Origin of the sequence: Bradyrhizobium sp. Ghvi (genome assembly GCF_900115265.1) — a bacterium.
Taxonomy (GTDB): domain Bacteria; phylum Pseudomonadota; class Alphaproteobacteria; order Rhizobiales; family Xanthobacteraceae; genus Bradyrhizobium.
In genome coordinates this window covers 685577-742469 of the sequence record NZ_FOVU01000001.1, presented here as the reverse complement: position 1 = coordinate 742469, position 56893 = coordinate 685577, and the positions used below count along the sequence as shown (strand labels likewise).

Annotated in this window: 52 protein-coding genes and 1 pseudogene (1 of these 53 only partly in view); 38 read left to right on the top strand and 15 right to left on the bottom strand. The window is 64.1% G+C overall.

Annotated features, from left to right (window positions below):
* Window positions 1–121: 121 nt before the first annotated feature.
* The 10 genes from ugpB (at window position 122) to BM374_RS03480 (ending at window position 11222) form a co-directional block, all read left to right on the top strand.
* Entirely contained in the window at window positions 122–1447 is a 1326-nt protein-coding gene (ugpB, locus tag BM374_RS03525; RefSeq protein ID WP_177248069.1) for a sn-glycerol-3-phosphate ABC transporter substrate-binding protein UgpB, read from the top strand.
* Window positions 1448–1655: 208 nt separating this feature from the next.
* Window positions 1656–2609, top strand: a complete 954-nt coding sequence (locus BM374_RS03520) for an aminoglycoside phosphotransferase family protein (protein WP_092289157.1) — start codon at window positions 1656–1658, stop codon at window positions 2607–2609.
* Between the two features lie 353 nt (window positions 2610–2962).
* Window positions 2963–4585 carry an ABC transporter substrate-binding protein gene (locus BM374_RS03515; RefSeq protein WP_092289156.1) on the top strand — a complete coding sequence of 541 codons (1623 nt, stop codon included), beginning with the start codon at window positions 2963–2965 and terminating at the stop codon, window positions 4583–4585.
* Between the two features lie 115 nt (window positions 4586–4700).
* Window positions 4701–5714, top strand: a complete 1014-nt coding sequence (locus tag BM374_RS03510) for an ABC transporter permease (RefSeq protein ID WP_092289155.1) — start codon at window positions 4701–4703, stop codon at window positions 5712–5714.
* Between the two features lie 9 nt (window positions 5715–5723).
* Window positions 5724–6623 carry an ABC transporter permease gene (locus tag BM374_RS03505; RefSeq protein WP_092289154.1) on the top strand — a complete coding sequence of 300 codons (900 nt, stop codon included), beginning with the start codon at window positions 5724–5726 and terminating at the stop codon, window positions 6621–6623.
* Between the two features lie 97 nt (window positions 6624–6720).
* Complete coding sequence (locus tag BM374_RS03500) at window positions 6721–8490, top strand: dipeptide ABC transporter ATP-binding protein (protein ID WP_092289153.1); 1770 nt, start codon at window positions 6721–6723, stop codon at window positions 8488–8490.
* A gap of 18 nt (window positions 8491–8508) precedes the next feature.
* Window positions 8509–8688, top strand: a complete 180-nt coding sequence (locus BM374_RS03495) for a DUF4089 domain-containing protein (RefSeq protein ID WP_177248068.1) — start codon at window positions 8509–8511, stop codon at window positions 8686–8688.
* 7 nt (window positions 8689–8695) lie between these two features.
* On the top strand, window positions 8696–10090 hold the full coding sequence (locus tag BM374_RS03490) for an AtzE family amidohydrolase (RefSeq protein WP_177248067.1): 1395 nt from the start codon (window positions 8696–8698) through the stop codon (window positions 10088–10090).
* A gap of 12 nt (window positions 10091–10102) precedes the next feature.
* Window positions 10103–10495 carry an oxalurate catabolism protein HpxZ gene (gene hpxZ / locus BM374_RS03485; protein WP_092289151.1) on the top strand — a complete coding sequence of 131 codons (393 nt, stop codon included), beginning with the start codon at window positions 10103–10105 and terminating at the stop codon, window positions 10493–10495.
* A gap of 4 nt (window positions 10496–10499) precedes the next feature.
* Window positions 10500–11222: a GntR family transcriptional regulator gene (locus BM374_RS03480; protein ID WP_177248066.1), complete on the top strand. Its 723-nt coding sequence runs from the start codon at window positions 10500–10502 to the stop codon at window positions 11220–11222.
* 148 nt (window positions 11223–11370) lie between these two features.
* Here the strand turns inward: BM374_RS03480 and atzF are convergent, their stop codons facing one another.
* Window positions 11371–13176: an allophanate hydrolase gene (atzF, locus tag BM374_RS03475; protein WP_092289149.1), complete on the bottom strand. Its 1806-nt coding sequence runs from the start codon at window positions 13174–13176 to the stop codon at window positions 11371–11373.
* A 193-nt stretch (window positions 13177–13369) separates the two neighbouring features.
* Window positions 13370–13864, bottom strand: a complete 495-nt coding sequence (locus BM374_RS03470; protein WP_092289148.1) for a MarR family winged helix-turn-helix transcriptional regulator — start codon at window positions 13862–13864, stop codon at window positions 13370–13372.
* A 153-nt stretch (window positions 13865–14017) separates the two neighbouring features.
* Here BM374_RS03470 and BM374_RS03465 point away from each other — a divergent pair, with 153 nt between their 5' ends.
* A complete protein-coding gene (locus BM374_RS03465; RefSeq protein WP_092289147.1) occupies window positions 14018–15862 on the top strand; it encodes a feruloyl-CoA synthase in 1845 nt (614 codons plus the stop codon).
* 372 nt (window positions 15863–16234) lie between these two features.
* On the opposite strand, the gene BM374_RS03460 is transcribed toward BM374_RS03465, so the two are convergent.
* Window positions 16235–16741, bottom strand: a complete 507-nt coding sequence (locus BM374_RS03460) for a MarR family winged helix-turn-helix transcriptional regulator (RefSeq protein ID WP_092289146.1) — start codon at window positions 16739–16741, stop codon at window positions 16235–16237.
* An 83-nt stretch (window positions 16742–16824) separates the two neighbouring features.
* Between BM374_RS03460 and BM374_RS03455 the strand changes: the two genes are divergently transcribed.
* The 4 genes from BM374_RS03455 (at window position 16825) to BM374_RS03440 (ending at window position 21453) form a co-directional block, all read left to right on the top strand.
* Complete coding sequence (locus tag BM374_RS03455) at window positions 16825–18033, top strand: cytochrome P450 (RefSeq protein WP_092289145.1); 1209 nt, start codon at window positions 16825–16827, stop codon at window positions 18031–18033.
* Window positions 18034–18045: 12 nt separating this feature from the next.
* Window positions 18046–18369, top strand: coding sequence for a 2Fe-2S iron-sulfur cluster-binding protein (locus BM374_RS03450; RefSeq protein ID WP_092289144.1), 324 nt, complete (start codon window positions 18046–18048; stop codon window positions 18367–18369).
* 54 nt (window positions 18370–18423) lie between these two features.
* Entirely contained in the window at window positions 18424–19635 is a 1212-nt protein-coding gene (locus BM374_RS03445; RefSeq protein ID WP_092290190.1) for an ABC transporter substrate-binding protein, read from the top strand.
* A 135-nt stretch (window positions 19636–19770) separates the two neighbouring features.
* On the top strand, window positions 19771–21453 hold the full coding sequence (locus BM374_RS03440; protein WP_092289143.1) for a tannase/feruloyl esterase family alpha/beta hydrolase: 1683 nt from the start codon (window positions 19771–19773) through the stop codon (window positions 21451–21453).
* 85 nt (window positions 21454–21538) lie between these two features.
* Here BM374_RS03440 and BM374_RS03435 read toward each other — a convergent pair whose 3' ends face one another.
* Window positions 21539–22804 (bottom strand): NAD(P)/FAD-dependent oxidoreductase, encoded by a 1266-nt coding sequence (locus BM374_RS03435; protein WP_092289142.1) that lies wholly within the window; start codon window positions 22802–22804, stop codon window positions 21539–21541.
* A 300-nt stretch (window positions 22805–23104) separates the two neighbouring features.
* On the opposite strand from BM374_RS03435, the gene BM374_RS03430 reads away from it, so the two are divergent.
* Window positions 23105–24277, top strand: coding sequence for an ABC transporter substrate-binding protein (locus BM374_RS03430; protein ID WP_092289141.1), 1173 nt, complete (start codon window positions 23105–23107; stop codon window positions 24275–24277).
* Window positions 24278–24465: 188 nt separating this feature from the next.
* Here the strand turns inward: BM374_RS03430 and BM374_RS03425 are convergent, their stop codons facing one another.
* From BM374_RS03425 to BM374_RS03405, 5 genes and pseudogenes are all read right to left on the bottom strand, one after another.
* Complete coding sequence (locus BM374_RS03425; RefSeq protein ID WP_092289140.1) at window positions 24466–26337, bottom strand: bifunctional sugar phosphate isomerase/epimerase/4-hydroxyphenylpyruvate dioxygenase family protein; 1872 nt, start codon at window positions 26335–26337, stop codon at window positions 24466–24468.
* Window positions 26334–26666, bottom strand: a pseudogene (locus BM374_RS03420) (ATP-binding cassette domain-containing protein); the annotation flags it as partial. The pseudogene BM374_RS03420 and the gene BM374_RS03425, both read right to left, overlap by 4 nt.
* An 87-nt stretch (window positions 26667–26753) precedes the next feature.
* Window positions 26754–27632, bottom strand: a complete 879-nt coding sequence (locus BM374_RS03415) for a shikimate dehydrogenase (protein WP_092289139.1) — start codon at window positions 27630–27632, stop codon at window positions 26754–26756.
* A 131-nt stretch (window positions 27633–27763) separates the two neighbouring features.
* Window positions 27764–28702, bottom strand: a complete 939-nt coding sequence (locus BM374_RS03410) for a LysR family transcriptional regulator (RefSeq protein ID WP_092289138.1) — start codon at window positions 28700–28702, stop codon at window positions 27764–27766.
* A gap of 201 nt (window positions 28703–28903) precedes the next feature.
* The gene (locus BM374_RS03405) at window positions 28904–29080 is read right to left on the bottom strand and encodes a hypothetical protein (RefSeq protein WP_092289137.1); all 177 of its coding nucleotides are present in this window, start codon (window positions 29078–29080) and stop codon (window positions 28904–28906) included.
* A 166-nt stretch (window positions 29081–29246) separates the two neighbouring features.
* On the opposite strand from BM374_RS03405, the gene BM374_RS03400 reads away from it, so the two are divergent.
* The 7 genes from BM374_RS03400 (at window position 29247) to BM374_RS03370 (ending at window position 34584) form a co-directional block, all read left to right on the top strand.
* Window positions 29247–29975: a helix-turn-helix transcriptional regulator gene (locus BM374_RS03400; RefSeq protein ID WP_092289136.1), complete on the top strand. Its 729-nt coding sequence runs from the start codon at window positions 29247–29249 to the stop codon at window positions 29973–29975.
* Between the two features lie 82 nt (window positions 29976–30057).
* Window positions 30058–30717: an acyl-homoserine-lactone synthase gene (locus BM374_RS03395; RefSeq protein ID WP_177248065.1), complete on the top strand. Its 660-nt coding sequence runs from the start codon at window positions 30058–30060 to the stop codon at window positions 30715–30717.
* 1 nt (window position 30718) lies between these two features.
* A complete protein-coding gene (locus BM374_RS03390; RefSeq protein WP_092289134.1) occupies window positions 30719–30937 on the top strand; it encodes a hypothetical protein in 219 nt (72 codons plus the stop codon).
* Window positions 30938–31242: 305 nt separating this feature from the next.
* Window positions 31243–32160 carry a branched-chain amino acid ABC transporter permease gene (locus BM374_RS03385; protein ID WP_092289133.1) on the top strand — a complete coding sequence of 306 codons (918 nt, stop codon included), beginning with the start codon at window positions 31243–31245 and terminating at the stop codon, window positions 32158–32160.
* A 13-nt stretch (window positions 32161–32173) separates the two neighbouring features.
* Window positions 32174–33118 (top strand): branched-chain amino acid ABC transporter permease, encoded by a 945-nt coding sequence (locus BM374_RS03380; protein WP_092289132.1) that lies wholly within the window; start codon window positions 32174–32176, stop codon window positions 33116–33118.
* Window positions 33111–33878: an ABC transporter ATP-binding protein gene (locus tag BM374_RS03375; protein ID WP_092289131.1), complete on the top strand. Its 768-nt coding sequence runs from the start codon at window positions 33111–33113 to the stop codon at window positions 33876–33878. Before BM374_RS03380 ends, BM374_RS03375 begins: the two co-directional genes overlap by 8 nt.
* Window positions 33871–34584, top strand: a complete 714-nt coding sequence (locus BM374_RS03370) for an ABC transporter ATP-binding protein (RefSeq protein WP_092289130.1) — start codon at window positions 33871–33873, stop codon at window positions 34582–34584. The genes BM374_RS03375 and BM374_RS03370 overlap by 8 nt, the downstream gene beginning before the upstream one ends.
* A 117-nt stretch (window positions 34585–34701) precedes the next feature.
* Here BM374_RS03370 and BM374_RS03365 read toward each other — a convergent pair whose 3' ends face one another.
* Complete coding sequence (locus tag BM374_RS03365; RefSeq protein WP_092289129.1) at window positions 34702–36138, bottom strand: glutamine synthetase family protein; 1437 nt, start codon at window positions 36136–36138, stop codon at window positions 34702–34704.
* Between the two features lie 112 nt (window positions 36139–36250).
* Entirely contained in the window at window positions 36251–37609 is a 1359-nt protein-coding gene (locus BM374_RS03360; protein ID WP_092289128.1) for an aromatic ring-hydroxylating dioxygenase subunit alpha, read from the bottom strand.
* A gap of 114 nt (window positions 37610–37723) precedes the next feature.
* Here BM374_RS03360 and BM374_RS03355 point away from each other — a divergent pair, with 114 nt between their 5' ends.
* Window positions 37724–38509, top strand: coding sequence for an IclR family transcriptional regulator domain-containing protein (locus BM374_RS03355; protein ID WP_092289127.1), 786 nt, complete (start codon window positions 37724–37726; stop codon window positions 38507–38509).
* 67 nt (window positions 38510–38576) lie between these two features.
* Window positions 38577–38909 (top strand): PRC-barrel domain-containing protein, encoded by a 333-nt coding sequence (locus BM374_RS03350; protein WP_092289126.1) that lies wholly within the window; start codon window positions 38577–38579, stop codon window positions 38907–38909.
* A 31-nt stretch (window positions 38910–38940) separates the two neighbouring features.
* Here the strand turns inward: BM374_RS03350 and BM374_RS03345 are convergent, their stop codons facing one another.
* Window positions 38941–39333 carry a group II truncated hemoglobin gene (locus BM374_RS03345; RefSeq protein WP_092289125.1) on the bottom strand — a complete coding sequence of 131 codons (393 nt, stop codon included), beginning with the start codon at window positions 39331–39333 and terminating at the stop codon, window positions 38941–38943.
* Window positions 39334–39335: 2 nt separating this feature from the next.
* Window positions 39336–40244 (bottom strand): helix-turn-helix transcriptional regulator, encoded by a 909-nt coding sequence (locus tag BM374_RS03340; protein ID WP_092289124.1) that lies wholly within the window; start codon window positions 40242–40244, stop codon window positions 39336–39338.
* Between the two features lie 121 nt (window positions 40245–40365).
* On the opposite strand from BM374_RS03340, the gene BM374_RS03335 reads away from it, so the two are divergent.
* From BM374_RS03335 to boxB, 4 genes are all read left to right on the top strand, one after another.
* Window positions 40366–41907, top strand: a complete 1542-nt coding sequence (locus tag BM374_RS03335) for a benzoate-CoA ligase family protein (RefSeq protein ID WP_092289123.1) — start codon at window positions 40366–40368, stop codon at window positions 41905–41907.
* A 128-nt stretch (window positions 41908–42035) separates the two neighbouring features.
* Window positions 42036–42848 carry an alpha/beta fold hydrolase gene (locus BM374_RS03330; RefSeq protein ID WP_092289122.1) on the top strand — a complete coding sequence of 271 codons (813 nt, stop codon included), beginning with the start codon at window positions 42036–42038 and terminating at the stop codon, window positions 42846–42848.
* Between the two features lie 123 nt (window positions 42849–42971).
* On the top strand, window positions 42972–44660 hold the full coding sequence (boxC, locus tag BM374_RS03325; protein WP_092289121.1) for a 2,3-epoxybenzoyl-CoA dihydrolase: 1689 nt from the start codon (window positions 42972–42974) through the stop codon (window positions 44658–44660).
* Window positions 44661–44809: 149 nt separating this feature from the next.
* Complete coding sequence (gene boxB, locus BM374_RS03320; RefSeq protein WP_092289120.1) at window positions 44810–46261, top strand: benzoyl-CoA 2,3-epoxidase subunit BoxB; 1452 nt, start codon at window positions 44810–44812, stop codon at window positions 46259–46261.
* A gap of 176 nt (window positions 46262–46437) precedes the next feature.
* On the opposite strand, the gene BM374_RS03315 is transcribed toward boxB, so the two are convergent.
* Both BM374_RS03315 and BM374_RS03310 read right to left on the bottom strand, forming a co-directional pair.
* Window positions 46438–47238, bottom strand: a complete 801-nt coding sequence (locus BM374_RS03315; RefSeq protein ID WP_092289119.1) for an SDR family oxidoreductase — start codon at window positions 47236–47238, stop codon at window positions 46438–46440.
* Window positions 47239–47323: 85 nt separating this feature from the next.
* On the bottom strand, window positions 47324–48382 hold the full coding sequence (locus BM374_RS03310; RefSeq protein ID WP_092289118.1) for a polysaccharide deacetylase family protein: 1059 nt from the start codon (window positions 48380–48382) through the stop codon (window positions 47324–47326).
* 166 nt (window positions 48383–48548) lie between these two features.
* Between BM374_RS03310 and BM374_RS03305 the strand changes: the two genes are divergently transcribed.
* The 9 genes from BM374_RS03305 to pstC all read left to right on the top strand — a co-directional run.
* Entirely contained in the window at window positions 48549–49943 is a 1395-nt protein-coding gene (locus BM374_RS03305; RefSeq protein WP_092289117.1) for an OmpA family protein, read from the top strand.
* Between the two features lie 2 nt (window positions 49944–49945).
* Entirely contained in the window at window positions 49946–50242 is a 297-nt protein-coding gene (locus BM374_RS03300) for a hypothetical protein (protein WP_177248064.1), read from the top strand.
* A 122-nt stretch (window positions 50243–50364) separates the two neighbouring features.
* Window positions 50365–50955, top strand: a complete 591-nt coding sequence (locus BM374_RS03295) for a TetR/AcrR family transcriptional regulator (protein WP_177248063.1) — start codon at window positions 50365–50367, stop codon at window positions 50953–50955.
* Window positions 50952–51857, top strand: coding sequence for a haloalkane dehalogenase (locus BM374_RS03290; RefSeq protein ID WP_092289115.1), 906 nt, complete (start codon window positions 50952–50954; stop codon window positions 51855–51857). Before BM374_RS03295 ends, BM374_RS03290 begins: the two co-directional genes overlap by 4 nt.
* 516 nt (window positions 51858–52373) lie before the next feature.
* Window positions 52374–53429, top strand: a complete 1056-nt coding sequence (locus BM374_RS03285) for a putative bifunctional lysylphosphatidylglycerol flippase/synthetase (RefSeq protein ID WP_092289114.1) — start codon at window positions 52374–52376, stop codon at window positions 53427–53429.
* Window positions 53430–53476: 47 nt separating this feature from the next.
* The gene (locus BM374_RS03280; RefSeq protein WP_092289113.1) at window positions 53477–54769 is read left to right on the top strand and encodes an ATP-binding protein; all 1293 of its coding nucleotides are present in this window, start codon (window positions 53477–53479) and stop codon (window positions 54767–54769) included.
* 148 nt (window positions 54770–54917) lie between these two features.
* A complete protein-coding gene (pstS, locus tag BM374_RS03275) occupies window positions 54918–55928 on the top strand; it encodes a phosphate ABC transporter substrate-binding protein PstS (RefSeq protein ID WP_092290186.1) in 1011 nt (336 codons plus the stop codon).
* Between the two features lie 17 nt (window positions 55929–55945).
* Window positions 55946–56092, top strand: coding sequence for a hypothetical protein (locus BM374_RS38410; protein WP_177248062.1), 147 nt, complete (start codon window positions 55946–55948; stop codon window positions 56090–56092).
* Between the two features lie 27 nt (window positions 56093–56119).
* Window positions 56120–56893, top strand: the 5' portion of a protein-coding gene (pstC, locus tag BM374_RS03270) for a phosphate ABC transporter permease subunit PstC (RefSeq protein ID WP_177248144.1). It continues 222 nt past the right edge of the window; the window shows 774 of its 996 coding nt (coding positions 1–774); the start codon lies at window positions 56120–56122; the stop codon falls past the right edge of the window.

Here is a 56893-nt window from a genome sequence, read left to right as displayed (position 1 = left end):
CGGCCGGGTCCGCCGGATGATTGTGCAGCGCCGTGCGCCTTCATTCCCGGTTGAAACCGACTATGCCGCGTCTTAAGCAAGGGGACGTCGCCTCTTGCCGCTTGACCTTGGAAGGGCCATCGTGACTTCAGCATTCCGCCTCTTGCAGGTCGCCGTCGCCACTTTGGTCCTCGCCTTGAGCTGTGAAGCGCGCGCAACGACCGACATCGCATGGTGGCACGCCATGTCGGGCGAGCTCGGCAAGCAGCTCGAAAAGCTTGCCGCCGACTTCAACGCCTCGCAGTCCGACTACCGCATCGTGCCGACTTACAAAGGCAACTACACCGAGACGGTGACGGCCGCGATTTTCGCCTTCCGCTCGCGCAGCCAGCCCGCGATCGTCCAGGTCAACGAGGTCGCCACCGCCACCATGACCGCGGCCAAGGGTGCGATCTATCCGGTGTACAGCATGATGCGCGACATGGGCGAGCCGTTCTCGCTCAATGATTATCTTCCGGCGGTCTCCGGCTATTACAGCGATGCGTCAGGCAATCTGCTGTCCTTCCCGTTCAACTCCTCGACGCCGATCCTCTATTACAACAAGACAATGTTCCGCGACGCCGGCCTCGATCCCGAGACGCCGCCGAAGACCTGGCCCGAGCTTGGGCAAGCGGCAAGGCGTCTGCGCGAACACGGCGCGGCCTGCGGCTTCACGACCTCCTGGCCGTCCTGGATCCATGTGGAGAATTTTTCGGCGTTTCACAATCTGTCGCTGGCGACGCGGGCCAACGGCTTTGCCGGCCTCGATGCCGAGCTGACCATCAACAACCCAGAAGTGGTCAAGCACGTCGCCCAGCTCGCCGAATGGCAAGAGACGAAACTGTTCGATTACAGCGGACGCGGGCAGGCGGCCGAGCCGCGCTTCCAGAACGGTGAATGCGGCATCTTCATCGGCTCCTCGGCGACGCGGGCCGACATCAAGGCGGTCTCGAAGTTCGAGGTCGGCTACGGCATGATGCCGTACTGGCCCGACGTTGCAGGCGCGCCGCAGAATTCCATCATCGGCGGCGCCACGCTGTGGGTGCTGCGCGACCGGCCGCGCGAGGAATACAAGGGCGTGGCGCGGTTCTTCGCGTACCTCTCGCAGCCCGGCGTGCAGGCCGCCTGGCACCAGAACACCGGCTATCTGCCTGTAACCCGCGCCGCTTTCGAGCTGACGCGCGCGCAAGGGTTTTACGAACGCAATCCGGGCTTTTCGATCTCGTTCGAAGAGATCACGCTGCATCCGCCGACCGAGAATTCCAAAGGCATCCGGCTCGGCTCCTTCGTGCTGATCCGCGGCGCGATCGAGGACGAGCTCGAGGAGGCCTTTGCCGGCCACAAGAGCGCGCAGGCCGCACTCGATTCCGCCGTCGAGCGCGGCAACAAGCTGCTGCGCCAGTTCGAGCGCGCGAGCCCGGAGCGATAGAGGCCGTGAGATTGAGACACGCTGCAGCCACAGGGGCGGTGCACTCCCTCCCCCGCTTGCGGGGGAAGGGTGGGGAGAGGGTGTCTCCACTCGCGAGAGCCCCCCAGAGGAAACCCTCACCCGGCGCGGGACGATGCTGCGCATCGCCCGGGATGCGCCGACCTCTCCCGCAAGCGGGAGAGATGCTCCGTTCGCTGGGTTTGCGCTGATGGTCTCATCGCAAACGCTGCCTCAATTCACCAGCCCGCACTCCTTTCGCGCCTTTCGCTCCGATCCGCCGCAATGGCTCCCAATCGCGCTCGACATCGCGCGCAGCCGCGGCATCGACGTCGCCTCACCGCACGTCTTCTCGACCGGCACCAATCTCGTGGTCGGCTTCAGTGACAAGCTGATCCTGAAAATCTTCCCGCCGCTGCTGCGCGCGCAATTCGTCTCCGAGCGCGGCTCGCTAACGCAGCTGAAAGGCCGGCTGCCTCTGCCGATTCCGGAGATCGTCGCAGAGGGGGAGCGCGACGGCTGGCCTTATCTCGTCATCACGCGCCTCACAGGCACGCTCGGTTCGGAGGTCTGGCCCCAGCTCCCCGAAGCGCAGAAGGAGCGTGTGCTGCGCCAGATCGGAGAGACCATCGCCGCCGTACAGCGCGCGCCGCTCGGCCCGCTCGCACGGATCGAGCCGCGCTGGAGCGAGTTCATGCGCGCGCAGATGCAGGGCTGCAAGGCGCGGCACACCCGTCTCGGCCTCGCGCCGAAATTCCTCGCCGGCCTCGACGATCTCCTGCGCGACGCGGCGATGCTGATCCCGATGGATGCGCCGCCGGTGATCCTGATCGGCGAATACATTCCGGAAAATTTCCTGCTCGCCTGCAGCGACGATCAATGCTCGCTCGCCGGCCTGTTCGACTTCGGCGATGTCCGCGCGGGCTGGCGCGATTACGACCTGCTCGGCCCGAGCGCCTTCATGGCGGCGGGCCGGCCGGGGAGGGTGCGTAGCCTGCTCGAAGGCTTCGGCTATGCAAAGCTCGAATTCGCGCTGAAGCGACGCCTGATGGCCCTCATGCTGTTGCACCAGGCCAGCGACCTCAACAGCCACATCTGCATCGAGGGCTGGCAGGACCAGGCGAACGATCTGCTCGAATTGCAGGAGCTGATCTGGGCGGAGTGATTTTTCCGCTCCGCGCCTCGCCCGTCATTCCGGGGCGCCGCGAAGCGGCGAGCCCGGAATCCATTGTCCTGCGAGTGCCATGGCTCGATGGATTCCGGGCTCGATGCTACGCATCGCCCCGGAATGATAGTCTTTGCCTATTAGGTGCGCCGGCCTCAATTTTGGCCTATTAAATGAGCAAATATCTCTCTTTGCATGCAATTGTCGAACCCTGAGCTTCGAGATCGCGTCCGCCCTATTCGACATACATAAGCAGTATCAATTATTTATTGCGGATCTAAGCTCCTGCTACCCCCTGGCACGAACCTTGCGAATCCGGTTCCAACCAGAACTTCTGAGTTGGAGCACCCGTCATGAAGCGCCGCGATTTTCTCAAGTCCGTGTCCGGATTGGCCGCCGGCGCGGCGCTTCCGGCGGTGCCGCAGGTCGTGTCGTCGGCCTATGCCGATGCGCGTTCGGAGACGCTGCTGATCGTTTCGGAAGGCGGTCCCAACAATCTCGACATCCACGGCGTCGGCACCAACGTCCCCGGCTATGAGGTGTCCTGGAATTGCTACGATCGCCTCATCAGCCACGAGATGAAGACCGGCCCCGGCGGCGTGCCCTATTACGACCGCGACAAATTCAAGGGCGAGCTCGCCGAGGATTTCAGGATCGACGACAAGTCGGTCACCTTCAAGCTGCGCAAGAACGCCAAATTCCACGACGGCACGCCTGTTACCGCCAAGGACGTGAAGTGGTCGCTCGACCGCGCCGTCAGCGTCGGCGGCTTTCCGACTTTCCAGATGAGCGCGGGCTCGCTCACCAAGCCGGAGCAGTTCGTCGTGATCGACGACTACACCGTGCGTGTCGACTTCCTGAAGAAGGACCGGCTGACGATTCCCGATCTCGCCGTCATCGTGCCCTGCATCGTCAACTCGGAGCTGGTGAAGAAGAACTCCAGCGAGAAGGATCCCTGGGGCCTCGAGTTCACCAAGCAGCAGACGGCAGGCTCCGGCGCCTACAAGGTGACGAAGTGGACCGCCGGCACCGAAGTGATCATGGAGCGCAATGACGACTGGGTCTGCGGTCCGCTGCCGAAGATCAAGCGCGTGATCTGGCGCATGGTGCCGCAGGCCGGCAATCGCCGCGCGCTCTTGGAGCGTGGCGACGCCGACATCTCCTACGAACTTCCGAACAAGGATTTCCAGGAGATGAAGGCCAACGGCAAGCTCAACGTGGTGTCGCTGCCGTTCTCGAACGGCATCCAGTATATCGGCATGAACGTCACCAAGCCGCCCTTCGACAACCCGAAGGTCCGCCAAGCGGTCGCCTATGCGCTGCCCTATCAGAAGATCATGGACGCGGTGATGTTCGGGCTAGCGAACCCGATGTTCGGGGCGCCCCGGGACAAGCCGACCGAAGTCGCCTGGCCGCAGCCGCACAAATACAACACCGACATGGACAAGGCGAAGGCGCTGATGGCGGAGGCTGGCTATGCAGGCGGGTTCGAGACCACGATTTCGTTCGACCTGAATTTCGCCGGCGTCAATGAACCGCTCTGCGTGCTGGTGCAGGAGTCTCTCGCCCAGATCGGCATCAAGGCCACCATCAACAAGGTGCCCGGCGCCAACTGGCGCACCGAATTGAACAAGAAGGAAATGCCGCTCTTCACCAACGTGTTCTCGGGCTGGCTCGATTATCCCGAATACTTCTTCTACTGGTGCTATCACGGCAACAATTCCGTCTTCAACACCATGAGCTACAAGTCGGCGGAGATGGACAAATTCATCGACGGCGCGCGCACGGCCGCCGCGGCCGGCGACACTGCGGCTTACGATGCTGACGTGAAAGGCTTTGTCGATCTCGCGTATACCGACATCCCGCGCATCCCGCTGTACCAGCCCTTCGTCAACGTCGCGATGCAGAAGAACATCAGCGGCTATCAATACTGGTTCCACCGCAGGCTCGACTATCGCGCGATGGCGAAGGGGTGAGTGGGGCGAATGGTGATTGGCGAATAGCGAATAGGTGTTGGCGAATGCAGTTGATTGGCTGTGAGGACACATTCGCCACTCGCTATTCGCCATTCGCGCGAGCGGAACGAGTCCCATGCTCTCCATGATCGGCAAGCGCCTGATGTTCGCGATTCCCTCGCTGATCGGGGTCGTCATCGTCACCTTCCTGCTGACGCGCGCGCTGCCGGGCGATCCCGCCGCCTATTTCGCAGGGCCCGCCGCGACGAAAGAAGCTGTCGAGCAGATCCGGAAAAAGCTCGGCCTCGACAAACCGCTGATCGAGCAGTTCTACCGCTACACCAACGATCTCGCCCATGGCGATTTCGGCAACTCCCTGACGACAGGCCAGCCGGTCGCGACCGAAATCCGCAACCGCCTGCCGGCTTCGGCAGAGCTGACCCTGCTCGGCCTCATCGTCTCCATCGTTATCGCCATTCCGCTCGGCGTGCTCGCGGCCACGCGGCCAGGGTCATGGATCGATCACTTATGTCGGGTCACGACAACGGCGGGCGTGTCGTTGCCGGTGTTCTTCACTGGCCTGGTGCTGGTCTACGTCTTCTATTTCCGGCTCGGCTGGTCGCCGGCGCCGCTCGGCCGATTGGACGTGTTCTACAGCGCGCCGCCGACGGTCACCGGCTTCTATCTCATCGACACGCTGCTCGCGCGCGATGTCGAGGCCTTTCGCTCGGCACTGAGCCAGCTCATTCTGCCCGCAACGACGCTTGCGATCTTCTCGCTGGCGCCGATCGCCCGCATGACGCGCGCTTCCATGCTGGCGGTGCTCGCATCCGACTTCGTCCGCACCGCGCGCGCCAGCGGGCTGTCGCCGACCACCGTGATCGTCACCTACGCCTTCCGCAACGCGATGCTGCCAGTCGTCACGACGCTGAGCATGGTGTTCTCGTTCCTGTTAGGGGCCAACGTGCTGGTGGAAAAAGTATTCGCCTGGCCCGGCATCGGCTCCTACGCGGTGGAAGCGCTGATCTCGTCGGACTTCGCTCCGGTGCAGGGCTTCGTGCTGACCATGGCGGTGATGTACGTGCTGCTCAATCTCGTGATCGACATCTTGTACGGCGTGATCGATCCGCGCGTGCGGCTGGAAGGGTAGGAGGTCTCAATGAGTACCGTTGCGCCTGCCGTTGAACCCGCCGGTCCTGCCCGTACCTCCGGGTTCACTGCGATTCTCGAACAGACCCGCTACGTGCTGGGCGAGAACAAGGTCACAGGCTTTGCCTTCGCACTCTTGATCCTGATTTTGACCGCCGCGATCTTCGGCCCCTATGTGGTGCCGTATGATCCGCTCGCCTCGGATACCGCGGCGGCCTTGAAGCCGCCGTCGGCCGCGCACTGGTTCGGTACCGATCAATTGGGGCGCGACATCTTCAGCCGCGTCGTGGTGGCGACGCGGCTCGACACGTTCATTGCGGTCGCCTCCGTCGTGCTGGTGTTCCTGATGGGCGGCCTTGCCGGCATCGCGGCGGGCTATTTCGGCGGCTGGACCGACCGCATCGTCGGCCGCATCGCCGACACCATCATGGCCTTTCCGCTGTTCGTGCTCGCCATGGGCATCGTCGCTGCGCTCGGCAACACCGTGCAGAACATCATCCTGGCGACCGCGATCGTGAACTTCCCGCTCTATGCCCGCGTCGCGCGCGCCGAAGCCAATGTCCGCCGCAATGCCGGTTTCGTGCAGGCCGCGCGGCTATCAGGCAATGGCGAATTCCGCATCCTCCTGGTGCACATCCTCCCGAACATCATGCCCATCATGATCGTGCAGATGTCGCTGACCATGGGCTACGCCATTTTGAATGCCGCAGGTCTGTCCTTCATCGGCCTCGGCGTTCGCCCGCCGACCGCCGAGTGGGGCATCATGGTCGCCGAGGGCGCGGGCTTCATGGTCTCAGGGGAATGGTGGATCGCGCTGTTTCCCGGCCTCGCGCTGATGATCGCCGTGTTCTGCTTCAACCTCCTCGGCGACGGCCTGCGCGACATCGTCGATCCCCAGCGGAGGACGTGATGGTCGCTGGCTTCCGTCAAAAATTCTCCAATGAATCCAATGCCGCCTCTACTGTGCATGGGGTTGTTTTCGAGTTTGTGAGCGACGGGAGGCCCGTATGACCGCTCAGCCGCTGCTCGATGTGCAAGATCTGACCGTCGAATTCACCACCCGGCGCGGCATCGTCAAAGCCGTGCAGCACGTCAACATCTCCGTCGCCAGGGGCGAGACGCTCGCCATCGTCGGCGAGTCAGGTTCCGGCAAGTCGGTGACGTCCTATGCGGTGATGCGCATCCTCGACCGCGCCGGCAAGATCGCCGAGGGCTCGGTGATGTTCTCCGGCATCGACGTCAAGGCTGCGAGCGAAGACCAGATGCGCGATCTGCGCGGCCGCGAAGTCTCGATGATCTTCCAGAACCCGCGCGCGGCGCTGAACCCGATCCGCAAGGTCGGCGATCAGATCGAGGACGTCCTGCGCACCCATGTCCAGCAGGCCCAGGTCACAGATCGCGGCGAGAAGGCGATCGAGGCGTTGGAGCAGGTCAAGATCGCCCGCCCGCGCGAGCGCTACCACGCCTATCCGTTCGAGCTCTCAGGCGGCATGTGCCAGCGCGTCGTCATCGCGCTCGCGCTCGCCTGCAATCCGCAGCTCTTGATCGCGGACGAGCCGACCACCGGCCTCGACGTCACCACCCAGAAAGCGGTGATGGATCTGATCGTCGAGCTGACCAGGCGGCGCGCGATGTCGACCATCCTGATCACCCACGACCTCGGCTTGGCCGCCGCCTATTGCGACCGCGTCGTGGTGATGGAAAAGGGTCGCGTCGTCGAGACCGCCAAGGCCGCCGACATCTTCGCCAATCCACAGCACCCCTACACCAAGAAGCTGATGCGCGCGACGCCGCGGCTGGGTGTGAGCTTGCGGGATCTGTTGCCGGAGGAGGAGGCCGCGGCTGTCATGGCCGGGCTCGACCCGGCCGTCCATCACGTTTCGCGAGACTCATCTCAATCGATGGACTCCCGGGTCAAGCCCGGGAGCGACGAGACTCCCAAGCCCCTCCTGCTCATCGAAAAGCTGGTCAAGGAATATCCCCGCCAGGGCGCCACGGCCACGCTCGGCAAACTGTTCGGCCGCAAGCCGCCCGTCGAGCCGGACGTGTTCCGCGCCGTGGACGGCATCAGCTTCTCGATCGCCCACGGCGAGAGCGTCGGCCTCGTCGGCGAATCCGGCTGCGGCAAATCGACCACGTCGATGATGGTGATGCGGCTCCTGGATCAGACCTCCGGCCTGATCCAGTTCGAAGGCGAAGATATCGGCGGCATCGCGCCATCAGCCTTCGCCCGGCTGCCGCAGCGCAGTCGGATCCAGATGGTGTTCCAGGATCCGACCGACAGCCTCAACCCGCGCTTCACCGCCGCGCGCGCCATCGCCGATCCGCTTCTGCAATTGGGCGGCATCAAGGGCGGCGAAGCGCTCCGCGCCCGCTGCGAAGAGCTCGCCACCATGGTCGGCCTGCCGCACAATCTGCTCGATCGTTTCCCGCATCAGCTCTCCGGTGGCCAGAAGGCCCGCGTCGGCATCGCCCGGGCGATCGCGCTGCACCCCAAGCTGGTCATCCTGGACGAACCGACCGCGGCGCTCGACGTCTCGGTGCAGGCGGTGGTGCTGAACCTGCTTCAGGACCTCAAGGCGCGCCTGGGTATGAGCTATCTGTTCGTCTCGCATGATTTGAATGTAGTGCGCTTGTTGTGCGATCGTGTCATTGTGATGCGGACGGGTCGAATCGTGGAAGAGGGCATTTCCGAGAAGGTGTTGAGCGATCCGCAGGACGACTACACCAAGGAGCTGCTGACGGCGATCCCGCATCCGCCGCTGCCGGTGCATTGAGAGATTGTTGGGAGCGTGATGCCCGAACCGCTGGACGACTATATCGACGCCGTATCGAAAGCGCTGGCGCTGCCGGTCGAGGAGGCCTGGCGGCCCGCGGTGCGCGCCAATCTCGAGGTCTCGCTGCGGCTCGCCCGCCTGGTCGACGAATTCGCGTTGCCGGACGAGACCGAGCCGGCTCCGATCTTCACGGCCTGATGCTGCCATGACCACCAAGTCAGAGATGACGGCCGCCGAAATCGCGAAAGCGGTGAGCGGTGGCAAGATGTCGGCCCTCGATGCCACCGAGGCCGCTCTCGCGCGCATCAAGCAGCACGACACCATCCTCAATTCCTTCACCGACGTCACGGCCGATCGCGCCCGCGCCAAGGCACGCACGATCGATGCTGATATTGCCGCCGGAAAGAATGTCGGCCCGCTCGCTGGCGTGCCCTTCGCGGTGAAGAACCTGTTCGACGTCGCGGGTCTGCCGACGCGCGCCGGTTCCAAGATCAATCGCGATCTCGCGCCCGCCAAGCGTGACGCGACGTTGATCGAGCGGCTGGAAGCCGCCGGTGCCGTGCTCGTCGGCGCGCTCAACATGGGCGAATACGCCTACGACTTCACCGGCGAAAACGTTCACGACGGTCCTTCGCGCAATCCGCATGACACCACGCGGATGACCGGCGGCTCCTCCGGCGGCTCCGGTAGTGCCGTCGGCGGCGCGCTGGTTCCGATCGCGCTCGGTTCGGACACGAACGGCTCGATCCGCGTGCCGTCCTCGTTCTGCGGCATTTTTGGCCTGAAGCCGACCTATGGCCGGCTGTCGCGGGCGCGCTCGTTCCCGTTTGTAGCGAGCCTCGATCATCTCGGCCCGTTCGCGCGCGATGTCACCGATCTCGCGCTCGCCTATGACGCGATGCAGGGGCCGGATGCCGACGATGCCGCCTGCACCACGCGCGGCCTGGAGCCGACGTTGCCGCTGATTGCCAATCCCGTGTCGGACCTGCGCATTGCGATCGCCGGCGGACACTTCCAGAAGAACGTGTTTCCGGAAGCGGTCGAAGCCGTCAGCCGAGTCGCAAAGGCGCTGGGCGCGACAAAGATCGTCGACGTGCCCGAAGCCTCGCGCGCCCGCGCCGCGGCTTATGTCATCACCACCACCGAAGGCGCCTCGCTGCATCTGGATCGCCTGCGCAAGCGCCCGAATGATTTCGATCCGGCCGTGCGAGACCGGTTGATCGCCGGCGCCATGGTGCCGGCAGCACTGGTCGACCGCGCGCAAAAATTTCGCCGCTGGTATCGCGCGCAGCTCGCCGAGATCTTCAAATCCGTCGATGTGCTGCTCGCGCCGGCGACGCCCTGCACCGCGCCGAAACTCGGCCAGGTGATGTTCAATCTCGACGGCGTCGAACTGCCGGTGCGCGCCAATATCGGCATCCACACCCAGCCGATCTCGTTCATCGGCCTGCCCGTGGTCGCGGTGCCGGTGCCGCTCGAGCCGCTGCCGATTGGCGTGCAGATCATCGCGGCGCCCTGGCGCGAGGACGTCGCGCTCCGCGTCGCCTACGCGTTGGAAAAGATGGGCGTCGTCGCGGCGCCCAGCCCAAGGGGATTTTAAGAGGAATTTGAGATGGAGATCGATCTCCCCGACGTGATCGCGGAAGTCAAAGCCGCTTTCGATCGCTATGAGCAGGCCCTCGTCACGAACGACGTGGCCGTGCTTGGCGAGCTCTTCCGCAACGATCCCCGTACGCTGCGTTACGGCATCGGTGAGAACCTCTACGGCTATGAGGCGATCTCCAGCTTCCGCGCCGGCCGCTCGCCGGTCGGTCTCATCAGGCGCACCGCAAAGACGGTGATTTCCACCTACGGCCGCGACACGGCTGTCGCCTCCACGCTGTTCTATCGCGACACGGCACCCGGCAGGGTCGGCCGGCAGATGCAGACCTGGATTCGCTTCCCGGAGGGCTGGCGCGTCGTCGCCGCTCATGTCAGCATCATCGACGAGTCGAAAGAGACCTGACCGCATGGCGCTTGACGATTTTCCGCAGGGGATACTGCCGGCTGAGCCGGTGGTGCCCCGCGTCGACCGTGCCTTGCCATCAGTGCAGAAGGTCACCCGTGCCGAGGAGCTGCGTCTTCAGCTTGCCGACGAGATCGTGCGCGGAGCCCTCGCGCCGGGCGCGCCACTCGACGAGACCGACATCGCGCGGCGCTTCAATGTCTCGCGCACCCCGGTGCGCGAAGCGCTGCGCCAATTGGTCGCGAGCGGTCTGGTCGAGGCGCGGCCCCATCGCGGCGCGGTAGTGGCGCAGCCCTCGATCGAGCGGCTGACAGGCATGTTCGAGGCGATGGCGGAGCTGGAGGCGCTGTGCGCAGGCCTTGCCGCCGAGCGCATGTCGGCCGCCGAGCGCCATGGGCTGGAGGCTATTCACGAAGAGCTGCGCGTTCTCAGCTACGCCGGCAATCCCGATCGCTTCCATGAGGTCAACGAGCGCTTCCACAACGCGATTTATGCGGGATCGCAGAACGGCTACATAGCCGAGATCACCCTGGCGACGCGCGTGCGCGTGCAGCCGTTCCGCCGCGCCCAGTTCCGCAATCTCGGCCGTCTCGCCAAGTCGCAAGCCGAGCACGACCGCGTCGTCGTCGCCATCATGCGCGGCGACAAGCAGGGCGCCGCCGCCGCCATGCGCGCGCATATCGAGCTGGTGCGTGGGGAATACGAGATCTACGCGGTGTCGGTGTAAGGGCACACGTGTGTCCAGGGCGCGGTGCAGCGCGGTAGCACTGCTCCGCAGCGCCGGGACCCACCTATCCATTCCGCAAGTCCCTTCATGAGTCCCGGTTCAGCAGCGCATCACTGCGTGATGCACTGCGCCCGGGACACGAGACTGTTTACGTCTTCGCGACTTCCGCCATATACGCCCGCCAACCGCCATACGCCGTGATATCTCGCGCCTCGCCCAGCACCTCCGGCTCGACGAGAAAGCCCTTCACGCCGCGGCCATCCGCAAGCCGCACCGTGCCGATCGCCATCGGTGCCGGAATCGCGTTGACGAACTTGCCGAACGCCACCGCCGACAGCGACCAGATCTCCAGCTCGATCGATGCGCCATTGCCCGCTTGAACGCGCAGCAGGCCCGGCTTCGGCGGCATGGTCTTCAGCGCATAGAGCTTGTAGTCCGGCGCCGTCTTGGTTGCCTCGATCAGCGTTGCGTTCAGTGCCGTCAATTCGCCGTTCAGCACCATGCCGGAGAGATGGGCGCCGACCACGGCGATCGGGATGTCGTCACTGCTGCTTGCAGGAAGCGCCACGAGCGGTGCTTGCACGATGCCCTTCGCTCCAAGGGTCATCTTGGTATCCGCATGGAACACGCGCCCGATGCTCGCCAGCAGCGCATCGTGTCCCGCCGGCGCCAGCAGTGTGATGCCAAACGGAATGCCGTCCGCGCGCATCGAGGCCGGCACCGCGAGGCCGCAGAGATCGAGCAGGTTGACGAAATTGGTGTAGGTGCCGAGCCGGCTGTTCAGCTCGATCGGATTGGCGAGCACCTGCGCGGTCGTATAGGTCGTCGGTGCTGTCGGCAGCACCAGTGCATCGATGTTTGCGAATGTGCGCTCGGCGATCTTGCGCAGTCCCTGGAGGCGATAAAGCGCGGAGAAGGTTTCGGCCGCCGTCAGCCGCGCGCCGGCGGCGGTGATTTCGCGCGTCACGGGGTGAATCGTATCAGGCGCCGAGGCCAAAAGATTCTTGATCACCAGATAACGCTCGGCGACCCAAGGCCCCTCGTAGAGCAAGCGCGCCGTCTCGTAGAACGGCTCAAGGTCGAACTCGACCAGCGTTGCGCCAAGCGCGGTCCAGCGCTTCAGCGCTTCGCCGTAAGCGGCTTCCGATTTCTTGTCGCCGAAGAAGATCAACTGTCCATCGCGCGGAACGCCGAGGCGCAAATTGGTCGGGAACGGCGTGATCGCACCCGGCGGCCGATCGCGCGAGAACGGATCGGCCTGGTCAGGCCCGGCCATCACGGACAGCGCGAGCGCGGCGTCGTCCACCGTCAGCGCAAACACCGAGATGCAATCGAGCGTGCGGCAGGCCGGCACGAGGCCTGCCGTCGAGATCATGCCGAGGCTCGGCTTCAGCCCGACGATGTTGTTGAGCATCGCCGGCACGCGGCCTGAGCCGGCGGTGTCGGTGCCGAGCGACAGCGGCACCAGGCCGGCGCCGACCGCGACAGCCGATCCCGAGCTGGAGCCGCCGGGAATGAGATCCTCGCGGACCGAATTTTTGGGAATGCCATAGGGTGATCGCACGCCGACGAGACCGGTGGCGAACTGATCGAGATTGGTCTTGCCGATGATGATCGCGCCGGCCGCGCGCAGCCGCTCGACCGCGGTCGAGTCGTGCGTCGGGGTATAGGAGAAGGCCGGGCAGGCCGCCGTGGTCGGAAAGCCGAGCGCGTCGATATTGTCTTTCACGGCAACCGGTACGCCATAGAGCGGCAGGCTCGCCGCATCCTTTCCGGCGAGCTTCTCGGCTTCCGCGATCGCGTCCGTCTCGTCGCGCAGGCTGATGAAGATGGCGGGATCGTTGTGATCGCGAATGCGCTGATAGGTCCGCGCGACCGTCTGCGCCGGCGTCACCGTGCCCGCGCGATGCGCGGCCACAATCGCGGCAATCGTTTCAGGCTGCTCAGCCCCCATGGCGACAAAACTCCGGCAACTTGTCTCACCCGCATTGAAGCAAGCGATGTGCCATTGTGTACATTATCCGGGCAGGCGCGGTGCCGCGGTTATTATCGTAAAATCAGTGCCTTGGGCGATGCGTTGACCAGCGGGCAGGTGGCCGGACCGGGGGTCTGTCCTAGGCATTTGCCCAAATCATGGGCAGCCCGGATCAGGTGAAGCCAGCAAGGATCTGAAGCAGCCGCTCCCGGTTCGCCTTACCGATCTTGTCCTCGACATGCCGCTCGTGCTCGGCAGCCAGCCGCTTGAACTTGGCCAGCGCCGTCTCGCCCTGCGCGGTGAGGTGAAGCGCGTGCGAGCGCCGGTCGGACTTCGACTTGATCCGCTTCACCAGCTTGCGCTGCTCGAGGCTGTCGAGCAGATGCACCAGCCGGGCGCGCTCGATACCGAGGCGTTTCGCCACCGCCATCTGCGAGAGTCCCGGATTGGCGCCGATCACCGTCAGCACCGAATATTGCGTCGGCCTGATGTCGACCTCGCCGAGCGTCCTGATGAAGTCCTGAAAGATCCAGATCTGGAAGCGCCGCACCGCGTAGCCGGCGTGCCCGATCAGCGCGTCGAGGCCAATCTCGTCCGCACCGATCTGTGCCGTCAGGCCATTGCTTGTTCGTTTGCGCGGGGAAGTTCGGGTTGCGGGGGTCGTCACATCGCGTCTCCTGGCCGGATGACCTTAGCGGCTCGAGGTTCGAAGCGGAAGATTGTTGTTGACGACAACAATTGCGATGCCCAACATTATCGCCAAAGCGGCCCGGAACGAGGCTGCGGCCGGTCCGGGGCGTCCGGGGGCGAGGAGGAAACCATGATGACCGTCCGCGGTGACGCTTCGAGCCTGTTCGCAACGCCCAAGACCGTCGCGGAGCATCGCACGGACGGCAGCATCGTGCTGCGCTCTCCCGAGCCTTTGCGCGACAGCGCGCGCTGCGTCGGAGATTGGCTGGAGCAATGGGCGCGGCAAACGCCGGACAAGGTCTTCCTTGCCGAGCGCGATAGCGCCGACACGCCCTGGGCGACCGTGACCTACGCGGGTGCGCTGCGGCGGGTGCGCGCAGCGGCGTCCTGGATCCTAGCGCACCGGCTCAGCGCGGAACACCCGGTTGTCATTCTCTCGGACAACAGCATCGACCACGCGCTGCTCGCGCTTGCCGCACAGCATGTCGGCGTACCCTCAGCCGCGGTCTCGCCGGCCTATTCGCTGATGTCCAGGGATTACGACAAGCTGAAAAGCATGATCGCGCTGCTTGAGCCCGGCGCGATCTATGTGTCCAGCACCAGGCCGTTTGCTGCGGCCCTCGCTGCGATCAAGCCGCTGCACAAGGCGCAGATCATCAGTGGCAATGCTGGCGATGCTGATGCGGTTGCATTCCGGACCATTGCTGCAACGCCGGAAGCGCCGGAGGTCGCATCAGCATTTGCCGCGGTCACGCTCGACACGATCGCGAAATTCCTGTTCACCTCGGGCTCAACAGGCACGCCGAAGGCCGTCATCAACACCCAGCGCATGCTGACCTCCAGCCAGCAGGCCAAGGCGCAGACCTGGACGTTCCTTGAGCGGGGCGACGACCTCGTCATCTTGGACTGGCTGCCGTGGAGCCACACCTTTGGCGCCAACCACAATTTCAACCTCGTGCTGCGCAACGGCGGCTCGCTCTATATCGACGGCGGCAAGCCGGCGCCCGGCCTGTTCGCGACATCGCTCGCCAATCTGAAAAGCGTGATGCCGACGGTCTACTTCAACGTGCCGCGTGGCTTCGACATGCTGATCGCGGCGCTGCGCGGCGACGATGAACTTCGCCGCCGTTTCTTCAGCGACGTGAAGTTCGCCTTCTATGCCGGCGCCGCGCTGCCACAAAATCTGTGGGACGCGTTCGAGGAGCTCTCGGTCAAGACCGTCGGCCGCGCTTTGCCGATGGTGTCGGCCTGGGGCTCGACCGAGACGTCGCCGCTGGCGACCGATTGTCATTTCCTTGCCGACCGCTCCGGCAATATCGGTGTGCCGATTCCCGGCACCGAGCTGAAGCTCGTTACCTCCGGTGACAAGCTGGAGGTGCGCGTGCGCGGTCCCAATGTCACGCCGGGCTATTGGAAGGCGCCCGAGCTGACCAAGCAGGCGTTTGACGAGGAGGGATTCTATCTGATCGGCGACGCCGTGAAGTTCGCCGATATCGAGCGGCCCGAGCGCGGCCTGTTCTTTGACGGCCGCGTGGCCGAGGATTTCAAGCTCAACTCCGGCACGTGGGTCAGCGTTGGGACGCTGCGTGTCGCTGGCATCGCAGCGCTTGCGCCGTTCGCGCAGGACATCGTCGTGACCGGCCATGGCGGCGATGAGGTGCGGTTCCTGGTATTTCCGAACATCGCCGCGTGCGGCGCCCACACCGGTCTGTCCGAAACAGCAAGCGTGAATGATGTGCTGGGGCACGACAAGATCCGGACCGCCATAGCGCAAGGTCTGGCAAGGCTGAAGCAGCAGAGCGGCAACTCCTCCGGCCACGCCACGCGTGCGCTGCTGCTCGTCGAACCGCCGTCGGTCGATGGCGGCGAGATCACCGACAAGGGCTACGTCAACCAGCGCGCCGTGCTGACGCGCCGCGCCGGTGCGGTGGAGCGGCTGAACGATGATTCGTCGGTGGAGTGGATCGGCATCTAGCTCACCATCTTGAGCAGCAGGCATGCCCCGGATGCGGCGCAGCACGCGAGTGTTGCGCTGCAGAGCCGTGGCCCATCTCTCCTAGCACGCACGGCTTACTGGGCCGCGGCTCTGCGGCGCGTCGTTGCCGCGCGTTGGCCGGGACACGAGGTCTGGTGCTCGATTACGCCAGCCAACCTGTCGCAAATATCCTGCATGATTATTTTGTTGCCCCGGCAACTAATTTGTGCGAACCGTTCCGAACCAGCAATGACGGCGGACGAACCGCCGCGTCTGGTCTCGGAGGAAACAATGCGCGGCAGGAAAGATCCCGTCGGCAAACGCAGGTGCGTGCCAGGAGATGATGCCGGATCGCGCTCGGTGCGCGAGCTGTCACGCGTCCGTGCCGCCGGTCACCGCGTCGAGATTCTCGTGCAGGCGGCGGAGCAGGTCGATCAGCACCTCGCGCTCGTCCTTGCTGAGACAGGACAGCAGGCGTCGCTCGCGCTCGAACGCCGCCACGATGACCTTGTCATGGGTAGCGCGCCCCTTCGCCGTCAGCGCGATCGAATGGGTGCGGCCATCATTGGGGTCGGTGCGGATCGAGACCAGCCCGCGGTTTTCCAAGCCTGCCAGCGTTCGGCTCACCGGGCCCTTGTCGAAACCGATGACTTGGCAGATGCGCGAGGCGGGAATGCCGGGCTCGATCGCCAGCAGCGACATGATCCGCCATTCCGTGACGTTGACGCCGAACTCCCGCTGATAAAATGCGGTCGCGCTGTTCGAGAGCTTGTTGGCGATGAAGGTGATGAAGGCCGGAACGTAACGGTCGAGGTCAAGCGTCGGCCCGCTCTCGGCAGGTGCGGGCTTCTGGCGGGCTTTGGTCGAAGACGGTGGCATATCGGCCTTGTGACTCGCGGAGTGTCCGCAGACCTAAGGGCAAGCGCCGTCCTTTCACAAGATCAAAATGAAGGAGATGTCCAATGAGCGCATCCGGCTCGGTCGCATCAGGCGTCCCGCATCTCGATGTCGATCCGTTCGCCATGGGCTTTTTCGCTGACCCGTATCCCACGCACGAGCGACTGCGCGAGGCGGGGCCGGTGGTCTATCTCGACCAATGGAATGTCTATGGCGTCGCACGCTATGCGGAAGTGCATGCCGTGCTGAACGATCCCGCGACCTTCTGCTCCAGCCGCGGCGTCGGGCTGTCCGATTTCAAAAAGGAGACTCCCTGGCGGCCACCAAGCCTGATTCTCGAGGCCGATCCGCCCGCGCACACCCGCACCCGCGCCGTGCTGTCGAAAGTGCTGTCGCCGACCGTGATGAAGCAGGTGCGTGACCGCTTTGCGGCGGCGGCGGAGGAACGCGTCGACGTCCTCTTGGAGCAGCGCAGCTTCGATGCGGTTGCCGACCTCGCCGAGGCCTATCCGCTCTCGATCTTTCCTGATGCGCTCGGCCTGAAACCCGAGGGACGCGAGCATCTCATCCCCTATGCGAGCGTTGTATTCAACGCCTTCGGCCCGCCCAATGAGCTGCGCCAGGAGGCGATCGCGCGCTCGGCGCCGCATCAGGCCTATGTCGCCAAGCAGTGTCAGCGCGAGAACCTCGCGCCGGGCGGCTTCGGTGCTTGCATCCATGCTCAGGTCGACGAAGGCGCGATCACCGCGACCGAGGCGCCGCTGCTGGTGCGCTCGCTGCTGTCGGCCGGCCTCGACACGACGGTCAACGGCATCGGCGCCGCGCTCTATTGCCTCGCGCGCTTCCCGGAGCAATGGCAGCGCCTGCGCGCCGATATCACGCTGGCGCGCAACGCGTTCGAGGAGGCTGTCCGGTTCGAAAGCCCGGTGCAGACCTTCTTCCGCACCACGACGCGCGAGGTCGAGCTGTCGGGCGCGCGCATCGGCGAGGGCGAGAAGGTGCTGATGTTCCTTGCTGCGGCCAACCGCGATCCGCGCCGCTGGGAGAGGCCCGACAGCTACGACATCACCCGCCGCACGTCCGGCCATGTCGGCTTCGGCTCGGGCATCCACATGTGCGTCGGCCAGCTCGTGGCGCGCCTCGAAGGCGAGGTGATGCTGACCGCCCTGGCGCGACGCGTCGCGTCTATCGAGATCACGGGCGAGCCGAAGCGCCGCTTCAACAACACGCTGCGCGGGCTCGACAGCCTGCCTGTCACCATCATCCCGGCCTGACAAGGAGCCCTGATGCCTACGATCAGCTTCGTCCATCCCGACAGCAATTCCGAGCACGTCGAGGTCTCAGACGGGGAAAGCGCCATGCAGGCGGCCACCCGCCACGGGCTCGATGGTATCCTGGCCGAATGCGGCGGCAACGCCATGTGCGCGACCTGTCACGTGTATGTCGACGATGCCTGGGTCGCGCGTCTGCCCGCAATGGCGGAGGACGAGGACGCGCTGCTCGAGGGCGCCGCGGCCGAGCGGCTGCCGAACAGTCGGCTGTCCTGCCAGATCAAGATCACGCCCGAGCTCGATGGGCTCGTGCTGAGGCTGCCGAAGCGGCAGGTCTGAAATTCCAGCCGCGGCGGCAACGACCGGCGGGCAAATCAAACAGGGGAGGTAATGATGAAAGTTCTGCGGTGGACGCTCGCGCTCGCGGCGAGCCTGGTGAGCGGCGTGGCGAACGCCGAGATATCCGACAATGTCGTGCGCGTCGGTGTGCTCAACGACATCTCCGGAATCTTTCAGGACACCAATGGCATGGGCTCGGTGGAGGCCGCGCGCATGGCGGCGGAGGATTTCAACGGCGCGGCTAAGGGCATCAAGGTCGAGATCGTCTATGCCGACCATCAGAACAAGGCCGATGTCGGCAATGCCATCGCGCGTAAATGGCTCGACGTCGAAGGCGTCGATGCCATCGTCGACGTGCCGAACTCGGCGGTCGGCCTTTCCATCAACACGCTGCTGCGCGGTAGCCGCATGACCTTCCTGGCATCCTCGACCGCAAGCGCCGATCTCACCGGCAAGGCCTGCTCGCCCAATACAATTCAGTGGGTCAACGACACCTGGGCGACCGGCAACACCACCGCAGCCGCGATGATGTCGCGCGGCGGCAAGGACTGGTATTTCCTCACAGTCGACTACGCGCTCGGCAAAGGCATCGAGACGGAGGCGCAGAAATATATCGAGAGTCACGGCGGCAAGGTGCTCGGCTCGTCGCGGCATCCGCTCGGCACGGCGGACTTCGCCTCCTTCCTGTTGCAGGCGCAGAATTCCAAAGCGGAGGTGATCGGCCTTGCCAATGCTGGCGGCGACACCATCAATGCCGTGAAGCAGGCGGCCGAGTTCGGCGTTCAGCAGGGTGGCCAGAAGCTGGTTGCGTTCCTGCTCTTCATCAACGACATCCACGGCATGGGCATCAAGGTCGCGCAGGGCCTCCAGCTGATGGAGGCCTTCTACTGGGACATGAACGACGACACCCGTGCCTTCGCGAAACGCTTCGCCGGGCGTCCCGGCATGAACGGCAAGATGCCGAGCGGCAACCAGGCCGGCGTCTATGCGTCCACGCTCGCTTTTCTCAACGCGGTCGCTGCCACCGGAAGTGACAATGCGAGGGATGTCGTGCCGGAAATGAAGAAATTCAAAGGCAAGGACAAGCTGTTCGGCGACACCGCGATCCGTCAGGACGGCCGCGTCGTGCACCCAATGTATCTGTTCGAGGTGAAGAAGCCGGAGGAATCGAAATATCCGTACGACTATTACAAGCTGGTCTCGACGATTCCCGCGGATCAGGCGTTCCGCCCGCTGGCGGAGGGCGGGTGCGAGCTGGTCAAGTAGAAGGTCTTCTGTCCCGGCGCAGGTCCGCGCATAAAGCGGCAAAAGCGGGCGCGTCCGGCACGCCGGTCGCAGCACTTGCCAAAGTATGAAATGGAGGTAATAATTATAGTATATAACTAAATAGGGAGGTTCGTCATGAAGGCTGGCTTGATATCAACCGCCGCGCTGGCCGCGCTTCTGGGGTCTACCGCGCTGGCTCGCGCCGACGGCGAGGCCTGCTCGCCGGTCACCACTGCGTCCCTTGGCATGTCCGGCGTCGAGATCACCGGGTCCAAAACGCAGGACGCGGCCAACGGTCTCCCCAGGCATTGCATCGTGACGGGCCTTGCCAACCAGCGCACCGGCGTCGACGGGAAATCCTATGCCATTGGGTTCGAACTGCGATTGCCGGCCGAGTGGAACGGCCGCTTCCTGCATCAGGTGAATGGCGGCAATGACGGCGTGGTCGTGCCCGCTCTTGGCACCCTGCCCGACGGCCTGGCATCCGGCGGCACCGTGCCACTGGCGCGAGGCTTTGCCGTGCTGTCGTCTGACAGTGGCCATTCCGGCTCGGACCCTGCGAACAAGTCGCTGGGCCTGACTGCGGGCGCGGCGTTCGGCCTCGATCCGCAGGCGCGGCGCGACTACGGTTATGCCGCCGACATGACGCTGTCGCCGGTCGCAAAGCAAATCATTGCCCTGCATTACGGGCGCAAGCCGGACCGCTCTTATATGGCGGGATGCTCGAATGGCGGGCGTCACGCCATGGTCGCAGCGTCGCGGATGCCGGAAAATTACGACGGCTTCCTCGTCGGCAATCCAGGCTTCGACCTGCCGCGCGCTGCGATCCAGCACGCCTGGGACGTGCAGGCCTTCCTCAAAGTCGATCCCGATCTGCGCAAGTCCATCACCAGGGAGGACGCTCAGCTCGTTTCCTCACGCATTACGGAGGCCTGCGATGGGCTCGACGGCGTCAAGGATGGACTGACGGCCAATCTCGCCGCTTGTCAGAAGGCATTCGATCTCAAGAGCCTGGTCTGTGCGCCCGGGCAGAACAGTGCCTGTTTGTCCGAAGCAAAGGTCGATGCCCTGAAGATGAGCCTCGCCGGACCGAAGAATTCGAAAGGTGAGGCGCTCTATTCCGACTGGCCGCTCGATGGCGGCATCGGCACGGGCAATTGGCGCACCTGGAAGGTCGAGAGCCCTGTCGCGCCCTGGAATAATTATCCGATCATCGCCACCATGGGCGCAGCGTCGCTGAACTACATCTTCTCGACACCGCCGGTCGTGGTCGAAGGCAAGAACGAGAAGCTCGTCGAGGCATTGAAGGCCTATGACTTCGATAAGGACGCGCCGAAGATTTTCGCCAAGGACGCGACCTTCACGGAATCGGCCATGGACTTCATGACGCCGCCCGACATCGACGACCCCAACCTTGCATCGCTCCGGAAGTCCGGCGGCAAGATGCTGATCTATCATGGCCAGGCCGATCCGGTGTTCTCGGTGAACGACACCATCCGCTGGTACGATCGGCTGAACAAGAACCTGCAGGGACACGCCGACAGCGTCGCGCGCCTGTTCACGATTCCCGGCGAAACGCATTGCGGTGGCGGCGTCACCCTCGACAAGTTCGATGCACTGACCGCACTGACCGACTGGGTGGAGAAGGGCAAGGCACCCGAGCGCATCATCGCGTCTGCCAGTCCCGCGAACAAGGAAGTCCCCGCGTCCTGGAGCCCGGGCCGCACGCGGCCGCTGTGCCCGTATCCGAGCTACGCCGCGTATTCCGGACAGGGCGACAGCGAGGACGCCGCGAATTTCGTCTGCAAGACGCCGTAGCTCGTCGCGGCATCCGCAATCTCGTGCCCCTGACGCGGCGTCGCGACATCAATGCCGCTCCGCGCCCGGGACGCGAGGGCAAATGTCACCCCACCACCTTGCTGCTGCCCTGCGTGATCAATCGCGCGGCCCGCTGGTCTCTCGCATAGATCCACAGCCAGCTCAGTGCGACGCTGAGACGGTGGCGGAGGCCGATCAGGAAGTAGATGTGGGCGATGCCCCAGATCCACCATGCGATCGTTCCGCGCAGCTTGACCTTGCCGAAATCGATCACGGCAAGCCGCTTGCCGATCTGAGCGAGGCTGCCGGCGTGCTTGTAACGGAATGGACCCTTGCTCTCACCGCGCAGCCGAGCCTTGATGGTCTCGGCGACATGCCTGCCCTGCTGCTTCGCCGCCGGGGCGATGCCGGGCACCGGCTTGCCCTCCCAGGCGTTGATGCTCACGGTGTCACCGATCGCAAAGATCTCGGGATGGCCGGGAATGGTGAGGTCGTCGTTCACCTGCACGCGTCCGGCGCGATCGCTCGGCGCCCCCAGCCATTCGGCGGCCGGTGAGGCACGCACACCGGCAGCCCAGATTCGCGTCTTTGCCTCGAGCAGCTTGCCGCCGAACACGACGCCTTCGCGGTTGATCTCTGTGACAGCCTGCCCGAGCACGACCTCGACACCGATCTTTTCGAGCGAGGCCTGTGCATATGCCGAGAGATCGTCAGGGAAGCCCGCCAGCACGCGCGGGCCAGCCTCGATCAGGACCACGCGCGCCTTGTTCGTATCGATGTTGCGGAAGTCGGCCGGCAGCGTGTGATGCGCCATCTCGGCGATCGTGCCGGCGAGCTCCACGCCTGTGGGGCCGGCGCCGACAATGACGAAGGTGAGTCGCGCGGCGCGCCGCGCCGGATCGGTCTCGCGCTCGGCGCGCTCGAATGCCACCAGGATGTGACGACGCAGCGTGGTCGCGTCCTCCAGCGTCTTCAGGCCCGGCGCCCACGTCTCCCACTCGTCATGGCCGAAATAGGCATGCCGCGCGCCGGTGGCGAGCACCAGCGTGTCGTAGGGCACCTCGCTGCCGTCGTCGATCAGGACGCGGCGCCTGTCCGCGTCGACGCCACTGACGGCCGCAAACAGCGTCGTCACTTCGCGTCGATCGCGCATGAGATGGCGGATCGGCCAGGCGATCTCGCTGGTGGCGAGTGAGGCGGTCGCGACCTGATAGAGCAGCGGCTGAAACAGATGGTGGTTGCGGCGGTCGATCAGCGTGATCTCGACCGGCGCCCCCGCGAGCCGGTAGGTCGTCTCCAGCCCGCCGAAGCCGGCCCCGACGATGACGACGCGATGGGGATTTGCGGCCATGATGCACCCTCGAATCTCGCTGCTTCACTGACTTATTTAAGTGCGGATTCGGCGCCGTGGTCCAATAGCCGTCATCAATGATGGAATAGGCATGGCGTATCGAAATTCTCCGCGAAAAAGGCCGCAGGCTTGAACAAAGTAAGTAGAATTATATTTCTTGCCATCCCCATTCGGGGCGAAATATGGTGCAGAGGCGGGTGCTGAGCCATTGGCGGCGCGACAGATTTTGCGTTCAATAGAGACAGACCCGGGGACGGCGATCACCCGTTACCGGGATCAATAATAGGGAGGGGAGTTGTTATGAGGACGGCATTCTGGCTGGCGGGCGCAGCGGCGCTGGTGCTGGCGAATCAGGCATTCGCCGGCGACACGATCAAGATCGGTTTCGTCTCGACCTTCAGCGGCCCGACTGCCGTGATCGGCAACGACATGCGCAACTCGTTCGAGCTCGCGCTCGATCATCTCGGGCGCAAGATGGACGGCAAGCCGGTCGAGGTGATCTACGAGGACGACGGCCAGAAGCCTGATGTCGGCAAGCAGAAGACCGAGAAGCTGGTGCAGTCCGACAAGGTCGATTTCCTCGTCGGCTACATCTGGTCGAACGTGCTGCTCGCCTCGCTCAAGACCGCGGTGGACTCCCAGACCTTCCTGATCTCGGCCAATGCCGGTCCGTCGCAGCTCGCGGGCGAGCTGTGTTCGAAATACGTTTTCTCGACCTCGTGGCAGAACGATCAGACGCCGGCCGCCATGGGCCTCTACATGAACGCGAACGGCGTCAAGAGCGTGTTCCTGATCGGTCCGAACTACGCCGCCGGCAAGGACATGCTTGCGGGCCTGAAGAGCACCTTCAAGGGCGAGATCAAGGGCGAGGAATACACGGTCTGGCCGAGCCAGCTCGACTTCTCGGCCGAGCTGGCGAAAGCCCGCGCCTCCGGCGCCGAATCGATTTTCGTGTTCTATCCCGGTGCGGCCGGCGCGCAGTTCCTCAATCAGTATGTCCAGGCCGGCATGAAGAGCACCATGCCGCTCTACACCGTCTTCACAGTCGACGAGACGACGTTGCCCTTGCAGAAGGAGAATGCGTTCGGGATCCCTGGCGCGCAGGAGTGGGTGAACGACCTTCCGAACGAGCAGAACAAGAAGTTCGTCGCCGATTACCGCAAGAAATATCCGAACGCCCGGCCGAGCTATTACGGCGCGCAGGCCTATGACGCCGCGCAGCTCATCAACAGCGCGGTGGTAGCCGTGGGCGGCGACACGTCGAAGAAGGATGCGATGAAGGCCGAGATGGAGAAGGCCAACTTCAAGTCGCTGCGCGGCGCGTTCAAGTACGGCAACAACCACATCCCGGTCCAGAACTTCTATCTGCAGGACGTGGTGAAGGGCGCCGGCGGCGAGCTTTCCCTGAAGACCGTCGCGACCATCGTCACTGACGATCAGGACCGCTTCCACGACAAGTGCCCGATGAAGTGAGCTGATCGTCGCCACGAGCGACGTAGCCCCTTCTCCCCTTGTGGGAGAAGGTGGCGCGAAGCGCCGGATGAGGGGTATGTCTCCGCGGATTAGATGTCGGGGGGAGACTCGCGGATAGAGACCCCTCACCCGTCTCGCCGCTATTGCGGCGAGCCACCCTCTCCCACAAGGGGAGAGGGAAAAAGAGCCTACACCCGTGGCATGCTCGCAGGGCGCACCTCGCGGGCCTGCGCTGCGAGCCTGATGCCGGCATTGGCGGCGCCAAACCCCTGATAGCTCCTGCGCTCGACGATCTCGAAGAAGAAGCGCTCGTCGAAAATGTGAGTGTAGACCTGGAAGAATTCGCTGTCGCCCTCGCGGTCGTAGAGGATGTGGTTGGCGCGGAGCTGCGCCATAACATCTGGCGCGAGGTCGTATTTGGCTTCGATGTCGTCGTAATAATTGCCGGGAATATCGAGGAAGCCTGCGCCGCGGGCCCGCATCGCGGCGACCGTGGTGAAGATATCCTGGCACGCGAACGCGACGTGCTGCACGCCGGAGCCGAAAAACTCCGAGATGAAACGGGCCGGCAGCGTGCGATTGGCGGAGGAGCCGTTGAGCACGAAGCGCAGGCTCTGGTCGTGGTTGATGAGGGCTTGGCTCTGCACGAGGCCACGGGGATCGGCGATCTCCATCTGCGGCAGGCGCTTGAGATCGAGGATGCCGGTGTAGAACAACAGCCAGGACAGCATGTCGTCGTATGGCATCGACTGCGCGATGTGGTCGACCGCGAGCAGCGCGTCCTCGTCTGCATTGCTTGCAACCGGCTCAAAATCCGTGTCCCAGTTCTTACCGGCCTGGTCGACGAAATAGAGCAGACTGCCGCCGACGCCGTGGATTGCCGGGATCTCCAGTTCACCTGGCCCGACCGGCTGGTAGAACGTGCGCGCCTTCAGCGTCTCGGCTCGCTGCATGGCAAGGCCGGCATTGTCGACGTCGAGCGCGATGGCGCAGACGCCGGGGCCATGCGTGACATAGTGCGAATGCGCAAAGCCGTCGGTCTCGGAATTGATCACCAGCTCGACCTTGCCCTGCGACCAGCGCTCCACCGCCTTGCTCCGATGCTTACCGGTCTTGCGGAAGCCGAGCTGTGAAAACAGATGCGCGAGCTCGCCGGCCTTGGTCTCGTTGACGGCGAACTCGATGAAGCCGGTGCCACGGCTCTTGGCCTTCGGCGCCAGCGGCTCGCCGACGAGCTTCGGCCAGTCCGGAGCAAGCTGGTCTTGCAGCAGGATCAGCGAGCGCAGTCCGTCGAGCGCGGTCTGTGCGGCCGAGCCGGCGCGGAATTGGTCGTTGAATATCTCGAGCGACCACGGGCCGGAATAGCCGGTCGCGGCGATCGCCTGCATGAATTCGCCGACCGGCAGGTCGCCTTGGCCGGGGAACGAGCGGAAGTGGCGGCTCCACGACAAGATGTCGAGCTCCAGCTTCGGCGCATCGGCAAGCTGCACCAGAAAGATCTTGTCGCCGGGAATCGAGGCCATGGCGCGGGTCGGGAAGCCCGGCGCCAGGGCATGAAAGCTGTCGAGGATCACGCCGATCGCCGGATGATCGGCGCGCCGCACGATCTCCCAGGCATCGCGATAGTCGTTGACGTGCCGGCCCCAGGCCAGCGCCTCGTAGCCGACGCGCAAGCCGCGCTTGGCGGCGAGATCACCGAGCTCACGAAAATCATCGGCGGCGCGGTCGATGCCGCCGAGTGAGGCGGGCGACACGTTGGAGCAGATCAGCAGCAGATCGGTGCCGAGCTCCTGCATCAGATCGAACTTGCGCATCGCGCGGGCGAAATTGCGCGAGCGTTGCGGCTCGGGCATGCCCTCGAAATCGCGGAACGGCTGAAATGCGCAGATCTCGAGATTGAGGTCCTTGCAGAGCTTTGCGATGTCGCGCGGGCCCGCGCCGAACGACAGCAGGTCGTTCTCGAAGATCTCGACCGCCTCGAATCCGGCGGCCGCGATGGCACGGAGCTTTTCGTCCAGCGCCCCCGAGAGGGAGACGGTTGCGATCGAGCGTTTGTTCATGCTGCGTTGTCCTCCATTGCCCCTCCAAGGAACAACTGCCCGATCCGCGGGTCGTTCAAAATGCGCTCCGCCTTGTCGACCATGCGGGTCCGGCCGAGCTCGAGCACGATGCCGATGTCCGAGATCTCCAGCGCCGATCGCGCGTTCTGCTCGATCATCAGGATGGTAACACCGCGGTCACGCAGGTTCTTCAGAATCTCCAAGGTCTGCTGCACCATCAGCGGCGACAGGCCGATCGAGGGTTCGTCGATCAGCACGAGTTTTGGCTCGAGCAGCAGCGAGCGGGCGATCTCGAGTTGCTTCTGCTCGCCGCCCGACAGCGTCGAGGCAGCGCGCCTGCCAAAAGTGTGGATCTCATCCCATTCCTCCCTTTGGACGTTCGGTTCTGGTGACGGCCTTGTATCCGGCCGCTTCGGTTACGCTGCGTAATAGGCAGAGCTTCTTGCCGCCATCACCTCGTCGAAAGCCTCTCCCATGACTTGGGTCGACGGGGCAAGGCCGGCGAACAGCTCGAACGCGTCAGCCGCCTGGTAGATCGCGAGCTCTCGCCCGGTCATGATCCGCGCGCCCTTGGCTCGGGCCGCGGTCAGCAGCGGCGTGATCAGCGGCGAATAGACGGCGTCGGCGACCCACAGATTTTCGCGCAGCAGCGAGGCCGGCACCGGGGTGTCGCGATTCGGCAGCATGCCGACCGGCGTGCCGTTGACGAGGCCGGTTGCTCCGTCGAGCGCGTCCTTGACGTTTCCGGCAACCCGCGCGCCGCCATGCCTGGCCAGCAGCGCGGCGAGTTTCTCGGCGCGGGCCGGCTCGGTGTCGAAGATGCGCAGGTCGGCAACCTTCAGGCTCGCCAGCGCAAAAGCGATCGCCTTGCCGACGCCGCCTGTGCCGATCACGGCGACCGCGTTCCCCGTGGGCGACAGCAGCGGAGCGACGGCACGTGCAAAGCCCGTGGTGTCGGTGTTGTGGCCGATCAGCCTGTTATCCCTGACGACGATCGTGTTGACCGCGCCCATTGCGGCCGCACCCGGTGCCAGCTCGTCGAGCAGCGGGACCACCGCCTCCTTGTACGGAAAGGTGACGTTGACGCCGGCGAAGCCGAGGCGCCGCACGCCCTCCAGCATCATGCGGAGCCCGGCCGCATCGGCGCCCGCGACCTCGATGAGCTGATAATGGCCGCGCAGGCCTAGGGCTTCAGCGGCGCGCTCATGCATGGCGGGGGAGGCGGAATGCGCGATCGGCGCGCCGATCAGGCCGGTGAGGAGCTTTTTGCTAGCGGCGTATCCGCGCTTCGTCATGGTTCGCTATCGTCTCGTTGGGCGCATTCGGTCCCAGCATTAATGGAGAAATCCGCGTCATTCCGAGAGCGACGATAGTCATTCCCCCGGCTAACACAATTACCCTTTTGTCCCGCAAACCCAACACCATGTTATTTCTTTCGTCCGCGCCCCACCGCAAGCTTGCCATTGCTGCGGGACGGCTCGAGCGCGCGCATCTCGGCGCGTAGGGACTCGATGAAACACTCGACATGCAGCGACAGCGGCGCGCCGCGCTTGACTGCGATGTAGGTGTCGAACCGCGTCGGCTCGGCAATCTTCAGGAGTTCGACCCCGGGGTAGCCGCCATGGGCCACCGTGAACTGGTCGATGATGGCGATGCCGAGCCCCGCCTTCACCAGCGCGCAGACCGTGGTGCCGAAGCGCGCGCGGATGGTGATGTTGTAGGCGAGCCGGTTGCGCGCAAAGATCTCGGCCATGATCCGGCCGTAGGGATCGTTGGGATCAATGCCGATCAGCGGGTACTGGGTGATCTCGGCGGCCGAGACCTGCTTGCGGCCGGCGAGCTCGTGGCCCGGCGGTACAACGCAGTAGAGCTCGCCCGAGGCGAGCGGCATGAAGTCGAGCCCGGAATGCTCCAGCCGGTAGCTCATCGCCACGCACTCGCCGCGGCCGAGCATGAGATAGTCGATGGCTTCCTCGAGCTTGAGGATGTTGATGTCGATGCCGAGATCGGGATAGCGGCGGCGCACCCGCTCGATGGCGCGCGGCACCATCACCTGCGAGATGCTCGGCACCGAGCCGATGCGCAGCTCGGACAAGCCGCCGCGACCGATCTTGGAGATGATCTCGGAGAGATCGTCGACTTTCTTGTAGACGCCGTTGATCTGCTCGAAAATGCTCTCGGCTTCCGGCGTCGGGAAGTAGCGGCCGTTCTGGCGCTGGAAGAAGCGGATGCCGAGCGAGCGCTCGGTGTATTTGACCAGCCGGCTGATCCCGGGTGCCGAGACGTTGAGCAGCTTTGCTGCACCGCCAATGGTGCCCGTCACCATCACGGCACGGATCACTTCAACCTGGCGTAGCGTCATCATGATCTTGGCATCCGAAAGACGATCGTAGCGGCGATCATCTCACGACAGCGGTCATGTCATCCAGCGGCAATTGAGGCTTTAATGGCGGGAAGAAGGACGGGTAACTTCGCAGTCACACTGTTTCGAGAAAAGCCAGTGCTCACATCGAAGGGCATCGTCGCGCGATCGGTTGCATCGGCGTCGTCTACTGCAAGCTGCGTGCTAGCTCGCAGGGCTCTCCGGCGACGCGCTGTCGACGAGCTTGCGGCGCTCGCTTTGCAGCACGTCACGCGCGAATTCGATGATCTTCTGCTTGTTTGCCGTATCGCGGACGGCGAAAAAAACACGGTTCAATTCCAGGCCGAGCACGCTGTTGAGGGCGATGTTCTCGTCTTCCATCGTGGCGCTCCCGCTCTAGACGTCAGGTGTAACTATACGTCACTTCCTCCACAAGTAGATTAAATCTTCGGTGCAAGTGCCACACCGGTAAATTACGGACGCACTGAATTGAGGCAGTCGCCCAAGACGTGCTATACGGAGCTGTGAGGGGGCAGGGAACGCATCGATGTCCGCTGTTGATTATGGGCGCGAAGCGCTGGACTTCATCGAAGGGCTCGGAGCCTTTGACAGGGTTCCGGAGGCTATGGATGCGCTCGAAACAGCATTCGGTCGCTTCGGTTTTGAAACCATCATCGTGACCGGTCTGCCGAATCCTGATCAACGCTTCGCGCAGATGGTGCTCGCCAAGCGCTGGCCTGCGGGGTGGTTCAGCCTTTATACCAAAAGCAACTACGACCGCGCCGATCCAGTGGTGCGGCTATGCCGGCTATCGGTCAACCCGTTTGAATGGTCGGAAGCGCCGTATGATGCCGAACGCGAGCCGGACGCGGCCGAGGTGATGAACCGCGCCACCGATTTTCGGATGTCGCGCGGCTTCATCGTGCCGATCCATGGGCTCACCGGCTATGAGGCCGCGGTGTCGCTCGGTGGCGTCCATCTCGATCTCAATGCCCGCAGCAAGCCGGCGCTGCATCTGATGGCGATGTACGGCTTCGACCACATTCGCCGTCTGCTCGCGCCGTCGCCGCATCCGTCGGCGCGCCTGACCCCGCGCGAGCGCGAAGTGATCGCGTGGGCATCGCAGGGCAAGTCGGCCTGGGAAATCGGCGAAATCCTGCACATCACGCAGCGCACCGCCGAAGAGCATCTTGCAACTGCTGCGCGCAAGTTGGGTGCCGTCAACCGTACGCATGCGGTTGCGCTCGCGATTCGTTACAAGATCATCAATCCCTAGGCGGCGTACTGGGAAATTTCCCAATACCGAATCCGCGCCTTTTCGCGGAGGCTACCTCCATTGAGGCTGAATGGGGGATTTCATGATTCACGCAATTTCCGCGCTGAACCGCCACCTCTACGAAGATGTCATCGAGCAACATTTCCGCTTGCGCCACGATATATTCGTCGAGGAACGGCACTGGGAGACGCTCCGCAAGCCGGATCTCCGCGAGATCGATTCCTATGACAACGAGGACACCGTTTATCTGCTCGCGCTGGAAGGGCGCCGCGTTATCGGCGGGCACCGGCTTTATCCGACGACCAAGCCTTCGATGATGAGCGAGGTGTTCCCGCATCTCGCGGCCGTGCGCGGCTGTCCTTCGAATCCGCTGGTCTGGGAGTGGTCGCGCTATTTCGTCGTACGCGAGCGCCGCGACGGTGCCCTCAATCTGCAATTGATGGCTGCGGTGCAGGAGTTCTGTCTCCATCAGGGTGTCGCGCAGGTCAGCGCGATCATGGAGACGTGGTGGTTGCCGCGTTTTCACGAGGCCGGGTTCGTCGTAACGCCGCTTGGCCTGCCTGGGCTGGTGGAGAATGCCTGGACCATGGCCGCGACCATCGACATTCGCCAGGCGACGGTCGATGCCCTGCATGATCGCATCGGTATGAAGAACGTCGTCCATCAGGATGGACCGCGTCTCGATTGCATTGCCCGTGCCAACCTCTGCGGCCGCACCGCCGCACAACGAAAGAGCGCCTGAGATGTCGAACATGATGCGAGACAGCCAGATCATGGCGCAGACCAAGGACGAGAATCTCGGCTACATGTCCGACATGGCGCTCGAACTGGCGCAGATGGCGGAGGACGCCGGGCTGGGGACGCTTGCCTACATATTCCGAATGGCCGCGCTGGAGGCCTCCACCGCCAACAGCGAGCTCAACGAGCCGAACGACCTCCCTCGCCAGGTCACGTCGCATTAGACGTCCCCATCACTTCGACAGTGGATCACCCGCTCCCCGGCAACGGGAGAGGGTGATCGTTTGGGTGCGGCAGGCTACCCCATCCGGCGCGACAGCCTTCGTGCCGGGGCGGGCTTTGCACGGCGGGCGTTGATCAGATGCATCGGCATGCAACAAAGTGCATGTTTGGTGTCGAATCGCTCTTGCCTCGGAACGATACTGCCATTACCCATTTTTCCGCCTTGAAGAGGCAGGGGGAGCTCTTTCACTGATGGCGACTGTGTTCGAACATCGGCGCGCGTCCGCATGCGCCTGAAAGAGCTTTGATGCTGCTCGTCGTCGAACAGTTCTTGAACGGATTGCAGTTCGGTCTGCTGCTGTTCCTGCTCGCCGCCGGCCTGACGCTGGTGTTCGGGATCATGGATCTCGTCAACCTCGCGCACGGCTCGCTCTACATGATGGGTGCCTATTTCGCCGCGACTTTCGCGGCGTGGACCGGCAGCTTCCTGCTTGGCGCGCTGCTGGCGCTGGGGGCGACATTGGTGCTCGGCATCGTGCTGGAAATGAGTGCGCTGCGGCATCTCTACGGGCGCGACCATCTCGACCACGTGCTCGCGACCTTCGGCCTGATCCTGTTCTTCAACGAGGCCGTGCGTCTGATCTGGGGCCCGGCCGGCCTGGCGCTGCCGCTGCCGGCCTGGCTGACCGTGCCGGTGCCGATCCTGCCCGGCATTCACTATCCGGCCTACCGCCTCGCCATCATCGTCGTGGCGCTGCTGGTGGCCCTTTTGCTCTATCTCGGCGTGATGCGCACGCGCATCGGCATGCTGATCCGCGCCGGCGCCTCCAACCGGGAGATGATTGGCGCGCTCGGCATCAACATCAAGTTGCTCTACACGCTGGTGTTCGGTCTCGGGGCCGCGCTCGCTGGCCTTGCCGGCCTGATGCAGGCGCCGATCCTCACCGTGCAGATCGGCATGGGTGAGAACATCTTGATCCTCGCCTTCGTCATCATCGTCATCGGAGGTATCGGCTCGATCCGCGGCGCGTTCCTCGCTGCGATCTTCGTCGGCATGATCGACACGCTCGGCCGCGCCTTCCTGCCGAATCTGCTGCGGGAGGTGCTGAGTGGCGCCGCTGCCTCCACTGCCGCGCCTGCGCTGTCCTCCATGCTGATCTACCTCCTGATGGCGATCGTGCTGGTGGTGCGGCCGGAGGGGCTGTTTCCGGCCAGTCGCCGATGAAGAGCTTGCGTCGATGAAGGGTTTGAGCGTGAGCAAGGCCGTCACGGCCCTGATGTTGGCAGGCCTCGTGCTGCTGCCGCTCTATTCGTATCTCTCCGGCAACATCTTCATCCTGACCCTGTTCACCCGCATCGTCATCCTGGCGCTCGCGGCAGCCAGCCTCAACCTCATCATGGGCTTTGGCGGCATGATGAGCTTTGGCCACGCCGCCTATCTCGGCATCGGGGGTTACGCCGTCGGTATGTTGGCGCAGGAAGGCGTTGGAAGCGGCTTCATCCAGTTTCCGGTCGCGCTGGCAGCCTCCGCGGTCTATGCGCTGGTGATCGGCGCGCTCTCTTTGCGCACCCGCGGCGTCTATTTCATCATGATCACGCTCGCCTTCGCGCAGATGGCCTACTACGTCGCCTCGGGGCTGGCCCGTTACGGCGGCGATGACGGCCTCACCGTCTACAACCGCAGCGACTTCTCCGGCCTGGTCAACCTCTCGAACCGCACGCAGTTCTACTATCTCTGCCTTGCCTGCCTGTTCGGCGTGATCTTCCTGGTCTGGCGCATCGTCAATTCGCGTTTCGGCCTCGTCGTGCAGGGCCTGCGTTCCAACGAGCAGCGCATGCAGGCGATCGGCTTTCCCGCAAAACGCTACCAACTCGCCTGCTTCGTCATATCAGGTACGATGTGTGGCCTCGCCGGCGCGCTGCTTGCCAACAACACCGACTTCGTCAGCCCGGCCGTGATGTACTGGACTCGCTCTGGCGACCTCATGGTGATGGTCATCCTCGGCGGCATGGGCACGCTGTTCGGCCCCGTCATGGGTGCGGTGGTCTATCTGCTGCTGGAGGAGTTCCTGTCGCAGATCACCGAATATTGGGCGCTGATCATGGGCCCGCTTTTGCTGCTGATCGTGCTGTTCGGCCGCGGCGGCATCATGGGGCTGCTCGGGAGGGTCGGTCGTGGCTGAGCCGCTGCTCCGCGTCGAAAAGCTGGTGCGCCGGTTCGGCGGCATCGTCGCCACCGATCACGTCTCGCTCGACGTCGCGGCGGGTGAGCTGCATGCCATTATCGGCCCCAACGGCGCCGGCAAAACCACGCTGATCAGTCAGCTCACCGGACATCTCGATCCGCATTCCGGCAGCGTCACGCTCGCGGGGCGCGACATCACCTATCTGCCGGCCTATCGCCGCTGTGCGCTCGGACTTGCACGTTCGTTCCAGATCACCTCGCTGCTGCTCGACTTCACGGCCGCCGACAATGTCGCACTGGCGGCGCAGGCCCATGCCGGCACTTCGTTCCGCTTCTTCGCCAACGCGCGGAAGGAGAAGGGCCTGCGCGATGCGGCTCATGCTGCGCTCGACCGCGTCGGCCTTGCCCACCGCGCCGACGTCGTCGCGTCCAAGCTCAGCCATGGCGAACGGCGCGAGCTCGAACTCGCGGTCGCTCTCGCGAGCAAGCCGAAGCTCCTATTGCTTGACGAGCCCATGGCGGGCCTCGGCGTCACCGAGTCCCAGCGCATGGTGAAGCTGCTGCAGGAGCTGCGCAAGGAGGTCTCGATCGTGCTGGTCGAGCACGACATGCCGGCGGTGTTCGCGCTCGCCGACCGAATCTCGGTGCTGGTCTATGGCCGCCTCATCGCCTCCGGCGATCCCGCCTCGATCCGTGCCAACGAAGACGTCAAGCGCGCCTATCTCGGCGACCAGCATGTGGTGACGCACCATGGCTGACACGCTGCTCGAGGTCGACGGCATCGAGACCTGCTATGGCCTTTCCCAGGTGCTGTTCGGCCTGTCCCTGTCGATCAAATCAGGCGAGATGGTCTCGCTGATGGGGCGCAACGGCATGGGCAAGACCACGACCATCCGCTCCATCATGGGCCTGACGCCAGCACGCGCGGGCAGCATTCGCTTTGCGGGCACCGAGGTGCGCCAGCTCCCGTCCTACCGGATCGCCAAGCTAGGCATCGGGCTCGTGCCGGAGGGGCGCCAGATCTTTCCGAACCTGACCGTCCGAGAAAATCTGGTCGCTGCCGCTGCCGATCGCTTCGGCAGCGCCAATCCCTGGACGTTAGCTGCTATCTACGTGCTGTTTCCGCGGCTCGCTGAACGCGCCGCCAACATGGGCAACCAGCTCTCCGGCGGCGAGCAGCAGATGCTCGCCATCGGTCGCGCACTGATGACCAATCCAAAGCTCCTGATTCTGGATGAGGCCACCGAGGGCCTTGCACCGTTGATCCGCGAGGAGATCTGGCACTGCCTGTCGCTGCTGAAGAGCCGGGGCCAGTCGATCCTGGTCGTCGACAAGAACGTCGACCACCTCGCCCGCATCTGCGACCGCCACACCATCATCGAGCGCGGCAGGACCGTGTGGAGCGGCACCTCGAACGAGCTGATGGCCGAGCCGGATTTGCAGCACAAATATCTGGGGATTTAAGCTCCCGCTCTTTCCCCGTCATTGCGAGCGCAGCAAAGCAATCCAGAATCTCTCTGCGGAGGGATTCTGGATCGCCTCGTCGCTCCGCTCCTCGCAATGACGGAGGAGACAGTCCGACTAAAACATCTCGAAATACTCGCGATGCTCCCAGTCGGTCACTTCAGCCAGGAAACGGTCGATCTCGGCGTTCTTGATGTGAGTGTAATAGTCGACGAATTCCGCGCCGAACTTTTCGCGGAAGAACGGATCGTCCTTGAGCGCGGAGACCGCGTCGCGCAGGCTCTTTGGCAGCAGCGGCGCCTTGGTCTCGTAGGGCGTGTCGGCGGACGGGCCCGGATCGAGCTTGCGATCGATGCCGTCGAGGCCCGACAGGATCTGGGCTGCCATGTAGAGGTAGGGATTGGCGGCCGGTTCGCCGACGCGGTTTTCGAGGCGCGTCGCGGCATCGCCCGTGCCGCCGAGCACGCGGATCATCACGCCTCTGTTATCGCGGCCCCAAATCGCGCGATCAGGCGCCAGCGAATAGGAGCGGTAGCGCTTGTAGCCGTTGATGGTCGGCGTGGTGAACACGGTCGCGGCGCGGGCGTGATCGAGCAGGCCGGCGAGATAGGCGCGACCGAACGCGCTGAGCGGCTCGGCGCCGTCCTTCGCCATGAACTGGTTCTCGCCGCTCGTGCGTGAGATGACCGATTGATGCAGGTGCCAGCCGCTCGCGAACAGGTTCGGCAGCTTTGGCCGGCACATGAAGGTGGCGTGATAGCCGTGCCGACGCGCGATCTGCTTCACGGCAGAGCGAAACAGCACCATGTTGTCGGCGGGCTCCATGCCCTTCCTCGGCGCGAAGGTGAACTCGCATTGGCTCGGCCCGAACTCGACCTCGACCGAGCGCAAGGGCAGCCCGAGCGCGACGATGTCGCGGCGCAGAATCTCCAGCACCGGCTCCATCTGATCAAAACGCTGCTCGGTGAGGTATTGATAACCGTGGCTGAGCAGGCTCACCGACGGCGGCGTGCCCGGCTGCCCGGCGTCCTCCGCGCGCATATGGGGTTCGTCGAGCCTGAAGATGTGGAATTCGACCTCGAGCCCTGCGACGAAATCATGGCCACGGCTTCCGAGCTCGTCGAGCACCCTGCGATAAAGCCCGCGCGTCGCGAACGGCACCGGGCGGCCGTCATTGAAATAGAGATCGCACAGCACCCAGCCCGTCGACGGCGCCCAAGGCAGCACGCGGAATGTGGTGGGATCGGCGACCATCAGCACGTCGGCCGCGCCCTCCATCTCCTTCATGCCGAAGCCGCCGCCTGACGTGAACACCGGAAACACCGTGCGATGCGAAGTGTCCTTGGCCAGCATGGTGGTGGTGATGGAGCAGCCGCCTTCCAGCGAGGCCATCGCCTCGGAGGCGATGATGGTCTTGCCGCGCAAGATGCCGTGCTGGTCCGGGAAGGCGAGGCGGATGACCTCGAGATTCCTCTCCTCGACAAGACGGCGCATCCGTGCCGCCGCGTCCTTCTGCTCATCCGACCACAGCGCATGGCGCGCGACGAAAGTCACTTTGGTTGCTCCTTGCTAGCTTGTCATTCCGGGGCTCGCGAAGCGAGAACCCGGAATCTCGAGCTTCCGGGTTCGATGCTAGCGCATCGCCCCGGAACGACGGTGCCTCAAATCACTCCGCAGCCGTCAGCCGGTGCACCTTGCCCTCGATCTCCTTCGGCACCGGCGCGGTCCATGGCGCGCCGCGGCGGCGCTTGACGTCGACTTCCATCCAATAGGTCTCCCAGCCGCGCGTTGGGCCGATACCGTCCATCGTCGCCGGACCCTGGATGCTGCGCGCATTGGCCTCGTCCAGAAACAGCATCGGCTTCTCGCCGCCGCCGACCTTCTCGATCTCCTGCCGGAGCAGGCGGCGATATTGCACGATCGCCTTGTCGCTCGAACCGAGATGCTCTTTGGTGCGGTCCTGGATCGCGCCCATCGATTCCACCGCCCACTGGTCATGGACGTTGATGTCGGTGCCCATGCCGGTATAGGTCGCGGTTCTCTGCTCGTGCGGGTCGAAGCCGTAATCGTTGTTGCGGTTCTTGCGCGAGATGTAGTCGGGCAGCTCGTAGAGCTCGAGCCGCTGGTCGCGCATCTTCTGCTTGTCGACCGGGTTCGTGTAGCTGGTGAAGATCGCGTACCAGTAGCAGTTCTCGTCGTCGACAGGCACATGCCACTGCGTGATCGTCATCTCCGTGCTCATGGGAATGACGAAGCCGTGCGGGAAGAGCTGGTTGGTGACGCGCACATGCGTGCGCTCCTCGTCGATCTCGCGCAGCGCGATCAGCCGCAGGCCGTATTCGGTGTGCTCGACATTGATGATCGGCCGGTCGTACTCGCGCAGGATCTTGGTCATCGGCAGATCGCTTCCGGCGGAGGCGCCGCGGAACTGCTTGCCGTAGGCGGTCGAGGTGTCCTCGTCCTCGAAGAAGCGATGCAGATAGGAGGCGTGGGCGGGATCGATGCCGACCTCCAGCGCCTGGAGCCAGTTGCAGGCCATGTGACCCTTGAAGGCGAAGGTGTGGGAGCCGGGCGCCACGAAGCAGTCGATCTCCGGAAAGGCCGGCGGTTCGCCTTCGCCGAGATAGGCCCACAGGATGCCGCTCTTCTCCACCACGGGATAGGAGCGCTGGCGGATGTTCTGGCAGAGCTTCGAATCCTTCGGCTCGGCCGGCGTGTCGATGCACTGGCCTGACGCGTCGAACAGCCAGCCATGGAAGGCACAGCGCAGGCCGCCATGCTCGAGTCGCCCAAAGGCGAGGTCGGCGCCGCGATGGGCGCAATGGCGATCGATCAGGCCGTAACGCCCCGTCTCGTCGCGGAACAGCACCAAATTCTCGTCGAGCAATTTGACCGGTCGGATCGGCCGCGCGCCCTCCAGTTCATCGACCAGCGCGGCCGGCTGCCAGTAGCTCCGCATCAGCTTGCCGCACGGATCTTTCGGGCCGGTGCGGGTGATCAGGTCGTTCTGCTCCTGGCTCATCATGGCAGTAGCATCCTCCTGTGGAGTGGCGTTTGTTCGCCTATTGAACGAATGGGCGAATTATGACATGTCTTGGATCGGCAGCAAGCACTATTTTGCAGGACGATCCCGACCCCAATGCCCAAGCCGAAGCGGACCGAGACGGACGAGCGGGCGACGGATTTCGTCGAAGCCCTCGATCGCGGCCTCCGCCTGCTCCAGTGTTTTGGAACGTATACGGGCCCGATGACGCTGAGCGATCTGGCCCGCGCCGCCGACCTCCCCCGGGCCACCGCGCGGCGCATGCTGTTCACGCTGCAGCGTGGCGGTTTCGTCAGCGGTGACGGAAAGCTGTTCTCGCTGACGCCGCATGTGCTGACCTTGGCGGCGTCCTATCTTCGCTCCAACCAGCTGGTCACGGTGCTGCAGCCGGTGCTCGATCGTATCGCGACCGCGGCCAACGAAATCTCCTCGCTCGCGGTGCTCGATTGCGACGAGGTCGTATTCATCGCGCGCAGCAGCCCGGCGCGGATGTTCTCCGGCGGATTGGAGATCGGTTACCGGCTGCCGGCGTTCTGCACCTCGGTCGGCCGCGCCATGCTCGGCCAGCTCAACGATGCAGATCTCGCGGTGCGCCTGAAGACGATGAAGCGCGAGGCGCTGACGCCGCAAACGGTGACCGACGCCAGGACGCTGCTCGCGCGCATCTCGGCCGATCGCGCTCAGGGCTATTCGCTGGTCGACCGCGAAGCCGAGCCGCATTTCCGTTCGATCTCGGTGCCCGTGCGCCGCTACGACGACGTGATCGTCGCCGCCATCAACATGAGCGCCCATATCGATCGCGTGCCCGCGCAGGAACTGGTCGACCGCTTCCTGCCACTGTTGCGGGAGGGGGCGGAGGCGGTGCGCTCGCAGCTTCTGTAGCTGCATTCCCGTCGCCTCGAAACCGGTGCTATAATGGTCGCAAGCACAAGAGAACAGGGAGTACGCCATGAACCACACCATGGTTCCCAGTGATCGCGTGGAGCACGTCACCGTCTTTGGGCGCGACGGTACCAAGCTCGGCACGATCGAGCGGCTGATGCTCGACAAGATGAGTGGAACGGTCGCCTATGCCGTGATCAAGACCGGTGGCCTGCTCGGCATGCAACACCACTATCCTGTCCAGTGGAGCGCGCTGAAATACGATCCCAGACGTCAGGCATTCCACGTCGAGATGACGCTGGACGAGCTCAGCAGCGGCCCATGCGAGTTCGATGGCGACGCGTTCGACTGGGGCGACCGCTCGCGGCCCTACCCGCATCCGCATTACTGGTCGGTCTAGGTCGTAATGCAGTCTTCGGGCTACGGCTGCGCTAGCGGTTGCGCATCCAGTCGGCGAGGCCGGATATCGCCTTGTCGAGATCGTGCCGTGCGGCGGCGTCGGTGATCGTCTCCTCCATCGCGCCACGCATGCAGAGCATCCAGGCATCGCGCTCGGCATCACCGATAGCAAAACCGAAATGGCGTTGGCGCAGCCGTGGATGGCCCTTTTCGGGGGTATAGAGGCGCGGCCCGCCGGTCCATTCGTTCAGGTAGCGCTTCAGCACGTCCGTGATCAGGCCGAGATCATCCGCATGCATGGCGCGGATCACCTTTGCCTCCGGCAGCGTATCCATGCGCTCGTAGAACCTGTCGACCAGGCGGTCGATCGTGGCACTGCCGCCGATCCGCTCGAACATGGAGAGGGTGACGTCACTAACGGTCATCGCTACAGCGCCACGGTGCGCAGCCCAAAGCTGCGGGCTTCGTTCTGCAGCACCGGGCGCACCGCATCGATCAGCCTTGCCGCGGCCGCATCGACGGAAAGACCCGCGGTATCCACCACAGCGGTCGCGCGTGCATAGAGCGGCTCGCGGCTGAGCAGGATGTTGCGCAGCTCGGCCATCGCGGAGCGGTCGTCGGCCATCGGGCGCAGATCGCCCTGGCGCCGCACGCGGGCCATGTGCTCCTCCGGCTCGGCCTTCAGCCAGATCGTGTAGAAGGAGGTCAGGATCTGGTCGAAGGTCAGCGGCTCCGAGACGATGCCGCCGCCGGTCGCCAGCACCATCAGCTCGTTGCGCGCGAGCAGCTGCTGAAGCGCTGCCTGCTCCATGCGCCGAAAGCCTTCCTGGCCGTAGAGCGCGATGATCTCGGCTACGGAGAGCCCGTTCTGCTGCTCGACCTCCTTGTTGAGCTCGACGAAGCTCCAGCCGATCTTTTTCGCCAGCATCCGCCCGAGCGTCGATTTGCCGGCGCCGCGCAGGCCGATCAGCGCGATGCCGCAGAACGGCGCGCGTCGTGGCGTGGTTGCGCTGCCGCCGGCGAGCAGGTCCTTTGCTTGCGCGATCTGCGCCGGCGTCGCCTTGCGCAGGAGATCGCGAAACATCTGCCAGTCCGGCGTCGGATCGGCCGAGGGGAGCAGATCTTCCAGATGCGCGCCCATCGCGGCGGAGACGCGGCGCAACAGCACGATGGAGACGTTGCCCTTGCCGCTCTCCAGCTGAGCGATGTAGCGCTCCGAAATCCCTGATACCTTGGCGAGCACTTTGCGCGACATGCCGCGCACTGCGCGCATGGTGCGCACGCGCTGGCCCAGTTGTTCGAGGAATTGGGATTCGGCGTCGGGACTGTCGGTCATGAGCCTTCTTTACAGCTGTCCTGCGGCGCGTTTTAATGAAACATAGTGCCTGCTGGCATTGACAGCAAGCCGCCGCAGTGTCTTTCTATGAATTATAATTCAAAATTCGGGGGAGACGACCGTGAGCGAGGGATCCTACAACGCGGTGACCTGGCTGCTCGACCGCAATGTCGAGGAGGGCAGGGGAGGCAAGCTCGCCTTCGATGACACCGTCTCGCGGCTCACCTACGGCGAGCTCCAGCGCGAGACGCGGCGGGCTGCCAACATGCTGCGCCGGCTCGACGTCCGCCGCGAGGAGCGCGTGGCGATGATCATGCTGGACACGGTCGACTTCCCGATCGTGTTCCTCGGTGCGATCCGCGCCGGCATTGTGCCGGTACCGCTCAACACGCTGCTGACCGCTGATCAATACGCCTACATCCTCGCCGACTGCCGCGCCCGCGTGCTGTTCGTCTCTGAGGCGCTCTATCCCGTCATCAAGGACGTCGTCGGCCGCATGCCCGATCTCGAACATGTCGTGGTCTCCGGCGCCAAGCAGAACGGCCACAAGCAGCTTGCGGAAGAGCTCGCCGGCGAGAGCGACCAGTTCACCACAGCCGCGACGCATCCGGATGAGCCGGCATTCTGGCTCTATTCGTCCGGCTCGACCGGCATGCCCAAGGGCGTGCGCCATATCCATTCGAATTTGCAGGCGACCGCCGACACCTACGCCAAGCAGGTGCTCGGCATTCGCGAGAGCGACGTCTGCCTCTCCGCTGCAAAACTGTTCTTCGCCTACGGCCTCGGCAACGCGTTGACCTTCCCGATGTCGGTCGGCGCCAGCGTCATCCTGAACAGCGAGCGGCCGACGCCGGCGCGCATGTTCGACCTGATGAACCGCTACAACCCGTCGATCTTCTACGGCGTGCCGACATTGTTCGCGGCCATGCTCAACGACGAAGCGATGAAGAGCGAACGCGGTGGAAGCGCTTTACGCATCTGCACCTCGGCTGGCGAAGCGCTGCCGGAATCCGTCGGCAACAGCTGGAAGGCACGCTTCGGCGTCGACATTTTGGACGGCGTCGGCTCGACCGAGCTGCTGCACATCTTCCTCTCGAACGCGCCGGGAGACATCAAATACGGCTCATCAGGCAAGCCGGTGCCGGGTTATGCGGTGCGGCTCGTCAACGAGGCCGGCCAGGACGTCGCCGATGGCGAGGTCGGCGAGCTGCTGGTCGATGCGCCCTCGGCCGGCGAGGGCTACTGGAATCAGCGCCACAAGAGCCGCCGCACCTTCGAGGGGCCGTGGACGCGCACCGGTGACAAATATGTTCGCGACGCGGACGGCCGCTACACCTTCTGCGGCCGCGCCGACGACATGTTCAAGGTGTCAGGCATCTGGGTCTCGCCGTTTGAGGTCGAGAGTGCACTGATCACGCATCCGGCGGTGCTGGAAGCCGCGGTCGTGCCTGAGGCCGATCCTGAAGGTCTGTTGAAGCCAAAAGCTTTCGTCGTACTGCGTCCAGGCGCGAAGACGACGAACTTGCAGGAGATGCTCAAGGAGCACGTCAAGCAGAAGATCGGCCCGTGGAAATATCCACGCTGGATCGACGTGGTGGATTCGCTGCCGAAAACAGCGACGGGAAAGATCCAGCGGTTCAAGCTGCGCGAGGGTGCGAATTAGTGAGTTCGTCATTCCGGGGCGATGCGAAGCATCGAACCCGGAACCTCGAGCCACAAAGCTAATCTCGAGATTCCGGATCAACTCGCGTTGCGAGTTGTCCGGAATGACGGAGTGAATGGATACAGAGCATGACCAACCTCACCCCCACCGGCGTCCTCAGTATCAACAGCGCCAGCCTCGAATACATCTGGCTCGCGCCGCAGGTTGCCGACGCGCCGACCATCGTCCTGCTGCACGAAGGCCTCGGCTCAGTCGGCTTGTGGGGCGACTTCCCCGAGAAGCTTCAACAGGCCACCGGTGCGGGCATCTTCGCCTATTCACGCGCAGGCTACGGTCAGTCGAGCCCGGTGACGTTGCCGCGGCCGCTCGATTACATGCAGCGCGAGGCGCTCGACGTCTTGCCAAGGGTGCTCGACGCGATTCCGTTCAAGCGCGGCCTCCTGCTCGGCCATTCCGACGGCGCCTCGATCGCAGCGATCTATGCCGGTTCACATCAGGATCATCGCTTGCAGGGCATCGCGCTGATCGCGCCGCATTTCATCGTCGAAGACATCTCGGTGAAATCCATCGCCGCGATCAAGGCCACGTATGAGACCACGGACCTCAGGACGAAACTGGCGCGCTGGCACAAGGATGTCGACAACGCGTTCTATGGCTGGAACGGCGCCTGGCTCGATCCGAAATTCCGCGACTGGGATATCTCGGATCATCTCGCCTATATCCGCGTGCCCGTGATGGTTCTGCAAGGCGCGGACGACCAGTACGGGACGCTGCGCCAGGCCGAGATCGCGCAGGAGGAATGTTACTGCCCGGTCGACCTGAAGATCATTGCGGGCGCAGCGCATTCGCCGCATCGCGAGGCGGCTGGGCCGACGCTCGAGGCTATCGCGCAGTTTGCGAAGGCCGCCTTGCGTGACGATCCCGGCCTCCAGGCCGCGTGAGGCTCACGGGGCGGATGAAGCAAAGTGCATATCAGACCCAAATTCGGGGCTAGACTTACCCAATAAGATGCATTATTGTGCATCTAACGCTCCAGACCACATAATCAAGCTCAAGGGTGGCCCATGGCCGGGGAAGATCGGCGCCTCGCAGGCGGCGCGACATTCATCGATTTCCAGACCGAACCGTCCCGCTACAAGCACTGGAAGCTGGCGGTCGAAGATGGCGTCGCGACGCTGACCATGGACGTCGACGAGAATGGCGGTCTGTTCGAGGGCTATCTCCTCAAGCTCAATTCCTACGATCTCGGCGTCGACATCGAACTTGCCGACGCGCTCCAGCGGCTGCGCTTCGAGTATCCCGAGGTGAAGGTCGTGGTGATGCGCTCGGCCAAGAACCGGGTGTTCTGCGCCGGCGCCAACATCCGCATGCTCGCGGGCTCCACGCATGCTCACAAAGTGAACTTCTGCAAGTTCACCAACGAGACCCGCAATGGCATGGAAGACTCGTCGGAGAATTCCGGCCAGCGCTTCATCACCGTGGTGAATGGCTCGGCCGCCGGTGGCGGCTATGAGCTGGCGCTCGCGACCGACCACATCATTCTCGCCGATGATGGCTCATCCGCGGTTGCGCTGCCCGAGGTGCCGCTGCTCGCCGTGCTGCCCGGCACCGGCGGGCTGACGCGCGTCGTCGACAAGCGCAAGGTGCGCCGCGACCACGCTGATTTCTTCTGCACCATCGAGGAAGGCGTGAAGGGCAAGCGCGCCGTGCAGTGGCGCCTCGTCGACGAGATCGCGCCGAACTCCAAGCTCGAAGCCAAGATCGCCGAGCGCGCCAAGGAGTTCGCGGCGGCCTCGAAACGCGCCGGCAGCGGCAAGGGCATCGCGCTGACCCCGCTCAAGCGCCTGATCGACGAAAACAGCATCCGCTATGGCTTCGTCACCGTCGACATCGATCGCGCCGCACGCATCGCCACCATCTCGATCAAGGCGCCTGAGGCTGCACCGCCCGCCGACATCGACGGCATGATGGCGCTGGGAGCCTCGTTCTGGCCGTTGCAAGTCGCGCGTGAGCTCGACGACGCCATCCTGCACCTGCGCATCAATGAGCTCGAGATCGCGATGCTGGTGTTCAAGAGCCATGGCGACCGCGCCCATGTGCTCGCATCCGACGCCTTCCTCGAAGCCAACAAGGCGCATTGGCTGGTCAACGAGATCAGGCATTATTGGAAGCGCGTGCTCAAGCGCATCGATGTCACTTCGCGCACGCTGGTCACGCTGGTCGAGCCCGGCTCGTGTTTTGCCGGCACGCTCGCCGAGCTCGTGTTCGCCGCCGACCGCTCCTACATGCTGATCGGCACGCGCCAGGGCGACAATCAGCCGCCGCCGTCGATCGAATTGTCGGCCATGAACTTCGGTCCCTATCCGATGAGCCACGGCCTGACGCGGCTACAGTCGCGCTTCCAGGCCGATCCATCCGATGTCGAGCGCGCGGAAGCGACGATCGGGACGAGCCTGGACGCGGAGGAGGCTGAGGAGCTCGGGCTCGTCACCTTCGCGCTCGACGACATCGACTGGGACGACGAGGTTCGCGTGTTCCTGGAGGAGCGCGCCAGCTTCTCGCCCGACAGCCTCACCGGCATGGAAGCGAGCCTGCGCTTCGTCGGCCCCGAGACCATGGAATCAAAAATCTTCGCGCGCCTCACCGCCTGGCAGAACTGGATCTTCCAGCGCCCCAATGCGGTCGGCGAGGAGGGCGCGCTGCGCCGCTACGGCAGCGGCCAGAAGCCGAAATTCGACATGACGCGGGTTTGACGACTTTCTTCTCCCGGGCGCGGCGCAGCGCGAAGCGGTGCGACGTAGAACCGGGACCCAGACGGACCAGCCAATAGGTCCCGGCTCAGCAGTGCAGCACTTCGCGCCGCACTGCGTCCGGGACACGAGACGGAGCAAGGAGCACGGCCATGAACATGAACATCATGAACGTCGACTACTCGACCAAGATTCCGAACAACGTGAATCTCGCCGAAGACCGCCAGGTGCTCAAGGCCCTTGAGGGCTGGCATCCCGGCTACATGGACTGGTGGAGCGACATGGGGCCGGAGGGCTTCCAGGAATCGCTGGTGTACCTGCGCACCGCTTACTCCGTCGATCCGCGCGGCTGGGCCAAGTTCGACTATGTCCGCATGCCCGAATATCGCTGGGGCATTCTGCTGGCGCCGCAGGAAGAAAATCGCGTCGTGCCGTTCGGTGAGCATTATGGCGAACCGGCCTGGCAGGAAGTTCCCGGCGAGCATCGCGCCATGCTGCGCCGCCTGATCGTGATCCAGGGCGACACCGAACCCGCCTCGGTCGAGCAGCAGCGCCATCTCGGCAAGACAGCGCCCTCGCTCTACGACATGCGCAATTTGTTCCAGGTCAATGTCGAGGAAGGCCGTCACCTCTGGGCGATGGTCTATCTGCTGCAGAAATATTTCGGCCGCGACGGCCGTGAGGAGGCCGACGAGTTGTTGCGCCGTCGCTCGGGCGATGCCGATGCGCCGCGCATGCTGGGCGCCTTCAACGAGGCGACGCCGGACTGGCTGTCCTTCTTCATGTTCACTTACTTCACCGACCGCGACGGCAAGATGCAGTTGCATAGCCTCGCGCAGTCCGGCTTCGATCCGTTGTCACGCACCTGCCGCTTCATGCTGACCGAAGAAGCGCACCACATGTTCGTCGGCGAGACCGGCATCACCCGGGTCGTGCAGCGCACCTGCGATGCGATGCGGCAGGCCGGCATCACCGATCCCACCGACATCGCCAAGGTCCGCGCGCTCGGGGTCATCGATCTTCCGACCATCCAGAAGAAGCTGAACCTGCACTACACCTTGTCGCTCGACCTGTTCGGCTCGGAAGTCTCGACCAACGCGGCGAATGCCTTCAATGCCGGCATCAAGGGCCGCTACCACGAGACCCAGATCGACGACGATCATCAGCTCAAGAATTCCACCTATCCGGTGCTGAAGTTCATCAACGGCGAGATCAAGCTGGTCGACGAGCCGGCGCTGACCGCGCTCAACATGCGCCTGCGCGACGACTACAGCCAGGATTGCGTCAAGGGCATGCTGCGCTGGAATAAGGTAATCTCGACCGCCGGCTACGATTTCAAGCTGACCTTGCCCAATGTCGCCTTCCATCGCCACATCGGCGAGTTCAAGGACGTGCACGCCACGCCCGAGGGCATTTTGATCGACGACGCCACCTGGGCCAAGCGCAAGGACGAGTGGCTGCCCTCGGCGAACGACGGCGACTTCATCACTTCGCTGATGCAGCCCGTCACCGAAATCGGCCAGTTCGCCTCCTGGATCTCGCCGCCGAAGGTCGGTATCGACAACAAGCCGGGCGATTTCGAGTACGTGAAGATCGAGTCGTAAGGGCCGCCGGCGAGGCGCAACGCTCTCGCTACACGAAGACTGTCATCACCCGCGAAAGCGGGTGATCAGTATTCCAGAGGCCGCAGTGATTGAGCGGATGGGCCGCGGCGTACTGGATGCCCCGCCTACGCGGGGCATGACAGCCGGCGTGGGGCGGGTGGGCCGCGCCGACCCCCTTACCCCGCGATCTCCAGCCCCGCATTCGCATACACCACGCCGCCATCCACTGCGATGGTGTTGCCCACCACGTAATCTCCGGCGCGCGAGGCGAGATAGATCGCGACGCCCGCCATGTCCTCGTCGGTGCCGATGCGCCGCGCTGGAATGCGCTTTGCGACTTCATCCGAATGGTCGCGCGCAGCGCGGTTCATGTCCGATTTGAACGCGCCCGGCGCGATCGCGGTGACGTTGATGTTGTCCTTGATCAGCTTCGTTGCCAGGCGTCGCGTCAGATGAATCACCGCGGCCTTGCTCGCGGCATAGGAATAGGTCTCGCCCGGATTGACGAAGATGCCGTCGACCGAGGCGATGTTGATGACCTTGGCGGGCCGCGCGTGCGAGGCCGCCGCGCGCAGCGGTTTTGCCAATGCCTTGGTCAGGAAGAACAGCGATTTGACGTTGAGATCCATCACCTTGTCCCAGCCGCTTTCGGGGAATTCGTCGAACTCCGCGCCCCAGGCCGCGCCGGCATTGTTGACGAGAATATCGAGCTTCGGCTCCAGCCTGATGATCTCGGAGGCCAGCTTGTTGCAGCCATCGACCGTCGAGATGTCGATCGGCAGCGCGATGCATTCGCCGTCATATTGCGCCGAGAGCTCTTTCGCGGTGGCTTCGCAAGGGGCCGCCTTGCGCGCGGTGATGTAGACTTTTGCAGCGCCGGCACCGAGAAATCCGGCCGCGATCATCTTGCCGATGCCGCGCGAGCCGCCGGTCACGAGTGCGATGCGGCCCTTGAGCGAAAACAGATCGTTGGACATGATGCCTCCCTTGGTTGGCGACGTTTTGAGCGCGGCGGGGAGGGGAGTCAACTCGGTGTTGCCCCGGCGAAGGCCGGGACAACAGTTAAGCCGCCGCGATCCGGCGAAAGCCGTTCCACATCGCGGTTGCGGCGCCAGAGGTCAGTACCGGCAGAATGCGTGCGTCCTGGTAATTTCCGTTGAGCGAAACGCGCGGTAGCGCGGTCATGTGCCCCGCGTTCTCGGCGAACAGCATGCCGGGCCGTGTCGTCACCGCGGTCTTGAACCCGGCGGATGCGGCCAGCGCGAATTCGCGCGCCCCGGCGGCCTCGCGATCGCCATAGGGGTAGGCGAGATGAAGCACCTCGCGCTCCAGCGCGGTCTCGATTCGCACCCGGCTCATGACCATTTCCTGTGCGGCGATCTCCTCGCTTTGCTTGGCGAGGTTGCAATGGCTGATGCTGTGGGCGCCGATCGTAATCAGCGGATCGGCTGCGAGCCGTTTCACCTCGTCCCAGGACAAGCAGAGGCTGCGGCACAGCGCTTCCATGTCGACGACATGCGCGGCGCAGAGCGCCTCGATTTCGCGCGCAAGATCATGCTCGCTCGGTAGCGCGCGCAGCCAGTCGTGCAGGCGGTCGAAGGCCGCCTGCTTTGCGGCCGGCGTCGTTGCATCGAGCCGAAGCGCGGAAGGGCCGATCTTGATATCGACCTGCTCGGCCTTGGCGACAACGGCTTCCAATGCGACCCACCACAACCGTCCAGTGCCCTCGGCGAAGTCGCTGGCGACATAGATGGTCGCCGGCGCGTCGAATTCGCGCAGCACCGGCAATGCATGGTTCTCGTTGTCACGGTAGCCGTCGTCGAAGGTGAATGCAGCAAAGCGGCGATCGAACCGGCCCTGAAGCAACCGCTCGTGCAGCTCGTCCATGCTGACGATGTCGATGTCGCGTGAGCGCAAATGGCACAGGGTTGCCCGCAGGAAATCGGGGGTGACCTCGAGATGCCGGTTCGGCTGAAACGCGCCCTCTCGGGCCGGCCGCACATGGTGCAGCATGAAAATCGCGCCGACGCCCGACAGCAGCGGACGTAGCAGATGGTGTGCCCCGCTGAAGTAAAGTGCACCCAGCCCGGCGCGAATGACGTTGTTACGGAGTTGTTTCATGACCGGCCGGTCGACCTCTGGGCATTCCGCCCTCAATTTAAGGAATGACCCTTGAAGAAAAAGTTATTCCACTTGTTCACGCCCAGTCCCCGAAACCGCCCCATTTCCGGTTTGACAGCCTGCCAAGGGTTTGTTTTGTCTCCGGTTCCAGAGTTCGGGTCGTCGAATGCAGATGCTTTTCAGGTGGGCCAGCAAATGGTGGCCGGGGCTGATTCCCCTGGCCGTCATGTGGGGATTTGCGGCCTGGAATAACACCTTGCCTGTGGAGGCCGACCTGTCGGCCCGCAGCTCGGCCGCGCTCAAGGACACCGTCCTGGACAAGACCCGGATCGCAGTCGACGGCCGTGACGTCAGCCTCGCCGCGGATGCTTTTTCGGAGGAGGGGCGCCGCGACGCCGTGACCACGGTCGAGATGGTGCCTGGCGTCCGGCTGGTCGACGACCAGACCCGCCTCGTTCCTGAAGCCAAACCCTTCGTCTGGAACGCCGAGCGTGACGTCGTGCGGGTGACGCTGTCCGGCTCCGCCCCGTTGCCGTCGATGAAGGCGCGTCTCACAGAGGCCGCGCGAAAAGAGGTCAACGGGACCGAGGTCGCCGATCAGATGGGCCTGGCCCGCGGCGCCCCGCCGCGTTTCGAGGCGGCCGCGATGCTGCTGCTCGACCAGATCGGCAGGCTGAAGGATGGCAAGATCACGATATCGGACACCAAGGTCAATCTGTCAGGCATGGCCCGCGATCTCGGCGGCCGCGAGGCCATTGCGGCTGCGCTGAAGAACCTGCCTGAAGGATTTTCGATCGCTGCCAACGACATCAAGGCGCCGCCTTATATTTTCCAGGCCTACAAGGATCCGGTTGCCGCTACGCTGACGCTGACCGGCTACGTGCCTGACAACACCGTGCACGCCGCGATCGCGACCAGCGCCTCGCGAAAATTCTTCACCGAGAAGGTGGTCGACAATCTCAAGGCCAGCGTCGGCGCGCCCAGCTCCTTCAGCATGGCCGTAGTTGCGGCGCTCGGCGCGCTATCGCGGCTGTCGACCGGCACGCTGGTGGTATCCGATCGCGAGGTCAAGTTGTCGGGTGATGCGCTGTACGAAGGCGCCGCCAACGACATCCGCGCCGGTCTCGGCAAGGACTTTCCGAAGAGCTGGCAATACAAGCCGGAAATCACGGTGAAACCCGCGGCGGGGCCGGTCGACGGCACCGTCTGCCAGCAACTGTTCTCCGAACTGCTGGCCAAGGGCAAGATCCGCTTCGAGCCCAAGCGCGCCGACATCGATCCTGACTCCGCCGGCATTCTCGATCACCTGATCGAGACGGCGTTGCGTTGCCCGACCACCAATATCGAGGTCGCAGGCCATACCGACGCCGATGGCGAGGACTCCTTCAACCAGGCGCTTTCCGAGAAGCGCGCGCAGGCGGTGATCGCCTATCTGGTCAAGGCCGGCCTGCCCGCGGATCGCTTCACCGCGGTCGGTTACGGCAGCACGCAGCCCGTCGCCGGCAATGATACCGACGACGGCAAGGCGCAAAACCGCCGCATCGAATTTCTGGTGAGGTGACGATGCCCTATCTCGTCTCGTTCCATATGGGCTGGCTGATCGGCTCGGTTCTGCTGGGCTTCTGCATGGGCTGGATCTCGGTGGTCCAGCGCGGCAACGGCACCTCGAAAGTCACGGCGCGCTGGCTCGCGGCGCTGGTGGCGGGCCTGGTTGCAGCCTCCGTCGCGCATGTCGTTCCGGGCCGCTTCGGCTACTGGCTCGATCTCGGGCTGGTCTTGTTCGCCTGTTATCTCGTCGGCTGCACCATCGGCGCTTGGCTGCGTTATTGGGTGGTCTCGCGCAGCCAGCCTGCGGCCTGACCCCGGGGCAGCTGTCAGGCAGGTTATCGCCCAGAGACTTGCTAACTAACTGATCGGCGAACAGATTGCTGATCAATCAATTCGCGCTTGACATCAATACGTACGTACGTATTATGCCTCCCATGCCAAAGCCATCGCTCAAAGACGCCATCCTCGACGCCGGCCTGAAGGTCATGTTCCGGACCGGCTATCACGGCACTAGCGTGCGCGACGTCACCGCTGCGGCGGGCGCGCCGCAAGGGTCCTTCACCAACCATTTCCGCTCCAAGGAGGCGTTCGCCTCCGAGGTGCTCGACCGCTATTTCGATGTCACCAGAGGGCTGGTCGCGGAGGCACTCGAGGACACCTCGCTGACACCGCGCGCGCGGCTGAAGCGCTATCTCGACATCATCACCGGCCGGCTCGAGGCCGACGGCTACGGTCGTGGTTGCCTGATCGGCGATCTCAGCCTGGAAGCGACCGGCAGCAGCGAGCTGCTGCGCGCGCGTCTGGCGCAGATCTTTGCCGAATGGCGGGTGCCGTTCGCCGCCTGCATTGGGGACGCCCAGACCTCCGGCGAGATCGCCTCCGATTTCGCGCCTGAGGAGCTTGCCGACTTCCTGCTCGCGTCCTGGCAGGGCGCAATCCTGCGCATGAAGGTCGATCGCAATCCCGGGGCGCTCGAGCGTTTCAAGACCATCGCATTCCAAACCGTGTTCAAGGAGCTGACATGACCAAGCAGATCGAGATTGAGATTCGCAAAGCGTCCGTCCTCGGAAGCAGCATGGCCTATCGCGAGACCGGCGCGGAGGACGCGCCCGTCGCGCTCTTCCTGCACGGCAATCCGACATCGTCGCACATCTGGCGCAACATTTTGCCCCTGGTGGCGCCGGTCGCGCATTGCATCGCGCCCGACAACATCGGCTTCGGTCTATCCGACAAGCCTGACATCGCCTATCGCTTCTTCGATCTCGCCCGCTATCTCGATGCCTTCATCGAACAGCGCGGTATCACGTCCGCCTATCTCGTTGCGCAGGATTGGGGCACGGCGCTCGCTCTTCATCTCGCCGCGCGCCGGCCGGACCTCGTGCGCGGTCTCGCTTTCATGGAGTTCATCCGCCCGATGCCGACCTGGCAGGACTTTCACCGGGCCGATGCTGCGCGCGAGACCTTCCGCAAGTTCAGGACGCCGGGGGAAGGCGAAGCCATGATCCTCGAGGCCAATGCCTTCATCGAGCGCGTGCTGCCCGGCGGCATCGTGCGAAAGCTCAGCGACGAGGAGATGGCGCCGTACCGCGCGCCGTTCCCGACCCCGGAGAGCCGCCGCCCCGTTCTCGCACTTCCGCGCGAGCTGCCGATCGCGGGCGAGCCCGCCGATGTCTATGCGACACTTCAGTCGGCGCATGCGGCCCTCGCTGCATCGTCCTATCCCAAGCTGCTGTTCTCAGGTGCGCCCGGCGCCATCGTCTCGCCCGCCTACGCCGAGGCGTTCGCTGCCTCGCTGAAGCATTGCGCTCACGTGCATCTCGGCCCCGGCCTGCATTTCCTTCAGGAGGATCACCCCGAAGCGATCGGTCGCTCCGTCGCGGGTTGGATCGCTGGCATCGAAGCGATGCGCCCGCAGCTTGCAGCCTGAGGAGGCCGCTACCTCCGAGCACATGCTTCGCGCGGCCGAGCCCGGTGGACGGCCGCGCGTCTTGCCTTGCTACGTCATGCCGCGCTGCACCCAGACGATCTGGAGCCAAGGCCGCGCACGTTGTCGTGCGACTGATTGCTCCGCAGCGCCGTCGCCCCTCTTTCAACAGGCCGGCCCGGTTCATAGATTGATTTCGACTTAAGGCGTGACGGAACATTGTCGGGCCGAAATCATCAAAACTTCACGGCGACTGCGCAGGATTGCCATGGAGATTCGCGTCAGGTCTTGCCGCCGAAAGCGCCAAACCGTGCATCAGGAGCCCGCAGCCTGCCTAAAACATTGAAGGCACGTGATTTTGTTCACATTGGCGAATTCCACTCCGCCGCAAAACGCGCTAGTGGAGGACGGGGGGCATGCGCGATGCCGGAGCCGGCGGCGATGGAATCGTCGCGTACCTGTGCGTCATCCGCCCATTCGCTGGCCACCCTGGCCGCTGAAGCGTTGTTCGAGGTCTAGATGCTGGAAGCCATACGCAGGGCGATGACGTTTCTGCGCCAGAAGCAAATCCTGCATAAGCTTGGAGTTGTGATCAGCGTCGCGGTCATCGGCATCGCTTGCTATGTGCTCTATCACATGCTGCGCGGTATCGATCTCAACGAGGTGGTTGAAGCGATCAAGAGCACCGAGCCGAGCCAGATTGCGATGGCGGGGCTGTTCGTCGCTGCGGGCTATTTCACCCTGACCTTCTACGATCTGTTCGCGGTGCGTGCGATCGGCCATTCCCACTTGCCCTATCGCGTCAATGCGCTCGCCGCCTTCACCAGCTATTCGATCGGCCACAATGTCGGCGCATCCGTCTTCACCGGCGGCGCGGTGCGCTACCGTATCTATTCGGCCTACGGTCTGAACGCGATCGACGTCGCAAAGATCTGCTTCCTCGCCGGCCTCACCTTCTGGCTCGGCAATGCGGCCGTGCTGGGCCTCGGCATCTCCTATCATCCGGAAGCCGCCGCTTCGATCGACCTGCTACCGCCATGGTTGAACCGGATGATCGCGATGATGATCCTCGTCGGGCTGGTCGGCTATGTAGTCTGGGTCTGGACCCAGCCGCGGGTGGTTGGCCGCGGGCCCTGGACGGTGGTGCTGCCGGGCGGCCCACTGACGCTGCTCCAGATTGCGATCGGCATCATCGATCTCGGCTTCTGCGCGCTCGCGATGTATGTGCTGGTCCCCGACGAGCCCAATCTCGGCTTCGTCGTCGTCGCTGTCATCTTCGTCTCGGCGACACTGCTCGGCTTCGCCAGCCATTCGCCCGGCGGGCTCGGCGTGTTCGATGCTGCCATGCTGGTCGGTCTCTGGCAGATGGACCGCGAGGAACTGCTCGGCGGCATGCTGCTGTTTCGGGTTCTTTACTACCTGTCGCCTTTTGTCATCTCTGTAATCTTGCTGACGTTTCGCGAGGTTATCATCGGCGCTCGATCCAAGCGCCTGCAGCAGGCGGCGCTCAAGCTCGATCCAGGCCCACCGCCTGAAGCCGCTTATGTCAGAAAGCGCAGCGACGGCGGCGCCTGACCCGCACAGGTCTTTGAATCTAGAGTCCCCAGGAGAAGTCCGCCCCGATGGCGATCGACGCCCCATCTTCTCCCTCCACCCAGCCCTGGTCCGACCGGCTGCGGCACTCGACGATCATCCTGATCGCTGCCGCGCTGGCGTTGTCGATCGTGGTCTCACTCGGCGAATTGTCGGCGCTGCACGCCGCGATCATATTCCTCTGTATCGCGGCTGCCGCGCTGATCCCCTGGCGGCTGCATGATACCGCTGCCTCGCGCGACGACGTCAGACGCGTCAATCCGGTTGAGACCGCGGCGGTGGCCGCGGTCGTCGCCGGCATGCCGGATCCGGCCGTGCTGCTCGACCGCGCCGGCCGCGTCATCCACCTCAACGCCGCCGCAGCCCAGCTTGCGCCGGCGCTGCGCAAGAACGAGCTCGCCCAATTCGCGCTTCGCTCGCCGGAGATCATAACGGCGCTGCGCGAGTCCATCGCGACGACCGAGCCGCGGCGCGCGACCTATCTCGACCATGTGCCGGTGGATCGCTGGATGGAGTTGATCATCACCCCGGTGCCGGTGCCGACCAATTTCGGCGGCGCCGATAAATGCATGCTGATGACCTTCCACGACCAGACGCCGCTGCGCCGGGTCGAGGAGATGCGCGCCGACTTCGTCGCCAATGCCAGTCACGAGCTGCGCACACCACTGGCCGCGCTCTCCGGCTTCATCGACACGCTGCAAGGCCAGGCCAAGGACGATCCCAGGGCGCGCGAGCGCTTCCTCGGCATCATGCACAATCAGGCCACGCGCATGGCGCGCCTGATCGACGATCTCCTGTCGCTGTCGCGGGTGGAACTGTCGGCCCATGTGCGGCCGGATACCTTGGTCGACCTGCTGCCGATCATTCGTCAGGTCGCCGATGGGCTCGAGCCGCTGGCGCGCGAGCGCCAGGTCGAGGTCGAGACCCATCTGCCTGATGACCCCGTGATGATCGCCGGCGATCGCGAGGAGCTGCTGCGGCTGTTCGAGAACCTGATCGAGAACGCGCTCAAATACGGCGCCTCCGGTGGACGCGTCATCGTGTCGCTGACGACGATGCCGGCGACCGACGGAGCTCAGGAAATCCGGGTCATGGTGCGCGATTTCGGCCCCGGCATCGCGCCCGAGCACCTGCCGCGCCTGACCGAGCGCTTTTACCGGGTGGATGTCGGCGACAGCCGCTCGCAGGGCGGAACCGGGCTCGGATTATCGCTGGTGAAACATATTCTTAACCGCCACCGCGGCCGTCTTTTGATCGAAAGCGTGCCCAAACAGGGCGCCACCTTCACTGCCTGTTTTCCCCCGGCTAAGACTTTAGTTTAGGCAAAAATACCAAACGGTTTCAGCTGCTTAGCGCTGTCATCCGACTGTCACGAAACCTTCGTAAAAGCTCAGCCGACCGCTCCTAAAGGGGCGGCGCGGGAGCGCGATCGGGCGCGGATGGCGCTTCGCTCCCTGTATGGAGACCAGCATGAATTTCATCAAGACTATCGTCGCTGCCGGCTTGGTCGCCGCATCGACGTCGGCTCATGCCGCCGATATCACCGGGGCCGGTTCGAGCTTCATCTTCCCGGTTCTCTCGAAATGGGCTGATGCCTACAAGAAGGAGACGAACGGTGTCGTGAACTACCAGTCGATCGGCTCCGGTGCCGGCATCAAGCAGGTGCAGGCGAAGACCGTGACCTTCGGTGCGACCGACGCGCCGCTCAAGGCTGAGCAGCTCGACAAGGATGGACTTACCCAGTGGCCGCAGATCATGGGTGGCATCGTTCCGGTGGTGAACGTCGAGGGCGTCAAGGCGGGCGATATCGTTCTGGACGGCCAGACCCTCGCGGACATCTTCCAGGCCAAGATCACCAAGTGGGACGATCCCGCGATCAAGAAGCTCAATCCGAAGGTGACGCTGCCCTCGGCAGCCATCTCGATCGTGCACCGCTCGGACGCGTCGGGTACGACCTTCAACTTCACCGATTACCTCGCCAAGGTCAGCGCGGACTGGAAATCGAAGATCGGCTCCGGCACCGTCGTCGAATGGCCCGCTGGCGTCGGCGCCAAGGGCAACGAAGGCGTGTCCGCCAATGTCGGCCAGACCAAGAACTCGATCGGATACGTCGAGTACGCCTACGCGAAGCAGAACAAGCTGACCTACACGGGCCTCGTGAACAAGGCAGGCAAGCCGGTGCAGCCGACCAATGAAGCCTTCCAGGCGGCCGCTGCAAACGCCGATTGGGCGCACGCACCGGGCTACTACCTGATTCTGACCGACCAGCCGGGCGACAAGTCCTGGCCGATCGTGGCCTCGACCTTCATCCTGATCCACAAGGACGCAACCGACAAGGCGGCCGTCCAGGACGCCCTCAAGTTCTTCAAGTTCTCGTTCGAGAAGGGCGCCAAGATGGCCGAGGAGCTCGACTACATCCCGATGCCCGACTCGGTCGTCAAGCAGGTCGAGAAGAGCTGGGCTGCGGACATCAAGAGCTGATCGCAGCGACGCCATGCTTGCGCCTCGTCATTGCGGGGCGCGAGTGCAAGGAGCGAGCCCGGCATCTGCTGATCCCGGGTTCCGGTCCTCCGGACCAGCCCGGCAACGACGAGGGTCAAATCGTCGACAAGACCGCCTTCGCGGGCGGCATGCAGATGACGTAGTGTAGGAAGGGGGCTGGCGTGGCAGACATGGCCGTACAGAGCGACGCACCGGCGATGGACGCTGCCGGGCCCTATGATCGCGCCAAGGCGCTCAGCGCCTTCAAATTGGGTGATGTCACTTTTTATTGGATCACCCGCCTCAGCGCGATTTCAGTATTGCTGATCCTCGGCGGTATCATCGTTTCGTTGATCATCGGTGCCTGGCCGGCCGCGAAAGCCTTCGGGTTCGAGTTCTTGTGGACTCAACGCTGGGCGCCCTCGGCTGACCCGCCCGTTCTGGGTGCGCTGTCGCCGATGTATGGCACGCTCGTCACGTCCATCATCGCGATGGTGATCGCGATTCCGGTCGGTCTCGGCATCGCTATATTCCTCACCGAACTCTGTCCGCAATGGCTGCGCCGGCCGATCGGCATTGCGATCGAGCTGCTCGCCGGCATTCCCTCCATCATCTATGGCATGTGGGGCTTCTTCGTGCTGGGACCGTTCCTGGCCTACACGTTCCAACCCTTCATGATCGACACGTTCGGATCGGTGCCGGTTCTCGGCGCGATCTTCGCCGGGCCGCCGTCCTATCTCAGCCTGTTCAACGCGGCGCTCATTCTGGCGATCATGGTGCTGCCGTTCATCACCGCGATCTCCGTCGACGTGTTCAAGACCGTGCCACCCGTGTTGAAGGAGGCCGCCTACGGCGTCGGCTGCACCACCTGGGAGGTGGTCCGCAGCGTGGTCATCCCATACACAAGGGTCGGCGTGATCGGCGGCATCATGCTGGCGCTCGGGCGCGCGCTCGGCGAGACCATG

Bases quoted from the DNA above. Each gene is read 5' to 3' on its own strand.
- BM374_RS03500 (WP_092289153.1), top strand. From the start codon at position 6,721: ATGACCGCTCAGCCGCTGCTCGATGTGCAAGATCTGACCGTCGAATTC.
- hpxZ (WP_092289151.1), top strand. From the start codon at position 10,103: ATGGAGATCGATCTCCCCGACGTGATCGCGGAAGTCAAAGCCGCTTTC.
- BM374_RS03340 (WP_092289124.1), bottom strand. From the start codon at position 40,244: ATGACCGACAGTCCCGACGCCGAATCCCAATTCCTCGAACAACTGGGC.
- BM374_RS03450 (WP_092289144.1), top strand. From the start codon at position 18,046: ATGCCTACGATCAGCTTCGTCCATCCCGACAGCAATTCCGAGCACGTC.
- BM374_RS03415 (WP_092289139.1), bottom strand. From the start codon at position 27,632: ATGACGAAGCGCGGATACGCCGCTAGCAAAAAGCTCCTCACCGGCCTG.
- BM374_RS03280 (WP_092289113.1), top strand. From the start codon at position 53,477: ATGGCGATCGACGCCCCATCTTCTCCCTCCACCCAGCCCTGGTCCGAC.
- boxB (WP_092289120.1), top strand. From the start codon at position 44,810: ATGAACATGAACATCATGAACGTCGACTACTCGACCAAGATTCCGAAC.
- BM374_RS03410 (WP_092289138.1), bottom strand. From the start codon at position 28,702: ATGATGACGCTACGCCAGGTTGAAGTGATCCGTGCCGTGATGGTGACG.
- BM374_RS03520 (WP_092289157.1), top strand. From the start codon at position 1,656: ATGGTCTCATCGCAAACGCTGCCTCAATTCACCAGCCCGCACTCCTTT.
- BM374_RS03505 (WP_092289154.1), top strand. From the start codon at position 5,724: ATGAGTACCGTTGCGCCTGCCGTTGAACCCGCCGGTCCTGCCCGTACC.
- BM374_RS03435 (WP_092289142.1), bottom strand. From the start codon at position 22,804: ATGGCCGCAAATCCCCATCGCGTCGTCATCGTCGGGGCCGGCTTCGGC.
- BM374_RS03300 (WP_177248064.1), top strand. From the start codon at position 49,946: ATGCCCTATCTCGTCTCGTTCCATATGGGCTGGCTGATCGGCTCGGTT.
- BM374_RS03360 (WP_092289128.1), bottom strand. From the start codon at position 37,609: ATGATGAGCCAGGAGCAGAACGACCTGATCACCCGCACCGGCCCGAAA.
- BM374_RS03455 (WP_092289145.1), top strand. From the start codon at position 16,825: ATGAGCGCATCCGGCTCGGTCGCATCAGGCGTCCCGCATCTCGATGTC.
- BM374_RS03405 (WP_092289137.1), bottom strand. From the start codon at position 29,080: ATGGAAGACGAGAACATCGCCCTCAACAGCGTGCTCGGCCTGGAATTG.
- BM374_RS03515 (WP_092289156.1), top strand. From the start codon at position 2,963: ATGAAGCGCCGCGATTTTCTCAAGTCCGTGTCCGGATTGGCCGCCGGC.
- BM374_RS03440 (WP_092289143.1), top strand. From the start codon at position 19,771: ATGAAGGCTGGCTTGATATCAACCGCCGCGCTGGCCGCGCTTCTGGGG.
- BM374_RS03350 (WP_092289126.1), top strand. From the start codon at position 38,577: ATGAACCACACCATGGTTCCCAGTGATCGCGTGGAGCACGTCACCGTC.
- BM374_RS03370 (WP_092289130.1), top strand. From the start codon at position 33,871: ATGGCTGACACGCTGCTCGAGGTCGACGGCATCGAGACCTGCTATGGC.
- BM374_RS03425 (WP_092289140.1), bottom strand. From the start codon at position 26,337: ATGAACAAACGCTCGATCGCAACCGTCTCCCTCTCGGGGGCGCTGGAC.
- boxC (WP_092289121.1), top strand. From the start codon at position 42,972: ATGGCCGGGGAAGATCGGCGCCTCGCAGGCGGCGCGACATTCATCGAT.
- BM374_RS03400 (WP_092289136.1), top strand. From the start codon at position 29,247: ATGTCCGCTGTTGATTATGGGCGCGAAGCGCTGGACTTCATCGAAGGG.
- BM374_RS03495 (WP_177248068.1), top strand. From the start codon at position 8,509: ATGCCCGAACCGCTGGACGACTATATCGACGCCGTATCGAAAGCGCTG.
- BM374_RS03330 (WP_092289122.1), top strand. From the start codon at position 42,036: ATGACCAACCTCACCCCCACCGGCGTCCTCAGTATCAACAGCGCCAGC.
- BM374_RS03465 (WP_092289147.1), top strand. From the start codon at position 14,018: ATGATGACCGTCCGCGGTGACGCTTCGAGCCTGTTCGCAACGCCCAAG.
- BM374_RS03430 (WP_092289141.1), top strand. From the start codon at position 23,105: ATGAGGACGGCATTCTGGCTGGCGGGCGCAGCGGCGCTGGTGCTGGCG.
- BM374_RS03345 (WP_092289125.1), bottom strand. From the start codon at position 39,333: ATGACCGTTAGTGACGTCACCCTCTCCATGTTCGAGCGGATCGGCGGC.
- BM374_RS03310 (WP_092289118.1), bottom strand. From the start codon at position 48,382: ATGAAACAACTCCGTAACAACGTCATTCGCGCCGGGCTGGGTGCACTT.
- BM374_RS03480 (WP_177248066.1), top strand. From the start codon at position 10,500: ATGGCGCTTGACGATTTTCCGCAGGGGATACTGCCGGCTGAGCCGGTG.
- BM374_RS03490 (WP_177248067.1), top strand. From the start codon at position 8,696: ATGACCACCAAGTCAGAGATGACGGCCGCCGAAATCGCGAAAGCGGTG.
- BM374_RS03510 (WP_092289155.1), top strand. From the start codon at position 4,701: ATGCTCTCCATGATCGGCAAGCGCCTGATGTTCGCGATTCCCTCGCTG.
- BM374_RS03385 (WP_092289133.1), top strand. From the start codon at position 31,243: ATGCTGCTCGTCGTCGAACAGTTCTTGAACGGATTGCAGTTCGGTCTG.
- BM374_RS03285 (WP_092289114.1), top strand. From the start codon at position 52,374: ATGCTGGAAGCCATACGCAGGGCGATGACGTTTCTGCGCCAGAAGCAA.
- atzF (WP_092289149.1), bottom strand. From the start codon at position 13,176: ATGGGGGCTGAGCAGCCTGAAACGATTGCCGCGATTGTGGCCGCGCAT.
- pstS (WP_092290186.1), top strand. From the start codon at position 54,918: ATGAATTTCATCAAGACTATCGTCGCTGCCGGCTTGGTCGCCGCATCG.
- BM374_RS03290 (WP_092289115.1), top strand. From the start codon at position 50,952: ATGACCAAGCAGATCGAGATTGAGATTCGCAAAGCGTCCGTCCTCGGA.
- BM374_RS03355 (WP_092289127.1), top strand. From the start codon at position 37,724: ATGCCCAAGCCGAAGCGGACCGAGACGGACGAGCGGGCGACGGATTTC.
- BM374_RS03315 (WP_092289119.1), bottom strand. From the start codon at position 47,238: ATGTCCAACGATCTGTTTTCGCTCAAGGGCCGCATCGCACTCGTGACC.
- BM374_RS03445 (WP_092290190.1), top strand. From the start codon at position 18,424: ATGAAAGTTCTGCGGTGGACGCTCGCGCTCGCGGCGAGCCTGGTGAGC.
- BM374_RS03395 (WP_177248065.1), top strand. From the start codon at position 30,058: ATGATTCACGCAATTTCCGCGCTGAACCGCCACCTCTACGAAGATGTC.
- BM374_RS03460 (WP_092289146.1), bottom strand. From the start codon at position 16,741: ATGCCACCGTCTTCGACCAAAGCCCGCCAGAAGCCCGCACCTGCCGAG.
- BM374_RS03295 (WP_177248063.1), top strand. From the start codon at position 50,365: ATGCCAAAGCCATCGCTCAAAGACGCCATCCTCGACGCCGGCCTGAAG.
- BM374_RS03380 (WP_092289132.1), top strand. From the start codon at position 32,174: ATGAAGGGTTTGAGCGTGAGCAAGGCCGTCACGGCCCTGATGTTGGCA.
- BM374_RS03390 (WP_092289134.1), top strand. From the start codon at position 30,719: ATGTCGAACATGATGCGAGACAGCCAGATCATGGCGCAGACCAAGGAC.
- BM374_RS03305 (WP_092289117.1), top strand. From the start codon at position 48,549: ATGCAGATGCTTTTCAGGTGGGCCAGCAAATGGTGGCCGGGGCTGATT.